Source organism: Chryseobacterium populi (genome assembly GCF_000282115.1).
In the GTDB taxonomy this organism is placed as follows: domain Bacteria; phylum Bacteroidota; class Bacteroidia; order Flavobacteriales; family Weeksellaceae; genus Chryseobacterium; species Chryseobacterium populi.
Window position 1 is genome coordinate 1 of the sequence record NZ_AKJY01000030.1, and the last position, 57671, is coordinate 57671.

A 57671-nucleotide genomic window follows, 5' to 3' on the forward strand; every position below is an offset into this window, starting at 1 on the left:
ATCAATTAGAGAATATTTTATATTTATCAACTGTTTGAAAAAGGGTAAGTCTTCAAGATCATTTTCAGATGTCTGAATTTTTATTTATTTTTGATCACATGAATTTATACGATCTTTTCGTAAAACCGTATGAGACCTATACCGATTTACAAATTCTGCTGGAAGCCTCCGGAACTTTCTTCGGAATCCTGAGTGTTTACTTCTCTATTAAAAAAAACATCTGGGTCTATCCTACCGGTATCGTTTCTACTTTAATATATGTTTACATACTTTTCAATTTCGGATTATTGGGTGATTGTATGATCAACGTCTATTATACAGCGATGAGTATTTACGGCTGGATCCTGTGGGCCAAAAATTCTGAGGACCATGTACATGTAGAGGTCACCTGGGCAAGCAGGAAAGAATGGATGTTTGCAAGTTTTCTTTTTATCATCAGCTTATTATTAGTTACCCTTATATATTATTACAAACCTTATATTGACAATCATTTCTCAATGGAAGGAACAAGTCTGGGGTTGTATCATCTTGATTGGGCAAATTGGCTGGATGTTTTTACCACTTCTATTTTTTTAGTAGGAATGTGGTTTATGGCCAAACAGCGCATTGAGAACTGGATTTTCTGGATCATCGGTGATTTTATCTGCATGCCTATGATGATTTTTAAGGGTCTTGGAATCACTTCGGTTCAATATTTGGTATTTACTATAATGGCGATCATAGGATACGTCAATTGGAAAAAAAGTTTTAAAGAAAAAAAGTCAATAAGATCATGAAAAATTTATTAAAAATAGCGTTCAGTATTTTCACTATAGCTAGTTTAACATCCTGTCTTGCATATTCAGACGGATATGCAAATAATGGTTACGGAGATCCGTATTATAACAACGGATATTATTATGCTCCGCAAGGTTATTACGGAAGCGGAGGCTATTGGGGTAACGATGGTTACTATTACAGAAATGATGTCAATTATTATTATGACAATGGTGTTCCTTATTACTATTATGGAAATAGTGGAAATAACCGTAGAAAAGTATATGTAGAAAGAAGAGAGACTGTTTCTCAGAGACCGGCTAACGGACTTCGTAATACTTCGACCAATAACAGTAACTACAACAACAGTAATTATAATAACAATAGTTATAACAACAGGTCTAATAACAGAAGTAATAACGGAGGCTTCAGAAATTCCAATTCAAATTCCAACAGGAACCAGAATAACCAGGGAAGCGGATACAGAACTCCGGCTCCGCAACAGAACAACCAAAGGCCCCAAAACAACAATAATGGTAGTGGATTCAGAAACAATAATTCTTCAGGGAATTCCAATAATAATTCCGGAAACTCCGGAAGTGGATTCAGAAATACACCACAGAATACCCAACAGAACAATTCTTCCGGCTCTGGCAGCGGATTCAGAAAATAATCATTCTAAATAACAAAACGAACAGTTCACACTGTTCGTTTTTCTTTTAAATATTAGTAATTTTGCAAGTCAATTTTTTAGAGAAAAACATGGAATTTTATAAATATCAGGGCACAGGAAACGATTTTGTTATGATTGATAACCGGGATTTACAGTTTCCGAAAAACAAAGAGATTATTGAAAAGCTTTGTGACAGACGTTTTGGGATTGGTGCAGACGGTCTTATTTTATTGGAAAATGACGACCATTATGATTTCAAAATGGTGTATTACAACTCAGATGGCGGTGAAAGCACCATGTGTGGAAACGGAGGAAGATGCCTTGTGGCATTTGCCTTTTTCCTGGATATTTTTGAGGATAAATGTAGATTTATTGCTATTGACGGCGAACATGAGGCCGAAATTCACAACGGAATCATCAAATTAAAAATGATTGATGTCAGCACCATATCTGCCGACGGAAATGATACGGTAATGAACACAGGATCTCCGCATTATGTAAAATATGTGGAAGATTTGGTTAATTACAATGTTTTTGCACAGGGTAACAGCATCAGAAATTCTGAAAATTATAAAGAAAATGGCATTAACGTCAATTTTGTTGAAAAAATTACGGATGATGAAATTTTCGTAAGAACCTATGAACGAGGCGTTGAAGATGAAACTTTCAGCTGCGGAACAGGAGTTACAGCTTCAGCTTTAACTTTTCTGCAAAATAACAATCTAATCTCCGTAAAAGTTAAAACGTTGGGCGGAAACCTTAAAGTATATGCGGAAAAGAATGGAGATTCATTCCAAAATATCTGGCTGGAAGGTCCCGCAAAACAAGTCTTCAGAGGTAAGGTAGACTTAGTTTAAACAGAAAACTTTTAATCAATTTTTAAATAATGAAAAAAGCTATTCTCATTATCGTACTGCTTATTGTCATAGTGGCAGGATTTTTTGGCTTGAGATTTTACAATACCTATTACGGTAATAATGTAGAAAAAGAAGGATATGTTCTGATTCCTCATCATGCAGGCTTCAAACAGATCCTGGATTCTATTGCCCCGTATGTCAAGAACAAAGAATCATTTGAAACTGTGGCAAAAGATAAAGGCCTCGAGCAGTCTTTTAAAGCCGGGCGTTATCACTTTCAGAAAGGAACGGGGAATACCAACCTTGTCAATATGATCAAAGCCGGAAATCAGACCGAGAATACTTTCAGGATCGGGGATTTTGGAGATATATATCAGATGGTGGGAAAAGTAACTAAAAAAACAGAGCTTGATTCGTTACAGTTTGTTAATGACCTTAATGGAATTGCCACCGAAAAAGGCTATAAAAATGCAGAAGATCTGAAAAAATATTTCTTCATAGACAGTTATAATTTTTTCTGGACGGTAACACCTAAGGAATTTTTCAAAAAATTCGATGATCAATATAATAGCTTCTGGACTGCCGAAAGAAAAAATGAAGAGCAGAAATCCGGTCTTACAAGAGATCAGATTTATGCATTAGCTTCTATTGTTTATAAAGAATCGGGAGGAAAGAAAGATGAAATGAGAACGATCGCAGGATTATATTTAAACCGATACAGAAAAGGAATGAAATTACAGTCCGACCCAACGGTCATCTATGCAATCAATAAGCAGACAAATTTTAAAGAACCGATCAAAAGGGTTTTTTATAAGCACCTTTCCACACCTTCACCGTATAATACTTATGCCAATGCAGGGATTCCACCGGGGCCGATATGTATTGTAGATAAAAATTCTGTGGATGCAGTCTTAAATGCAGAAAACAACAACTATATATTCATGTGTGCTGATCCTGCAAGGTTTGGATATCACAAATTCACAGCAAGTGCTGAGGAGCATGCCATCAATGCAAAAGCTTACCAGGACTGGCTCAATTCAAAAAATATAAAATAAAAAATAAATTTAACTTTATTTTAACAATCTGATAATTAACATTTAGTATTTAAACGCGACATATATACTATAAATAATAAATTAATCGTAATATTTTGAAATTTAAAGCATTAACAATTTCATAATATTAGGAGTTATCCTTTCACGATTTTACACAAAAAATACCTTATGAATCAGACGGAAATCATTAACATTTTCACAAAAAAAACCTTAGGGCTTACTTTTGTACTTTCGGCGGCAGCGTTTGCTTTTGCTCAGGAGAAGGTAGGTATTTCAGGATCGGTTGTCAGCAAAAACAACCAGCCTGTTCCTTATGCATCAGTTACATTTAGCAATAAGGCCAATAAATTATTCAGTGATGCTACTCTTACCGATGAAAAAGGCCAGTACAAGCTGGATCTTGCTCCCGGAAATTATGATATCACGGTTGAAGCAATCGATTACAAGAAAAGTTTGGTTAATAAGCAGATTACTGCTGCAGGAAATATCGGGGCTTTATCGATTGAGCCGGAAAAAACCACTACCAATCTTAAAACCCAGGATATCCAGGGCGTAACGATTACAGTACAGGCGAAACCTTATAAGGTAGAATTGGATAAAAGAACTTACGATCCGTCACAGGATATTGTAAGTAAAGGTGGTAATTTACAGGATGTTTTATCGAATGTTCCTTCAGTTTCAGTAGACACAGATGGAACGGTTTCTATGAGAGGTAGTACGAATGTTAAGTTTTTGATCAATGGAAAGCCATCTGCTCTTTTAGGTATTGATGATGGTGCTAATGCATTGCAAAGTATTCCTGCCGATCAGATTGAAAGAATTGAAGTGATTACAAATCCTTCTTCTAAATTTGAAGCATCAGGTACTTCAGGTATTTTGAATATTATCCTTAAAAAGAATAAAAAAGTTGGATTCAACGGAAATGTAACAGGAACCTTAGGATATTTACCAAGAACAAACCTTAATACTAACCTAAGCTGGAGAAAAAACAAATGGACATGGTTTTTGAACGGCGGTGGCGGCTACTCTGAAAACAAGAGTAAAAATGATACTGAAACGACATATAATAATATTGTTTTTCCTAACATCCCGGCAACACAAACAGAACAACCAAAAGATATACAAAAATATCAACTGCAAAATTCGACAAATAAAAGTTACAACAATAACTATAATGTAAGTGCTGGTTTTGCATATGATATTTCGGACAAAACATCAATAAACCTATCTGGTGTTGTAAGGACTTTTGACGGTGATAGTAGAGAACTATTAAACACATATAATGATTTTTACAGGTTTAACATGGGTTCAAAAGTTTGGGATCCAAAACAATCTTTTGTACAAAGAGATTCTGAAGGCAGAAATAACAATCTAGCATTCCAGGGAGATATAGGTCTAGACCATAAATTTGATGATAAAGGCCAAAACCTATCTTTATCTTTAAGTTTACAGAGAAACAGAAGTAATAATAACTCTACCATTCTTGAAACACAAGATTCTGTTCCTGTCTTGCAAGATATTACCCGAAGAGAGTCTCTAAATAAAAACATCATTGGAAAAGCAGATTATGAACTTCCGATCGGTGAACAATCTAAAATAGAAGCAGGGTACAGATTGGATATAAATAATAATGATTATAATAACTTTGTAAGCAGTACATCAAACAATCAATTTATTCCAAGCTATAATAACACTACCGTGTATAAAGAAATGTTCAATGCATTCTATTTACAGTTTAAAAGCAAAGTAGGAAATCTTGGATATCAATTAGGGTTAAGAGATGAATTATCGACTGTTAAAATTAATTATGACAATTTAGATCCAAATTTTCAACCAATTAATAAAACAAAAAACTATAATAATTTATTTCCAAGTGTATTCTTAAGCTATGAATTATCAAAAGATAATCAGATCCTGGTAAATTATTCTCGTAGAATAGACAGACCCAGATCATTCTTTATGGTTCCTTTTCCAAATTACAGCAATAGCCAGAATATTTTTGAGGGAAACATTGATCTGAATCCGTCTTATGTAGATTCATATGAAGTGGGTTATAGTATTTCAAGAAAGAAGTTTACGATCAATCCTACTCTTTATTACAGGCATGCAACTGAAGATACTAAAATGCTTGTCTACAGACCTGACGAAAGTGAAAATGTTTTCTATACAAAACCTATTAATTTAGGAAATGATGACCGTTATGGTTTAGACCTTAACTTTACTTATGATCCTTTTAGCTGGTTAAAAATAATGGGGAGCTTAGATATGTTTGGTTATAAAACTACAGGTATTGCCTATTATACTGCAAAAGATGCAGAAGGAAATAATAAAGTCGGTTCAATGGATTTTACCGGTGACGGGTTTTCAACAAGAGCCCGTTTAAATACTACATTTAAACTTGACAAAACCCTTAGTGTTCAATTACAAGGATTTTATAGAGGGGCTCAAAAGACTGCGAGCCAAGATACTCAGGATATGTATGCATTAAATCTTGGAGCATCTAAAACGATCTGGAAAGGTGATGGGACAATCTCATTTAATATTCAAGATATATTCAATACCAGAAGCAGAGAAGTTTTCAGCTATAACAGCGACTATACCCGTCGTAACTTTATGCAATGGCAGCCAAGACAATTCTCGATCTCCCTAACTTACAGATTTAAGCAGGGTGAAAAGATAGAACAACCTAAAAAGAAGAAAGATATTAACGCGAATGACACCGGCGGAGATGAGCAGGGTGGCCCGATGTAACAAAATAAAAGACACAAAAAATCCCGAAAAATATTTTTCGGGATTTTTTTATTTTACAACTTCAGAAACTTTAGTTTTCTCCGCTTCATAGATCCTTTTTCTTAGGTCGCTGGAAGAAAAACGGTGGTCTCTTTTATTGTAGTAGATTTCGATTCCTTTTTCTTCACAGTATTTTTTTCCCGTAAAATCCCTGTCCATGTAGTCATCGCCAATGATCCTTACATCAATTACAAAAGATTTCAGAATGTCTTCCAGGTCCTGTTCTGTATAATAAGGGATAATTTCATCTACGGCATTTACAGCTTTCAACTGGATATATCTTTCTACAATGGTCTGTGTAGGCTTATTTTTGTTGGGACGGTCATGAGAGGGATCAATCTGCAGGCCTACGATTAAATAATCGCAAACTGTTTTAGCTTCTTCAAGCATTTTAATATGCCCGGCATGAAGTAAATCAAAAGAGGAAAAAGTAATCCCGATTTTCTGTGTTTTCATATCAATACGTATTTAAATCTTCTAAAATATTACTTTTAAAGTTTAAAAAGCAATATTCAGATCGTGTTCTGTTATTTTAAATTTTTTTCTCCTTAAGCATTTCTGTTCGTTAAGAATCAGTTTCTGGAATTCAGGTATTTCTGCCATTCCCAGACTGTTCTCAATGATTCTTCGAGAGAGGTCTCCGATTTCCAATGGAGCTCTTTTTCAGCTTTGTCAGCATTCGCATAAGCTACCGTTATATCTCCTTCCCTTCTCGCACAAATCTGGTAAGGAACGCTCACATCATTGGCTACTTCAAATGCTTTTACCACTTCCAGGACTGAAGAACCCTTCCCTGTCCCAAGATTATAAATATCAATAACGGTACCTGTTGATTCATCTCCTATTAATTTCTTCAAGGCAGCAACATGAGCCTTGGCCAGATCTACCACATAAATATAATCCCGCACCGGAGTACCGTCTTCTGTAGGGTAATCATCACCCCAGATACTCAATTTTTCACGAATCCCTGCGGCTGTCTGCATTACATAGGGAACCAGATTATTCGGAACTCCTACCGGTAATTCCCCTAATTTTGCTGAAGGATGCGCGCCAATAGGGTTAAAATACCTCAGCAAAGAAATTTTTGCCTTATAAGCATTGGCAAAATCTTTCAGAATTTCTTCCCCCATCTGTTTGGTTTTGCCATAAACACTTTCAGGCATTTTCAAAGGCGTATCTTCATCAATCGGCATCGTTTCTGCCTGCCCGTATACTGTACAGGATGAACTGAAAATAAAATTAGAGATATTTCTTTCTTTAAATTCTTTAAGTACATTGATCAGTGAAAACAGGTTGTTCTCATAATAATCAACCGGCTTCTCCTGACTTTCACCGACAGCTTTAGAGGCCGCAAAATTGATACACCCATCAATCTGATGAGCATCAAAAACCTGGGCAAGAAGCTCTTTCCTTTTTAAATCAAAGGGATAAAAAACAGGCTTTTTACCTGTAATTTCTTCTATATTTTTTAAAATAAATTTTTCTGAATTGGATAAATCATCTACAATAACCACTTCAAAGCTGTTATTCAGAAGCTCCACAACGGTGTGTGACCCAATGTATCCAAGACCTCCCGTAACGAGTATTGCCATTTTTTAGTAATAAATTTTTTATTCTTCGTTTTGTCCTATGTTTTCTATTTCATATTCGGCTTTATTCTTTTTTATTTTATATTTATTTACAACGATAAGCGTTATAATAAATAGTACCAAAAACTTAAAAGAATTATAATTAAAAGATAATCCGTAAGTTAAAATGTTCATTAATGTTACTCCTCCAGAGAAAATCATATAAAAGCATAAACTCAAATTAAGAAATAAAATAGCTTTGTTATATTTCTCAATTAAATTAATAAATGCAAATAAATTAATAATTATACCTAGAGAAACAAATAGTAATTTTAATAAACTAAAATCATTAAATAATGAAAGGGTAGAAAATATTGAGACAAGACAAAATATAAAACTGATTGTTACAGCTAAATAATAAACTACCTTTTTTTCAAATATTTTCTTTTCCATTTATCCCATAAACTCAAGCACAGCATCCGTGATATACTTCAGCTGCTCTTCATCCAGTTCCGTGTGCATCGGTAATGAAATCACCTGGTCCAGAAGCCTATCCGTATTCACAAAATCAGCATCATTGCTTTCCTGGAAATAAGCTTTCTGTTTCCTCAAAGCCACAGGATAATAAATCATTGCAGGGATTTCTTTTTCAGTTAAGAATTTCTGCAATTCATTACGTTTCCCGTTTAAAATTCTCAAAGTATACTGGTGAAATACGTGGGTTGAATTTTCTGCTCTTTTCGGAGTCAGAATATTTTCATGGCCTGCAAAAGCTTCATCATAGTAATCAGCAGCTTTTCTTCTGGCTTCATTATAAGAATCAAGGTTCGGAAGTTTTTTTCTTAAAATAGCGGCCTGAATACTGTCTAAACGGGAGTTTACCCCTACTTCATCATGATAATACCTTTCATACATTCCGTGGTTTACAATTCCTCTTAAACGGTGCGCCAGTTCATCATTATTGGTAAAAATAGCACCACCGTCACCGTAGCAACCTAAGTTTTTAGACGGAAAAAATGAAGTGGTTCCCACAGTAGACATTGTTCCGGCCTGCTTTACTGTCCCGTCTGAAAAAGTATAATCGGAACCAATGGCCTGTGCGTTGTCTTCAATGACATATAAATTATGTTCCTCTGCAATTTTCAGGATTTCCTCCATATTGGCACACTGTCCGAAGATATGTACAGGAATGATCGCTTTAGTCCTTGAAGTGATCGCTTTTTTGATTTCTTCCGTCGAAATCGTGAATGTATCATAATCTACATCTACCAGAACCGATTTCAGTTTTAATAAATGAATAACTTCTACCGTTGCTGCAAATGTGAAATCAGCAGTAATAACCTCATCCCCTTCTTTAAGATCAAGGGACATCAATGCAATCTGTAGTGCATCTGTACCGTTGGCACAAGGAATAACGTGTTTCACGTCCAAATAAGATTCCAATTCGTTCTGGAAAGACTTTACTTCCGGCCCATTGATAAAAGCCGCAGAATCCATTACATTTAAAACCGCATTATCTACATCATTCTTTATCTTGTAATACTGACTTTGTAAGTCAACCATCTGAATTTTTTTCATAAACAAATATTTCTGTAAAAATAAGGATTTTAATATCCTGTCAAAAATTTTATTGATTTTGTTTTATCTTTATGAAAAATAAATACATGAAAAGAATTTTACTCTTTTGTCTCTTAACGGGTTATTCAGCAGTTTCGGCACAAACATCCCTTGTTTTTGTGTTTTTCAAAGATAAACCGAACAAAGCTTCTTTTTATGCCAATCCATTGTCTGAACTCTCTCAAAAATCGTTAAACAGAAGGATTTCACTCGGAATTTCATTGAATGACCAGGATGCTCCGATTGAGCAGTCTTACATTCAGAATATTCAGAATCTGGGTTTTACGGTAACCGATTATTCCAAATGGCTAAACGGGGTTGCCGTGAATGCTACCCCAGCACAAATCGTAACCCTCCAGTCACAGACCTATGTGCAGACTGTAGAAAGTTTTGCTAAAAATTCTTCATCGGGGACAAAAGCCGGAAATTTCAACAAATGGGAAAACCCATCTGATACCCATAAAAACTTAACCACTTTCAATTACGGTTCCGGAGCTGAGCAGATTGACCAGATCAATTTAAGGCCGCTTCATCTTGCCGGATATACAGGAACAGGTGTTTCCATTGCTGTTATCGACACCGGGTTTCCAACGGTAAATACAGGTTCGGCTTATACCCGGTTATGGACTAATAACCAGATTAAAGCCGGCTATGACTTTGTTACGAAAAGCAATGATATTTATAATACTACCCTGAACGGGCACGGCTCTGTTGTTCTGGGTGCTATCGGCGGATACATTCAGGATACTTTTGTGGGCGCTGCTCCAGATGCCGATTTTTATCTTTACCGGAGTGAAAATACCACGGTAGAAATTCCTGAGGAAGAGCTTTACTGGATTGAAGCTGCTGAAGAAGCAGACAGAAAAGGAGTTGATCTTATTACAACCTCTTTAGGGTATGCTCAATTTGATGATCCGAAATATAATTATACCTACGCAAATCTGGACGGAAGCACTTCTTTCATAGCAAGAGCTTCGGAAATCGCTGTCAATAAAGGAATTTTTGTATTGTTTGCTGCAGGTAATTTCGGAAATCAAACATGGCATTACATCCTTACTCCTGCAGATAATACCAAAGTTTTCACCATAGGATCTGTAGATTCTGCCGGAATTTCATCAGCATTTTCATCTTTCGGACCTAATTCTTTAGGGGTTATAAAACCTGATGGCAGTACAAGAGGATCAAATACCGTTACCGTTAACGGCAATGCCACAACTACCGTAAGCGGTACTTCCATTGCCACCCCGGTTGCTGCAGGCGGTGTAGCCTGTCTGATCCAGGCTTTCTCTACCATGAACAGGGATGCCATGAGAACCAGGCTGAGACAGACTGCATCATTATATCCTAATCATACCGATCAGATGGGATATGGTATCCTTAATTTCGGAAATTTTTATAACACGACCTTAAGTACATCCGAAATAGTGAAAGAGAAAAAAGTAAGCATCTTTCCCAATCCTGTTAAAAACATTTTAAATATTGCTTCTGAAAACGATGTTTTATCTCTGGAGATCTACGATAACCTGGGAAGGCTGATTGTGAAAAATGCCAATCAGAGATCCGTGAAAGTTGAAGATTTTGCGAAGGGAACTTATTATCTGAAAATTCGGACGAAGGATAAAGTTTATTATGAGAAATTTATAAAAGAATAAAATAAAGCCTTCCGGATCGGAAGGTTTTTGTTTTTAGAACCCCGGTACCTGTACAGATTATCATTTCATAAGTAATCAAATGATGAATAATTTAAATACAGGACTGAGATTCCTGCGGAATGACAAAGACTAAGATCAATAGATGTTTTTATTCATTATTCATTATTACAGCATCAATTTTTATTGAAAATAAAAATCCTGACATCTTCTGTTGCTGTTTTAAAGTTTACATCTTTGCGAATACTGTATTCTGGTTAATCGCGAAGGCGCAAGGTTGTGTGAGGATTCTTTGTTTTTTTAAGACGCAAGAAAATCAAAGATTTTCAATTATCCATCACCTTTCATTCCGTAGGAGTCTAGATAATGCTTTATAGCTTGAATTCTTTGTATTATTGTGATTTCTTCACTCCACTTCTGCTCCATTCTGAATGACAAACACTGAACAACTAATTATTTCTTAAAGCTTAATTATCTTAAGTTCTTAAATCATCTTAATGGTTCAGTGTTTTGAATTTTACGCTGAGTTCCTGCTCGCATTAATATTTCCAAACAGAGAACGTGTCACGAGTTTTTCATAAGCTTCCTTATTTCCTTCTCCTTTCAGGATCTTCATTAAAGCATACTGCTGAATACTCAATAGCGGCAATACAATCTTCTCACGGATTTTCACAGACTTTCTTGAAAGCGGATCTTCTTCCTGAAGCATTGTAAACCCTGTTAATTCAAGCATAATGTCTCTGGAAAGATTATATTCATCAAAAAGAACATTCCAGAACTCACCGAATTTCGGGTTATTCTTAATGTAGTAGGTTAACGGGAAATAAGACTTGTTCATGCTCATCATTGAGTTTAAAACTAAAGTTTTAAAGAAATCGGAACCTTTATATAATTCTTTCACTTCTTCAAACCTGCCCTGCTTTTTCATTTCCTGCATGGCAAAACCAAATCCGAAGAACCCCGGAACGTTTTGTTTCAGCTGTGACCATGATCCAACAAATGGGATAGCTCTTAAATCTTCAAATTTCAGTTCATTCCCATTTCCCCGTTTTGAAGGACGGCTACCTATATTTGTTTTACCATAATATTCAAGCGTACTCATCTCCTGAAGATAGGGAACGAACATCTGGTGAGCTTTTAGATCCGAATATTTTTTATAGCTGATATCAGCCAATTCAATGATCAGCTTTCTTTCTTTTTCAGTTAAATCTTTTTTAGAATTTTTGAATACATCATTCTCAACTCCAGCAGTCAGTAGCTGCTCGAAATTGTATTTTGCCTGCTCCTTATTTCCGAAAATACTGGTAATCGTCTGCCCCTGAATAGTCAACTCGATTTTATTATTGGCGATTGTATTTCCCTGTGAAGCATAGAAATCGTGGGTTTTCCCTCCGCCTCTTGCCGGTGGGCCGCCTCTGCCGTCAAAAAATACCACCCTGATTCCGTTTTCTTCGGAAAGCTTTGTCAGGATTTCTTTAGCTTTATAAATTTCCCAGTTGGCTTTTAAATAGCCTCCGTCTTTCGTTCCGTCAGAGAACCCCAACATAATGGTCTGCTGATTTCCTCTCCTTTCCAGATGTTTTTTATAAACAGGATTCTGATACAGCTCCTTCATTACATTTTCAGCGTTATCAAGACCTTCCATGGTTTCAAAAAGCGGCACAATATCCATATGGATCTCTTCATCCCGGTAACCGCAAATTTTAAAGAATGCATATACATTCATTACATCTTTCACGGCATCAGAATTGGAAATAATATAGCGGTTCATTCCTCTTGATCCGTTCAGCTGCTGGATTTCAGAAACCTGGGAAACCGTTAACAAAGTATCTTTTACAATATCTTCAAAATCATCCGGACTTATTTTACCTGAAATATGAATCAGCTTATTGAATTTTTCTTCGTGATCCGCTTCTGTATTTCCATACACTTTTTCAAAAACCTCATCAATAACTTTCTGATGAATCCTGCTGTCCTGGCGAATATCCAATGTTGCAAAGTGGGTTCCGAAAATCTTAACCCGGTCTTTAAAATTCACCAACAGATCTAAAAATAACGAGTTATGCTGACTGATCAGGATATGTTCTGCTTCATCCGCTTTTTTAAGAATATCTTCAGCTGTCATTTTCTGATTATTGAAAATGGCAGTATACAATTCATCATTCAATTGATTCAAAACTTCTGAAACTCCCCTGAAGCTCAGCCTTCTTCTGATAAACTTCAAATGGCTGTAATAGGATTTTAAAATCGCTGAACGAAGTTCTTCGGCTACTCTTCTGGTCACATCAGCAGTTACAAAAGGGTTTCCGTCTCTGTCGCCACCCGGCCAGAAACCAAGCTGGATAATATCTTCATGCAGGTGAAAATGGCCGTTCCCAAATGTCTTTTTAATTTTGGTAAACAGCTCTCCAATTGTATCGTAATACACATATCTCAAATAGGAAATAATACTTAGAGCCTCATCAATAGGAGTGGGTTTTTCTTTGTTCACAAAAGGTGTTTTTCCCAACTGCTGCAACAGCATGTCAATATTCGTGACAGAATCTGTGGTAATTGCACTTCTCAGGTCCTGGATGATCCTTTGTACAGAGCTCGGATAAAACTGGGTCGGGTGTGCCGTGAAAACTACTTTCACGGTAAAATCTTTCAGCTTCTCACGTACTTTTTCCAGTTTATGATCCTGAACCGAACGTTCAAAAAGATTGGTAACGGTACCGTTATCGCTTTCAGAGTGCAGACTCGGAAAGGCAGCATCTTCAATACTGTCAAACAAAACCACCTGTCTTTCGATATACTGAATGATTTTAAAAAGAAGTTCCAGCTTCTGCTCTTCCGTCTGTAAATCAGTATGGCTTTTAAAGAAATCTTCTACGATCAGTTCCGGGGTTTTTCCGGCATCATAGCCATTTTTACTTTCTTCATACAAAAACGGAAGGAGCATCCCGATATTCGTCATTTTATCATAAGGCAGGCTCATAAATAATGAATTGTAGATCTGGAACTTATTTTCCACGATCTGCCTGAATTTTTCTGCGCGTTGGTCGTGTATCATAGAACAAATGTAGGAGATTTAGTTTTTAAATCCGTTCTGTTTTTATTAAAAAATGATTACTTATTCCCGATGACAGAAAAAAGATGGCAGAAAATATCAAAGGATAAAAAAGTTTATAAAAAATGACTAAAGTTATCTTTTTGAATAATTCTCATTAATAATCAGTCACAAAAGTCAGTATCTAATGTCTTCATTTCGTAAATTTGTCTGAAACACTTTCTTTTATGAGAATAATCGTCGCTTTTCCGCTGATCATGTCTAACCTGTTCTTTGCGCAGATCAGAGTTCCTGACGATTATAAAAAAATCCCGGATATATTAGATTCTGCTGATTTTTCATACCCGTTTATGATCCCGGATAAAAAATACGATTACTGGCAGGTGCGCCGCCCGGGCGATAAGCCGGAACCTGAACTGATCTATGACAGCCAGAGACCCGAAAATATGGCAGGTATTGATGAATCTTCCCCAAGTGAAGGCTTTTTCAGGGAATGCCAGACCGAAAACTGCTTTTCGTATATTCTTATCTGTCATAACAATACCCCTGAATCTCTGACCTCTGAAAAACAATTGAAAAATTTTATCGGATTCGTGGACAATCTTCCTGAAGCGCTTCTTATTGCTAAAATCAACGGCTTTTCGATTGATACAACGAATAGGTATACCGGCTCATACAAAATTGAAGACCGTTATATTTCCTTATATGCCCTAAAATCCAAGAGCTGTCCGGTAATGAAAGAATCTTTTCTGATAAAGATCAACAGAAAAACCGGAAAGCTGGGAAGTAAAAGTAACGGAATTTACTTTAAAAGTGATGACTGCAATAATTTAGCCCAGTAAATATCTTTCTATTTATCACTTTTGATTTAAAATATATTTAGATAATCCTTAAATTCGGAAAAATGAAAAACAAAGTTCAATTATTTAGAGAAAATAAAAATCTGACTCAGGCTGAACTTGCGGAAAAATCCGGACTTTCATTAAGAACCATCCAAAGGATTGAAGCGGGAAATATCCCGAAAGGTTTTACTTTGAAATCCCTGGCCAAAACCCTGGAAACAGACCCCGAAAATCTTTTCGTTCCGGAAAAACAGAGCATAGATATCAATCGTGTAAAACTGATCAATATTTCAGCTCTTACATTTATTATTTTGCCCTTAGGAAATATTATTTTCCCTGCTGTTTTAATCTACAGAAGTAAAGATTCAAAAGTAAAAGAAATGGGAAGAAATATTTTAAGCATCCAGATTATCTGGTCCGCTGCATTGAGTATTTCAATGATAGCAAGTCCGTTCATTCAAAAACTGACCTCTATAAAAACTCCGCTTTTTATTTACTTTTTAATTGGTCTTTTTTTCATCAATATCTATATTATTTTTAAAAATGGATTCAGTTTAAACAAAAGCTCAGATTTACAGATAAAACTGAAAAACAGTATTTTATAAAACCTGTCATATCATTGACGTAAGATTGTCGTAAGCTTTTTTCTTATTATAATACTTTCAATTCCGAATCTTGCAGAAAAAAAAGGAATGAAAACTTTCAGAAAAATTGCATTTACTTTATTAATTATTTTCATTGTTTTATCCGCCGGAGGATATGTCTATTTTGATAAAAAATTTACACCACCACCCAATACCCTCATTGTCTCAGGAATTTCAGAAAATATTCCTGTAAAATGGGTCGCAGATGGTGACAATCTGTATTCGGCTTTATTGCTTCCGGTTCGGTTAAAAGGGATCAGCCAGGTATTTTATATGCAATTGGATACCGGCTCGCCAACAACAGTTTTCTACACAAATTCTTTACAATCAATCCATGAAAAAATTTCGCCTAAAAGTAATTTAAAAAACATTTTTTCAAGTTTTAAACTCAATAAAATGGAAGTTTCTTCATCCGGTTTCCAATTGATCAATCATGGAGATTCTGCTGATACGGAAAATCCCGAAGCGGTCAACATTATCGGAACTATCGGAAATGATCTGCTAGAAAAAAGAATCATCATTTTAAATTTTAAAGATCATACCTGCTCATTTACAGATAGGATTGATGAAAAAGGATTTTCCGGTTTTGAATTTAAAAAGCGAAAAATATTACTTCCTGCAAAAATAGGAAATGAAAAACTAAAACTGATGTTTGATTCGGGAACCAGTGGCTATGAATTGATTACCAATAAGGAAAGCTGGGACCAATACAGGCTCTCAAACAGTCATATAAAATCTGAAAAAGGAAACTCCTGGGGAAATACTTTATCCATAAAATCATCAGCTGCCCATCAAAAGATTGAAATGGGCAGCTCTATACTGAAGCTTTCCGAAGTAACGTATATAGAAGGGACCTCAAAAATGCAGAATTTTTTAATGAAAAGCTCAGGAATGAAAGGAATGCTTGGAAATAAAATCTTTATTAATCACATTCTCATTTTAGACTGTAAGCGTGAAAAATTTATGATAAAAGAAAGCGAAGTCAAACATTCAAAATAACCATATAAATTCGATAGTTTACATTAAAAACAATCATAAGAATTTTAAAACTTTCTTAACTCATTTTTTCTTTTGCATTACGTACATTTGGCATACTAAAAAAGTAAGACAATGCTTAATTTCGAGTTTAAAAATCCAACTAAAATACTTTTCGGAAAAGGTGAAATTGCTAAAATTTCAAATGAAATTCCTCAGGATGCTAAAATATTAATGATTTACGGTGGCGGAAGCATCAAAAACAATGGTGTCTATGACCAGGTAAAAGAGGCTTTGAAAGACCATGAGCTCTATGAATTTGGTGGAATTCCTGCCAATCCTGAATATGAGGTTTTAATCAATACTTTACAGTTTATCAAAGAAAAAAATATCACTTTTCTTTTGGCTGTTGGAGGAGGTTCTGTAATTGACGGAACAAAATTCCTTTCTGCTGCAGCTAATTATGATGGTGAGCCTTGGGAAATCCTTAAAAAACCTGTAAGAACTTTTGAAGGGGAAGGAATGCCTTTCGGAAGTATTTTAACGCTTCCCGCAACGGGTTCTGAAATGAATTCCGGATATGTGATCTCAAGAAGGGAAACGAATGAAAAATTATCTTCAGGCGGTCCGGGGCTTTTCCCGCAGTTTTCCGTTCTGGATCCGGAAGTTGTAAGATCTATTCCTAAAAACCAGGTTGTAAACGGACTTACCGATGCCTACACCCATGTTTTAGAACAGTATATGACAGCACCTTCGTCTGCTGATCTGCAGGAAAGAATTGCTGAAAGTATTTTAATCAGTTTACAGGAAACCGCTCCTAAAGTTTTGGCTGATGATTTTGATTATGATGCGGCAGGGAATTTCATGTGGTGCTGTACGATGGCTTTAAACGGGCTTATTCAGAAAGGAGTGATCACAGACTGGGCAGTTCATGCTATGGGCCACGAATTAACGGCTTATTACGGAATTGATCATGCAAGAACATTGGCCATCATTGCCCCGTCCCATTACCGCTATAATTTTGAAACCAAAAAAGGAAAACTAGCGCAATACGCTGAAAGGGTATGGGGAATCACAGAAGGAACAGTAGAAGAAAAGGCAGAAGCCGGGATCAGTAAAATGGAAGCGTTTTTCCACAGCTTAAATATCCAGACCAGGCTTTCAGAATATACGGAAGATTACAAAGGAACTGCTGAAAGGGTTGAAAAAGCGTTTACAGACAGAAACTGGCTGGGCTTGGGTGAGCATAAAAACCTGACTCCGCAGGATGCTTATAAGATTGTGGAGATGAGCTATTAAATAAGTCAAAGTTCTGGATTGAAGATTGAAGGGATTATTAAAAGGGGTGAAATTAAAATTTTCAAGTAATTTTAATGCTTAAATCTTAAAACAGTTCCTTCAACTTCTAACCTTTTACAAAAAATTCTATTATTTATAAACATTCGTTTAAAAAACATTAATTTCATTATAAATATTTCAAATTTATTTATATTTTAGCATATTCTAAATTTGTAAAAATGAAAAAACAATTACTTTTATTTGCCTTTTCAGCACTAGCGCTTACTTCTTGTGAAGATGATAATATACAAGCTTATGAAGTAGATATGATGAAGGGAGCCTGGAAGACTAATAAAACAGAAATTATTTCCGGAAAAGACAATAAAACTGTAATAACTTCTGATACTCCTTCAGGATGTAGTGCAAAAAATATAACTGAGTTCAGAACTGATTATTATACATCATATACGGCATATGCAGGTGTGGGGGCTGATTGCCAGCTCAACAGCAAAACTGAAGGCACTTTCACTTATGATACCGAAAGTAAAGATCTTGTCATCAAATACAATAATGACAATGAAAGAAAGTATAAGGTGGTCATTCTTAACAGCACAGAATTAAGATTAATGCAAACGTTTGGCAATATAGACGTAGATGGAGACCAGGTGATCGACATCAACTATATTTCTTACAAAAGATAAAAACCAGACTCCCGGAAAACCTTCGGGAGTTTTTTTTATGAGAAGGTTTTAATTAACTAAAAATTATTAAAAAATGAAGAAGATCTTATCAGCATTCTTATTGCTGGCTTATGCCCTGTTTTTTTCACAGGAAAACAAACCGATGTTCTGGCAGGACATTCAAAATTTCAAAAAAATTGATCAGGAAACCCCACCTCCAAAAGATGCCATCCTTTTAATCGGGAGCTCTTCTTTTACCAAATGGACGGATGTTGCTGCCTATTTCCCTGATAAAACCATCATCAACAGAGGTTTTGGAGGCTCAAGATTAATCGACCTTAATTATTATGCCGAAGATTTACTGAATCCTTATCAACCGAAGCAGATTATTATCTACTGCGGTGATAATGACTTCGCTGATAATCACCAGCTAAAAGCGAAAGCAGTTGTGGAAAGATATAAAACCCTTTACAGAAAAATCCGGGAAAAATTTCCTGATATAGAAGTTGATTATATTTCTATCAAATATTCGCCGAGCAGAGAGAAGCTATGGCCACAGATGAAGCAGACCAATAAAAAAATTGCTGCTTTTATGAAAAAAGAACCTAATACGGAATTCATAGATATTACCAAAGCCATGGAAGATGCTAACGGAAATATACGAAAAGACCTTTTTCTGGAAGATATGCTTCATACCAATGCTGAAGGCTATAAGGTCTGGACGAAAGTAATGAGGCCTTATATGAAATGATGTCTGGTGGCTTCGAGAACCTCAGCCACCAGATAAAAAGACTCACTAGGTATGAAGTCTCTGTCACAGATATATGGAGCCTCTAAGTCACCAGGTAAACCACCAGGCCAGGCAATAATAAAAAACTTCATCTCAGAGATGAAGTTTTTTATTATTTCTTTCTTTTAGATTTTGAAATCGCTTTTTGTTGTGCCCTGTTGGCTCCAAACTTTTTAGGTGCCTTTCTTTTTGACGGGCCACCCCAGTTTTCTTTTTTATTTTTATCCTTTTTATCATGGAACGCTCCGCCACCTTCGTTCAGTTTTACCTGTGCCGGGTTTTTCATGACCACTTCATCTTTTTCGGAAGCTATTTTATTAGGATTTATTTTTACTTCTTCCGGGAAACCAATAAATTTCAGCTCTTTATCCATCAACAGTTCAATGTCTAAGATCAGAGGCTCTTCTTTTTTCGTAACAAAAGTGATTGCTTTACCGTCTTTGTCTGCCCTACCCGTTCTACCGATCCTGTGAATATACTGTTCAGGAACATCAGGGGTTTCAAAATTGATAACATGGGTAATATCTGAAATATCCAGACCTCTTGCCATAACGTCTGTAGTGATCAATCCTCTGATTTCCTCATTTTCAAAGCTTTTCATTGCTTTAAGCCTGTAATTCTGGGATTTATTAGAGTGGATTACATCAAACTGATCCGGGAAGAGCTCATCAATTTTTGTAAACAACAGATCTGCATGCTTTTTATTATTATTGAAGATGAGTACTTTGGACATGTCTGTCTCATTTTTCAATAAATGTTCAAGCAGGTTGATTTTAGTATTGAAGTTTTCAACTTTATAAGCGGTCTGTTCTATCTTTTCAAGTGGAGTTCCGGATTTGGCCAGTGAAATCTCTACGGGACTTGCAAAATATTCGTCCAGCATTTCATCTACCGCTTCTGTCATTGTTGCCGAGAAAAGAATGTTCTGTCTTTTCTCTTTCATCATTTCAAAAATATGGGTCAGCTGTGGCCTGAAACCTAAATTAAGCATTTCATCAAATTCATCAATGATCAGCTTTTGGATTTCCTTCAGGGAGATTGCATTGTCAATTGCTAAATCCATCACCCTTCCCGGAGTTCCTATCAGGATATCACAACCGTCATTGAACAAAAGTTTCTGGGTATTGATATTTTTACCCCCATAAATTCCGATTACTCTTGCAGTAATATTTTCCGTTAATTTCTCTACAATTTCCGTTACCTGAACGACCAATTCTCTTGTCGGAACTAAAACGAGCACTGTAGGATTTCCGTTTTTGTTATATTTCCAGGTTTTAAGAACGGGTAAAAGGTACGCTAATGTTTTCCCGGTTCCTGTTTGTGCAATTCCCATCACATCTCTTCCGGAAAGTATAGGCTTTATACTTTTCTCCTGGATAGGTGTGGGTTCGAACAATTCCAGATCCGCTAAAACATCAAGAATTTTAACCGGCAGTTCAAAATCTGCAAAGGTGAGTTTTTCCATTTTGCAAAGATAGGTATTTAATTAATCTTTACACTTTGGCTGATTATTTTAATGTCATCATCAAGCCATTTGCTGGTTGTAATGATTACGTTTCCTTTTTTTTCCGGATCCTTTTCAATTGGAAATTTTTCTTCTTCCCACTGAGAACAATGGGTAGAAATAGGTTCTATCAAAGGTTTCCACCCATTTTTCCCATAGGTATAGGCATAAAACGGATGCCAGCAGCTTGTACACCAGTTTGGGTAAAACCCCAGATCATCTTTTCCGTCACCATTCAAATCTTTAAGATTGTATAAGCTTCCGTTATTGGCAGGTGCAATTGTAAATGATTTTATATTTTTATCACTGAAATAGATAGTTGTTTCGCACTTCCCGTCACATTCATCACTGCAATCGCTTACTTTGGAATAAGCATATTCTTTTGTTCCGTTCCCGTCGTAGTCTCCCAAAACCCCACTATTTTCCTGTGCAAAAATGAGAAAACTGCAGAATATTAAGACGGATGATATGAGTATTTTCATATGAGTTTTTTTTAATTAGCAATCGTAAAGACGCAAGTTGATTTTTTGTGCTGTTTTTAAGCTGCAAGAAAATCAAAGATTTTCCAATGTTCACGAATCTTCGTCATTCCGCAGAATCTATGTAATGAATAGATTAAATAACGAAACCGAGATTCCTGCGGAATGACAAAGAAACTGTTTATTTCTGGTGATAATAAGCAATCAACTGTTATTTCCTGGTAATTCTTAATAAAAGTACTAAAACTAAAAGTATTGAAAAGATAAATCCTAAAACAGCCACCAAAGACATCTCTCCGATTCTCGGGCCGGCTTCTGAAACAAAAACAATTGCTGTTGCCACTATATTTGCCCCTAAAATCATGGCAAGAATTAAATTGACCACACTTGATTTAATAAGCTGATTGGTCTTTTCGATATTTTTAATTTCACTTGAAACAGTGAATTTATTTTCATCCAGTTTTTGTAAGACAGACCTGAGCTCTTTAGGAATTTCATCTACATTATCCGTGAAGCTCATCATACGGTCCATCCCGGTTTTTAAAATATTCTTCGGGCTTATTTTTTTGGTGAATATTTTTTTGGTGTACGGATTAAGGCTTTTAACAATATCCAGATCCGGATTGATGGTACGACCAACCCCTTCTATCAGGCCAATTCCTTTAAATAAAAGATAAAAATAATCTGGCATATGCAGTCGGTTATCTTTTAAGACATCTTTCATTTTATTAATGATCTCCTGGGGATGAATATCTTTTAATGAGGAACTGTGAACAAAATTCAGAATATCTTCCACATCGTTTTCAAATCTTCTTTCATCCGGAATTTCATAGCTTATCGCCATTTTCTTGAGTGATCTTACAATTTTATGCGCATTTTTAGCAACGAAGCTTACAATCAGGCTTTCAAGAATTTCTTTATCGTTCGGCTGGATTTTCCCTACTGCCCCAAAATCAATAAATACCACCTTTCCGTTTTTTTTAACCAGAATATTCCCGGCATGCGGATCTGCATGAAAAAACCCGTAATCTAAAATCTGGGAAACAAACAAGCACAATCCTGCTTCCGAAACCTTCACAGGATCAATATCATTGGCTAAAAGTTCAGGTTTATCCGTCACTTTTATTCCGTCTATAAATTCCATACAAAGAACATTATTATTGGAAAATTCTTCGTAAATCTTCGGAACGTAGGTTTCTTTATTGTTTTTAAAATTCCGTGCAAACTGCAGGATATTATTTTTTTCATTGATCAAAGAAACCTCTTCAAGCAAAGATTTTTCAAAGGTGGAAATCGCCTGTTTCAGGTTGAGTTTATCTCCTATTTCTGAATAGGAAGAAACCAGCTTTTCAAGATCTTTAATTAAAAGAAGATCATCTTCGATCACGGTTTGTACATCCGCTTTTTTAATTTTTAAAATCACTTCATCTCCGTTCAGCAGAGTTGCTTTATACACCTGGGCTATCGAAGCTGTTGCCAGAGGCTTTTTCTGAATTTCAATAAAATGGTCTTTAACAGAAATATTGAATTCATTTTCCAGAATTTCCTCTACATTCATATCCACCATATCTACTTTATCCTGAAGTTTCTGTAGCTCCTGAACCAATTCCGGTGGCAATAAATCTTCCCTGTTACTAAAAGTCTGTCCCAGTTTCACAAATGTTGGTCCCAGCTCTTCCAAAACCAGTCTGATCCGTTCATACACTGTTCCTTTTGAAATAATTTCATCAGAATTCCCCGCAATTTCTTCCTGCTTACCGCTATTCATTCTTGCCAGCATATCTTTAAAGCCATATTTACTCAATACGGAAATCAGCCTGGCAGATCTTTTCAGTTTTCTCTGTTGCTTGTCAAACATATTATAAAAATAAGTAGTTGCAATGTACTTCAAAAATTATTCCTATCCTGTTTTATTGACGGAATAAAAAGTTCTTTTACTGATAATTAAAATAACCGTATAAAAACGGGTTACATGTAGTTTTCATTCGTAAGATTTTTTTATCTTTATCTAATATTATCAACCAAAAAATATTATAAAATGAAAAATTTACTTAAAAAACTTTCAAGAGAAGAATTAAAAAATGTTTCAGGTGGCGGAATAGTTCTTAACTGTTCAAACGAATGTTGCCCTACTGACGGAAGACCAAGATGTCCAAGGCTGATCTGCCCGGCTGTGGTTTGTCCGCAATATGCTTAATAGTTGCCTGCTATTTGACAAAATAAAAAACAGAATGCACTTTTACATTCTGTTTTTTTATTTATTTAAGATAAGTTTCATACAGATCATTCCGCCTGTCTTTCAAAATCTGAACAGAACCGTTGTAGTGAAGATCTTTTAATAAGTTTAAATCCACATCCACAATTAAAGTCATTTCTGTGTTCGGGGTTGCTTCACCTTTTACCGCATTGGACGGAAAAGCAAAATCAGATGGTGTAAAGACAGCAGCCTGACCAAACTGAATATCCATATTATTAACTCCAGGCAGGTTTCCCACGCAACCGGCAATGGCTACATAGCATTCATTTTCTATAGCCCTTGCCGCTGCACAATGTCGTACTCTCATATAAGCGTTCTGGGTATCGGTAAGATAAGGCACAAACAGGATCTTCATCCCCTGGTCCGCTAAAATCCTCGGAAGCTCTGGAAACTCTACATCATAGCAAATTACCAGACCTATTTTCCCGCAATCGGTATCAAATACTCTGATCTCACTTCCGCCTTTCATTCCGTAATATTTCCTTTCATTAGGGGTAATATGGATTTTCCGGTATTCATCGATCCGGCCATCACGATGGAGCAGATAGCTTACGTTATACAGATCATTATTTTCAAAAACCGGCATACTTCCGGAAATGATATTGACATTGTAGCTGATCGCCAATTCTGAAATCCTGTTTTTGATCTGTTCTGAAAGTTTAGCCAGCTCAATCATACTATCCCTTTCCGAAAGCTTATTGAATGGTGCCAATAAAGGTGTATTGAAGAGTTCAGGGAACAGTACAAAATCTGATTTATAATCCCCCATTACGTTTACAAAAAACTCAACCTGTTCGTAGAAGGCATCAATATTTTTGAAATGCCTCATTTGCCATTGTACCAACCCCAAACGGATGATACTATCCTGCATTGTATTCGGTTTTTTGCTGTAATAAATATTGTTCCATTGGAGCAAAACGGCATTTTCCAACGATGATTCGTCTTCAGGAAGGTACTTTTTAAGGATTTTTATCGGAAGGAAGTTATTGGAAAGCTGAAATGACAGTACGGGATCATAAATTTCCTTGTCTCTGACTCTGCGGATGTATTCTCTCGGGGAAAGCTCATCACTGTATTTATGATAATTCGGAATCCTGCCGCCGAGGATAATGGATTTGAGATTAAGAAGCTCACATAATTCTTTTCTGGCATCATATAATCTTCTTCCCAGACGCAGTTCACGGAACTCGGGATCTACAAAGACCTCAATTCCGTAAAGGACATTTCCTGTTGAAAGATGGGTATTGAAGGTATAATTTCCGGTAATATCCACATAGGTATGATCATCCCCGAAATCATCATAATTCACAATAATGGACAGGGCTACAGCAGCCAGTTTACCGTCTACCGTGATGCAGATCTGGCCTTTAGGGAATATTTTGGTAAGTTTTTCGATGCTTTTTTTAGACCAAATCGATTCTGACATTTGTGGGTACGCACGCTTCATTGTTACTACCAGTTCATCATAATCCTGAACCGTCAGGGGTCTCGTTTCTATTTGCATGTGATGTAATTTTACTTAAATTTAGGGAAAAAATTTAACTTAAATTCCCCAAGGAAAGTACTTTCCGTAATCTTTTAATAAATTTAATAATGGATATCACCGAAAGCATACAAAAGGCAGTCACTTCAAATACCAATTGGAAACACAATGATTTCGAACCGGTAGTAAACGCTTTATCAATTGATTATCAGGTTGACATTGAAATATATGCGGAAAAATTTGCTACTTTAAGTTCGGAGAAAAAAGTGATAGGATATATTTATTTAAATTATCCCATTATCTTCCTGGAAAGCAAATATTCATCGCAAATCCACTCTATTTTGAACAACTTTAGTCATATACAGTATATTATCGTCAACACATTATATGATCAGTGCTTATCAATAGATGAGGATATTTATACTACTTATTTTGATTATATGGGAAATCCGGAAGCCTTTTCTGCTGAAGATTTTTATTTCTATAATGTAAGATAAAAATACCCACTTATAAAGAGAAGAACTGTAAATTCATGGCCATTATTATACAAAATCAATCTGAATGCCCCATCTGCCATACTATTTTGTATGATCACCAGAATATTGTTATGTTTCCGGCATTCATATCAAATACAAAAGATCCGCTATATCTTTTTAATGATGCGGGAATTCATTATTCCTGTCTTAAAAAGCATTCTTCCGGCAATAAAGCTTTAGGTTTTATGGAAAAAGTAATGTTTAAGATAAAACCTGAAAACAGGATCTGCGATATCAGTAAGAATTTGATAGATCTACCCGAAAACTATTTATTTATCAACTTATTAACTTCTGATGAAAAAGAGAAATTATATTCCTTCAACATCATGAATATTGATATCCGAAATATTTCAATGTGGCCGGACAGGCAAGATTTTATTGGTACGGCTGAACAGTTTTTAGTGGATGAGAAATGGGAATTTATGAGTTCATTTAATTATCTGGAGTATGTTTTGGAAAAAATAAAATCCTGCCCATAACGGACTGCCCCTAAAAAGGGTCTAACTTTTTGGGGGCAGTCCAGATTAATATTTTTAAATTTCAGTGAAAATTATTCCCACTCAATAGTTGCAGGCGGTTTGCTGGAAATATCGTAAGCTACCCTGTTGATTCCTCTTACCTCATTGATAATTCTGCTCGATACGATATCTAAAAACTCGTAAGGAAGCCTGCTCCACGTTGCCGTCATAAAGTCGATGGTGTTGGCAGAACGTACTACAGCAGTGTATTCGTAAGTTCTTTCGTCTCCCATTACTCCTACTGATTTTACAGGAAGAAGCACTACAAAAGCCTGGGATACTTTTTCGTACAAATCATTTTTGTAAAGCTCTTCTATAAAAATATCATCCGCTTCCTGAAGGATTCTCACTTTCTCAGCATCTACAGCTCCCAATACTCTGATTCCCAAACCTGGGCCAGGGAAAGGGTGTCTGTATACCAAATGATGTGGAATTCCCAACTCCTCACCTACTTTTCTCACTTCATCTTTAAACAGCTCTCTTAAAGGCTCCAACAGTTCAAATTCCATATCTTCAGGAAGTCCGCCAACATTGTGGTGAGATTTAATTACTGCAGATGGCCCGTTTACCGACTGGCTTTCGATAACGTCCGGATAAATGGTTCCCTGTGCCAAAAACTTAGCGCCTTCAATCTTATGGGATTCTTCATCAAAAACATGGATAAACTCGTTTCCGATGATTTTTCTTTTCTGTTCTGGATCATCTACTCCGGCCAGCTTGGAAAGGAATCTCTCTGAGGCGTTAACCAGCTTAATATTCATATGGAAGTGTTCTCCATAATTATCCATTACCTTTTTATCCTCATCTTTTCTCAGAAGCCCTGTGTCTACAAAAATACAGGTCAGCTGATCTCCTATCGCCTTATGGATTAAAACCGCTGCTACAGAAGAGTCTACCCCACCGGAGAGCCCAAGGATCACTTTGTTGTCTCCTACTTTTTCACGGATTTCAGCAACTGTTTTTTCAATATAATTGGTGAGTTTCCAGTTTTTCTCTGCATTACAGATTCCGAAAACAAAATTCTCAAGCATTTTACCGCCTTCTTCCGTATGAGAAACTTCCGGGTGAAACTGTACACAATAGATTTTTCTTTCTTCATTGGAAATAGATGCCATTACGCCAGACTGTGCATTAAGCTCAAAACCTGCCGGCAACATGCCTACTTCATCAAAGTGGCTCATCCACACGATAGAATTCTGGATAACCCCTTTTAAAAGAGCATTTTCTTTAACGATCTCCAAATGGGCTTTTCCATATTCGCCTTTTACACCTTTATGCACTTTTCCACCCAAAAGATGAGCGGTAAGCTGCATTCCGTAGCAGATCCCCAAAACCGGAATCCCCTGTTCATATAATTCTTTTTCTACTAAGTGAGCATTTTCTGCATTCACAGAGCTGGGTCCTCCGGAAAGGATGATCCCTTTCGGTTCTCTTGCTAAAATATCCTGTATAGGTGTGTTGAAAGGTAAAATTTCAGAATATACACCCATCTCACGGATTCTTCTTCCGATAAGCTGGTTGTACTGGGACCCGAAATCTAATATGATAATACCGTTGTTCATTTTTATAATTGATTTATTTTAAAAGACATCAGATTTCAGATGTAAGACATCAGATTAAAAATCCGGTGTCTGGAATCAGGATCTCACATCTCATTTAAATATTAACTGTGTTACAAAAAAAGACTTGGAAACGTTCCAAATCTTTTTTCGTGATTTTTATTTAAAACTTTCCGATGTCTTCTCTGTAGAAGCTGTAATCGAAATGTACATGTCCTGCATCTTCGTACACTTTCTTGCGGGCATCATCATAAGTAGTGCCTGAGGCTACAATATTGAGTACCCTGCCGCCATTGGAAACCACTTTATCGCCTTTTCTGACAGCGCCTGCATATAAGAGCTGGCTGTGCCGTACTTTATCTTCGCCTACAATCTCGAAACCTGTTTCAATATTTCGCGGGTATCCTCCGGAACACATTACGAGACAAACCGCTTTTTCGTTTTTAAACTTAAGTTCAATATCTTTCCCGTTCATACAGTCGTTGATAACGTCCAGCAGGTTATTTTCCATAAGAGCCATCAATACCTGGGTTTCAGGATCTCCGAATCTCATGTTGTATTCTAAAAGATAAGCTCCGTTTTTAGTAACCATCAACCCGAAGAAGATGATTCCTTTAAAGCTGAAACCTTCTGCTTTAAGACCTGTAATGGTAGGTTCAAGGATATTTTTTTCGAAATCAGCGTAATGCTCCTGGGTAAATTCCGGGCTTGGAGCTACAGATCCCATTCCTCCTGTATTAGGTCCTGTATCACCATTTCCGGCTTTTTTATAATCTTTGGCAGCAATACAAGGGAAAAGTTTTTCACCGTTTGAGAATGCAATGATAGAAGCCTCAAAACCCTGTAAAAATTCTTCGATAACTAAACGGATCCCGGCATCTCCATAGATTCTGCGAATCATAAAATCGTGGATCGTAGCTTCAGCTTCTTCTAAAGTATCGCAGATCACAACACCTTTTCCGCCTGCCAAACCACTTGCTTTAATCACTAAAGGATATTCCTGGGTCTGAACATATTCTTTAGCCTCATTATATGAATCAAATACCACAGCTTTTGCTGTTTTGATATCATAGGTCTGCATAAATTTCTTAGAGAAAGCCTTACTTCCTTCCAGGCTTGCCACTTTTTGGGTAGGGCCGAAAACTTTAAGATCATGCTTTTTAAATTCATCCTTCAAGCCTGCTACAAGCGGTGCTTCAGGGCCTACAATCGTTAAATCGATCTTTTCTTTAATCGCGAAATCCCTAAGTTCTTTAATTTCTGATAAATGAACATTTTTCCCTATTACATCGGTGGTAGCATTTCCGTTAGCGAAAAACATTTTAGTAACTCTGGAGTCTTTATGAAGTTTTTCTGCCAGTGCAGACTCTCTTCCACCTTCACCTATGATTAATATTCTCATACTTTAATTTAATTATCTAGTCTATATTCTACAAATATATAATTTTGAATGCTATTTATACAATCTCAAAACTAATTTTTAATTCTATTTTAATCAGTGTAAAAAATGTCTGATCCCGGTAAACATCATCGGAATCCCATGCTCATTGGCTGCTTCGATGCTGTCCTGGTCTTTTACACTTCCTCCCGGCTGAATGATTGCTTTGATACCTTCCTGAGCGCAAAAATCTACCACATCACGGAAAGGGAAAAACGCATCTGATGCCAATACCAGGTCTCCTGAGAATTTTTCTTTTGCTCTTTCAATCGCCTGCTGTGTTGCCCAGATTCTGTTTACCTGGCCACCACCGATTCCGAAAGCCTGAATTCCGTTTGAAACCACAATCGCGTTTGATTTTACGTATTTCACTACTCTCTGGGAGAAAAGCAATGCTTTTTTCTGCTCTTCGGTCGGTTGGGTTTCAGTAACCACTTTGATATCATCAGAGAAAACGCTGTCGTTGTCCTGAACCAATATTCCGCCATCAATTTTCACCCATGTCTGTTTATCAGAAACAGGGTTTACGATTTTTATAATTCTTAAATTTTTCTTTTTCCTTAAAACTTCAAGGGCTTCTTCATCAAAGTCAGGAGCCATTACAATTTCAAGGAAAGTTTTGTTTAATTCTTCTGCTGTTGCTGCATCGATTTTGTAGTTCATGGCAACAATTCCACCAAAGATAGAAACCGGATCACACTCAAAAGTTTTCTGGTAAGTTTCCAGAGCTGAAGTTCCGATGGCCACGCCGCAAGGCGTAGAATGTTTTACAGCACAGCAAGCCATCTCCTCTTTGAATTCAGTTACCACTTTCCAGCAAAGATCCATATCACGAAGGTTGTTGAAAGACAATTCTTTTCCGCCAAGCTGCTCAAAATCTTTCATTGCCCCGTTTTCGAAAGTAGAAACGTAATAAGCAGCTGTCTGATGAGGGTTTTCTCCGTATCTTAAATCAGATACTTTTTTGTAGGAAGCATTAAGGTAAGCCGGATAAGCTTCGTCTAAAAGCATTCTTGAAATAGCCGCATCATAAGCAGAAGTAAGGTTGAATACTTTTCCTGCAAGCTTCTTACGGGTTTCGATGTACGTATCGCCGTTTTGTTCCATTTCGATTTTTACTGTAACATAATCTTCTACATCTGTAATTACGGTAACAGAATCAAAGTTTTTAGCTGCTGAGCGAAGCATTGAAGGACCTCCGATATCAATAAATTCTACCTTCTCATGTAAAGAAATATCTTTGTTTACATTTTCAAAGAAAGGATAAAGGTTTACGATAACCATATCTATCAGACCAATTCCGTGCTCCTGTACTGTTTTCATGTGCTCTTCGTTTGCACGAACTGCCAGAAGACCACCATGAACTTTCGGGTGTAAAGTTTTCACTCTGCCATCCAACATTTCAGGGAAATTGGTAACCTCATCAATCTGAATTGGATTTAAACCAGCATCTTTCAAATGTTTGAACGTCCCTCCTGTTGAAACCAGTTCATAATTTTGGGCTTCCAAAAACTGCGCAAATTCGATCAATCCGCTTTTGTCAGAAACACTGATTAAAACTCTCTTTTTACTCATTTTACTTTCAATTTTTTACTTTTTACAGCTATTTCAAACTGTATTCCGGCCTTTCACCCCCGGATTTACTTTTATTTTACTTAGATTTTCTACAAACAATGTTTTACAAATTCCACAATAACAGGGTTGGGTGCTTCTGTAGTTGAAGTGAGCGTCGGCTGAAATAAAGTTCCCACAAAAAACGGATGAGATTTTATTTCAAATGACCTGTAATGTCCTTCTTCTGATTTTGATGTAAAACTTAATCCTCTTTCTTTTAAAGTTTCCACGTAGTCTTCATTGATTCCATAGCTGCAATAGTATTTTCCTACTATTTCATCTACCCCCATTGTTTTATATAAAAAACTTTCTTTATCTATAAGCTTGAGATTTTCCTGTTCGCCTACTAATGAACACATCAACTTTTTTATTAAAACATTTTCACTATCCGGATTGGTTTCTTCATGATCTGCATTGGTAATTTCACATTCGTTTCTTGCAAACTCAATGATCATATGTTGAAATCCTCCGCAATTTCCAAAGGTCGGAATATTATTTTTCCGTGTATATTCTATTACTTTTAAAACATTTTCAAAGTCTTTATATGGACTTCCCGGAGCAATCCACAGCCCGGTATAATTTTGTTTTTCAAAGACAATTTCATTAAAAATATCTGTACCAATCCAATCAAACTGAATTTCTTTATTCAAAAGCTTTTTAACATCCCTTATACTATCATTCAATGCATGATGTGTAGCGTGTACTGGATTAAAGTCTCCCAGAATAGCTATTTTCGGAATCATATATTTACTATTTTATTGATTGCTTTTGGAAATATTTCATATTCCACCTCATGTATTCTTTCGGCTAATGTTTCCGGAGTTTCCCCTTCATTAATTATAAATGATTTTTGTAAAATGATGTCTCCTTCATCAATACCCGAAGTAACAAAATGAACAGTAGCCCCACTTTCTATTTCTTTAGCTTCAATTACGGCATTGTGAACATTCATCCCCCACATTCCTTTTCCTCCGAATTTTGGAAGCAATGCCGGATGTATGTTGATTATTTTACCTTTCCACTGATCACAAAACTCAGGTTTAAGAATAGATAAAAAGCCTGCCAATACGATCAGATCCGTATTTTCAGAGATTATTTTACCCAATTCGCTGCTGAAGTTTTTTCCTCTTGGGATCAGTACATTTTCTATATTGTGATTTTTGGCTCTTTCCAGTCCGTAACATTCTCTGTCTGCAATAACTAAGGTTACCTGTGCATTCTGAATTTCTCCGCTCTCAATGGTGTCTAAAATCCTCTGAAGATTGGTTCCGGAACCTGAAACGAGTACAACAATGTTTTTCATTAATTTAGATGTTAGATATCAGAAATCAGATACAAAACAAAGGTCTGGAATCTGATTCTGACATCTGAAGTCTTTTAAATAGTTAAATTTATTTTTTCGCTTCCTTCTGTGATGTCTCCGATTTCGTAAGCATCATCTAAAAGGTGTAATACTTTTTCAGCGTGTTCAGGATCTACTACAACGATCATTCCCACTCCCATATTAAAGGTTCCGAACATTTCTTCACGGGCAACATTGCCTCTTTTCTCCAATTCAAGCATAATACCCGGAATTTTGATTTTTGATGCGTCAATGGAAGCACATAATCCTTCAGGAATAATTCTCGGGATGTTTTCATATAAACCACCTCCTGTAATATGCGCAATACCGGAAACTTTTACCTCCTCAATTACTTTATGAATGTCTTTATAATATAATCTTGTAGGGACTAAAAGGGTTTCGTATAGTGGTTTTCCCTCAAATTCTTCTTCAAAATCCGGGAATACTTTTCTTACCAGTGAAAATCCGTTTGAGTGGAAACCTGAGCTTGGTAACGCAATGATTTTATCACCCGGCTTTATTTTAGAGCCGTCAATAATCTGATCTTTTTCTACAATTCCTACACAGAATCCTGCCACATCATAATCTCCCGGCTGATACATCCCCGGCATTTCAGCAGTTTCACCGCCTATTAATGCACAGTTGTTATCTTTACAAGCTTCTACCATCCCTAAAACAATCTCAGCAGCAATTTCAGAATCTAATTTTCCGCAAGCCAGGTAATCTAAAAAGAACAACGGCTTTGCACCGTGACAAAGGATATCATTGGCACACATTGCAAAACAATCTACCCCGATAGAGTCATATTTTTTAGAATCCAAAGCTACTTTCAGTTTAGTTCCCACTCCATCGGTTCCGGAAACCAAAACAGGATTTTTGTATCCTCCGATCTCATAGAAAGCCCCAAAACTTCCCAAATGATTCAATACATTGGAATTGTGGGTTTCACCAACCGCTTTTTTGATCTTGTCAACGGTTTTGTATCCTTCTTCTTTGTCTACTCCTGCAGATTTGTAAGTGTTGCTCATTTTACTTTTAGAAATTTTATTTCAAACTTTTTATATCAATTTTAGAAAATAAAAAAGCCGACCATCTTGGTAGATTATCGGCTGTTATTTTATCTCAGAATTTCAGTGCCCACAGTTTTCCCTTTTATGGAGAAACATTCTTTGAAAGTGGACTGAATTTTCATCTTTTTTCTTTTTGCAAAAATAGTAATTTTAAATTAATATTACAATTCTATTTTTCCAAGATCGTTTCGATTGCCGAAATCTTTTTAATTTTTTCTCTTAACTCACTGTCTTTTTCTTCATTAGAGATTTTTTGGGCAGCTTTATCGAAATTGTCATTAAAAAACGGAAGTGAAAAAGTCTCTACAATATTTCCCCCGTGGAAAGGGAAACGTTTGGTTGCAGCTTCCAAAACTCCGGCCCCGCCTCTTGCTCCGGGTGCAGCAGACATTAATAACATCGGCACTTCATTCCAAACGGTTCTTTCCTTGATTCTTGAAACCCAGTCGAACACATTTTTAAAAGCTGTTGAATAGGTCCCGTTGTGTTCCGGTAAAGAAACCAATAATAAATTTGCTGCATCAATTTTTGCTGCAAAATCCTTTGCTTCCTGAGGAACCCCTCCAGCAAGCTCTCTTTCATGTTTGTAGATTGGCATTTCAAAAGGATTAAGATCTACTACCTCCACTTCTGCACTTTCAAATATGGTAGAAGCGTAGGCTACTAATTGCTTGTTAATTGAAGCTTCGGAATTCGTTCCTGCTATTGCTAAAATTTTCATTGAATATTATTATTTTTAAAATGTAAGTTATTTTTAAATCCGCTATGGCTTAATATTTAACTAAGGTTTATGTTTTAAACCACCCCGTCAAAAATTCTTTGAATTTTCGCCACCCCTCCAGGGGAGGGGAATTTTTTATTCTGCGAAAAATTTTATTTATTATTTCAAATAAGAAGGTAATTCCATCGGAACTTCCATTAAAAGGATTTCGGTATCTCCGATAGCTTCGATGTTAAAGCTTTGGGTGTCCCAGATTCCCAACCCGTCTCTTTCGTTCAGGATTCTGTCACCTACTTTTGCACTTCCTTTTAGCACAAATGCATAAACACCGTTTCCTTTTTTGTTGAATATATAGTTTTTGCCGTTTCCTTTTGTAAAGTTGGCCAGGTTAAACCATGCATCCTGGTGAATCCAGACTCCGTCATCATTTTTACTGGGTGACAGAATCTGCTGAAATCCATTGATTTTTTCACCTTCTTTAATACTTTTCTGATCATATCTCGGCTCAACTCCCATTTCTTTCGGGAACACCCAGATCTGTAAAAATTTTACCGCTTCATCTTTATTTTTATTGTATTCGCTGTGCATGACACCGGTTCCGGCACTCATCACCTGAATTTCTCCTTTTTTGATTACTGCAGTGGTTCCCATGGAATCTTTATGCTCAAGATCTCCTTCCAAAGGAATGGAAATAATTTCCATGTCCCTGTGCGGGTGTGTTCCAAACCCCATTCCCTGGGAAACGGTGTCGTCATTTAATACTCTTAAAACTCCAAAGTGAGTTCTTTCCGGATTCTGATAGTTCGCAAAACTGAATGTATGGTAACTATTTAGCCACCCGTGATCAGCGTGGCCTCTTGAATCTGCTTTATGATATACTGTTTTCATTATGTGATTATTTATGGTACAAATGTATGACATCCGGATATGGGAAATGTTGACGTAAGATAAGAAAGGTGAGAAGATAAAATTGCTGAATATCGGAATACCTAAACCGTTAGCCAATATACATTACCCCTCTTTCTCTTCCGGTGTTCCAAAGATGTGTTTACGATGATTCTCACCCCAGTTTTTTAAGGATTCTACGACGGGTGATAATGTTTTTGTGTATTCTGTAGGATTATATTCTATGGTTACCGGATACGTATCTTTTACGATTCTTTCTATCAACCCGTTTTGCTCCAGTTCTTTTAATTCTTTGGCTAAAACCTTTGAAGTCAGCTTGGGTATACTTCGTTCAATCTCTGTAAAACGCTTATTTCCGGCATTTAACGAAATGATAATCTGTAATTTCCATTTACCACTAATAACATCTAATGTATCGCGGACCGGTTTTAAAGCCTGCATACAATCTTTATGACTATGTTGTTTTTCCATTTTCACTTTCCTTTGGGTAACTACTATACTTTGGAAAGTAAATTTACAATAATTTTGTCATAATCAAAAACAAAAAAATTTAAAACAAAATGGCAAACATTTTAAATATCAAAACCAGCATTAGTGGAGAAAATTCTGTAAGCAATCAACTTTCTCAGATTATTATCAATCAATTATTGAAAAAAGATCCTGAAAGTAAGGTGGTGGTTCGTGATCTGGCTACCCAGCCGATCCCCCATTTGGAAATTCACCATTTTAACGCTTCAGGAATTCCTGATGAAGAAAAGAATGACGAACAAAAAGAAGCTTCAAAGTATTCTGACAGAGCCTTAAAAGAAATTGAAGAAGCTGATATCATTGTCATTGGAGTTCCTTTTTATAATTTCACTTTCCCATCTACTTTGAAATCCTGGATCGACAGTATTTCAGTTGCCGGAAAAACTTTCTCTTTCGCTGACGGAACTCCAAAAGGACTTTTGCAAAATAAAAAAGTGTATTTAAATTTCGCAGTGGGTGGAGTATATGAGAATGGGCTTATAGAAAATATGGAACATTATTTAAGAACATTATTCGGTTTCATCGGGATTACTGATGTTGAAGTATTCAAATCTCAGGGGACGATGATTCCTCAGCTTAAAGATGAAAATTTATCGAAAGCTGTGGCAGAAATTGAAGCTGTTTTAGCGTAAGGAAATGAATGGCCAATGGTGAATTTTAAAACACTGTTGGCCATTTTTTATGGCAGAGTCTTTGTTAAAAAGATCAGGTTAGGGAATTCAGGCTCTTTATTTTAATATTATAAAAATATTCCATAGATTTTGTAGATTGAATTGATAAAATCTGTATGCTTTTTGGGATTGTAGGTTATATAAGTTTCGGCTGAAGCCTTCTATATCTCCTTAAAATAAAAGCGGGCTAAAGCCCGCTCCTATTGATGTATTCTCATTTGAATAACAATTTTATCGTTATCAACTAACTCCTTATCAATTTTTTTCCTAAAAATGCACCTGTTGGATTTCTTCTTCAATTTCTTTCGGGGTTTCATGATCTTCTTTAATAAAAATCATTGTAATGACAGCACCTATCAACATACAAATGCCACCGACAACGATATAATCTATTGCATAATCTCCAAAAATATTGCTTACGACAGGTCCGCCAAAAAGTCCGTTGATGATCTGTGGAATTACAATAAAGAAATTGAAGATTCCCATGAAAACACCCATTTTTCTTGGGGGAATAACTTCAATAAGCATGGCATAAGGCATTGCTAAAATACTCGCCCATGCAAATCCCAATCCTATCATAGACATCCAAAGATGACTGGTGTCTTTAATAAAATACATTGATATTAATCCTATTCCCCCAAATGTTAATGCAAGTGCATGAGTCTGTTTTTTACCTATCCATTTTGCAATAGGAGTTAATAAAAATGCAAAAGGAATTGCCCAAAGATTATACATCCCGAATAATTCACCTGTAAGGTCTCCGGCATTGTTGAATGCTTTGGAATGTGTATCTTCAGGAGACAGTCCGAAATGGTGTGTTGCTAAAGCACTGGTCGTGAAAACCCACATGGTAAACAAAGCAAACCAAGAAAAAAACTGTACTATTCCCAGCTTTTTCATTTGGGTAGGAATATTTGCAAAGTCTTTAAAAATATCGCTGAATTTTGATTTTTCTTCCACAACCTCTTTCCCATCTGCAAATTCTGCAAATTCTTGTGGAGAATATTCTTTTGTTGTAAAAATGGTATAAAGTATGGTCAATATGAGCAATCCTGCACCCACATAAAAAGAATATATTACATTATCGCCTACAAAACCCACAGGTGCTTCGTTTGACACTCCTAATGCAGTGAGCAAACTGGGAATATATGAACCGATTACAGCTCCTATCCCGATTAAAATAGTCTGCACTGAAAAACCAAGTGTACCCTGGTGTTTCGGAAGCATATCTCCTACCAAAGCTCTGAAAGGTTCCATGGCAATATTAACAGATGCGTCCATCATAGCAAGGAAAATTACGGCTAATAAAAGAGCATTGGCAGCAAACATATGGGTAACAGTTGCTGCGTTGGGAAGCATTACCAAGCCAATGGCACACAAAATTGCGCCTATTAAAAAATAAGGTTTCCTCCTCCCCAACGGGCTCCAGGTATTATCACCCATGTGTCCGATAATCGGCTGAACAATCAGTCCTGTGACCGGTGCCACCAACCAAAACCAGGATAATTCATGAACGTCTGCGCCTAAGTTGGCCAGAATCCTGCTCGCATTTCCGTTCTGCAACCCGAAAGCCATCTGAATCCCTAAAAATCCCATGCTCATATTGATGATCTGAGCCATAGACAGATTTGGTTTTGTCTTTTTTGTCATTGTGCTTTTATGTTATTTTTTTGTTTTTAAATCCTGAATAAGGACATCTTCGATGGCTGCCTTTTCGGTAACTACTTTGTCTACTACATCATTGGGAACCGTTACGGAAAGTACATATTGTCTTACTTTCCATGCTCCGTTGATTTTCTCTACCACACCGGAGCCACGGCAGATCTTCATCTGGGTATCCAGTAATTCATCAAACCAGGCTATTTTTCCGTCTTTACTGAAATAGATATTCCTTTTTAATGAAGTAAAATTCCAGGTTTTCTTTTTATCAAAGTAAGGCTTAGCCCAAACCATGAAAGCTTTTTTATCCCAGACTTCCGTTGCATCGGTGCCTATGAATGTAGATCCTTCAGCAAAATAATTAAAATAGGAGTTGAAATCCGCCTTTGCTGCAGCTATGTTGAAATCATCAAGCATAGTATTGATCTGCGTTTTATCTTTATCAAACTTTGTTTGTGCTGAAATACCTGTAAAGCTTAGTAAAACAAGTACCAGCAAATAGACAACTGTAATTTTTTTCATACTTTAAATGTAATTAAATAAACCGTTCAAACTACTTTTGCAGCTCAATAATCAGGGAAGTTTTTGCAGGTATAACCAAACTGTTCTGTAAAGAAATTTCTTTTCCTGAAATGACCTCTTTCCCTTTTGCAGCCTTATTCAGAGATTCTGCAAAACGTTTCAGATCTAACGTCTGTTCTTTGTCGTTATTGTTTACCACAACCATTACCGATTCTTTATCATTGTACCTGAAATATACAAAAACATTGTTCTGGGGAATATAATTTTTGGTTTTCCCGGTATGAATGACGTCTTTTTCTTTTCTCCAGTTTAATAATTTCCTGCTGAACTGGTAAAATTCTTTTTGTTCAGGAGTTTGGGCCGAAGGATTGAATGCATTTTGCTTATCTGATTTCCAGCCCCCCGGAAAATCCCTGCGGATATCTGCATCACCGCCTTTATTTTTATCACCGCGCATCCCGATTTCAGAACCGTAATAAATCTGTGGTATACCGCGAACAGTAGAGATCAGTGTCAAAGCTATTTTGTAGGCCTGGGGATTTGCGTTAAAAATCTCATTCCATCTTTCCGTATCGTGATTTTCAAAGAACACCATTACATTATTGATGTCCGGATACAGGAAATCACTTGTAAAAACATTATATAACCTTGTTAAACCACTGTCCCAGCCTTCATTTTCCTTTAAAGCTTTAGGCATATCTCCGTACAGCATAAAATCCATTACAGAAGGCAGATTGGAGTTGTACCCGGCAGCTTCACCTGTTTTTGAATCTTTTTGCCACGCTGAAATATGTCCGGCTGTGTTTAACCATGTTTCTCCTACAATATTAAATTTCGGGTATTCATCAGTGATTGCTTTGGCCCACTTTGCCATCGCTTCTTTATCATTATAAGGATAGGTATCTACCCGGAAACCGCCCAATTCGGCATATTCTATCCACCAGATGGCATTTTGCGTTAAATATTTTAATACCAGGGGATTTTTCTGATTAATATCCGGCATTGTGGTATCAAACCAGCCATCCAGAGCATATTTTTTATCGATCTCCGAAGCATTGGTATCAAATTGGGTAGTGGTTTTATAATTGGAGCGGTAGAAACCTTTTTCTCCTTCATCAAACCAATGAATCCAGTCTTTTGTGGGTAAATCTTTGATCATCCAGTGCGAAACACCCCAGTGATTGGTTACATAATCCATCACAAGCTTCATATTTCTTTTATTCAGCTCACGGGAAAGTTTACGGTATTCTTCATTGGTTCCGTAGCGGCCATCAATTTTGTACAGATCGGTTTGTGCATACCCGTGATAAGAATAAACTTTTTCATTGTCTTCATTTACAGGGGTTAACCAAACAGAAGTAGCGCCCAGGTTTTGAATATAATCCAGGTTATTGATAATACCCTGTAAGTCTCCACCATGTCGCCCGTTCGGAAGGCTTCTGTTTGTTTTTTCTGTCAGATCCGGAGTCGAATCGTTTTTCTCGTCACCATTAGCAAAACGGTCCGGCATAATCAGATACATTACATCTTTTGAAGTGAAAGATTCACGATTGACGGAATTGGGTTCTCTCTGTTTTAATTCATAGGTGTAAGAATCTATATTTTTTTTCCCTTTTTTAATATTGATCTTAAATTCAGGAACATTAATTTCGTTAGTATTTACGGTTACAAAAATGTAATTCGGATTTTCAACTTTCTGAATATTTTTAATCTGAACTCCGTCTGAAAGCTCAACTTCATTATGGGCAACATCTTTTCCATATACAAGAATCTGAAGTTCCGGATTTTTCATTCCTTTCCACCAGAAGGCAGGCTCTACTTTATCTAAAGGTTTTTGAGAAAAAGCAACCGAAGCTGCTGAAAGGACAATAATTGCGTATATCTTTTTCATTTTTTCTTATTTAACAGGTATTGATTACAGCCGGATAAAACAAAATTCTATCTTAGGTAATTGCATTTTTATAAAAACACTGTAAAATTTATAGACAGAATAAGCTCTACCATCGATTGGAGATCATAATTTGATTAAAATTATTAAATTCTCCCACATAAACCATCTTTATTCAGAATTTTTATTTGCTTTATCACAAATAAAATTAAAGTTCTCCACTATGGGTAGTGAAGAACTTTAAATGGTTATTTTTAATGGTAAACAAAGTTATCTTATTTAACTTTTTTAATGGAGATGGCAAAACCTCCGCTTCTTACCATTTTGAAATTGATTTTAGATTTGCTGGTAATCTGTTTTTTATAGATATTATAACTCTGAGGATTATCGATATAATCTGCGTCTTTTCCATCTTCATAGATTGTAGCTTCATATTTCGCTCCTTTATCAAGGAAGGAGAAGTCTACAGTGTATTCGCGTTTATTTTCATCGGTAATTCCCCCTACAAACCAGTTTTCCGTACCTTTTGCTTTTCTTGCCGTTACTACATAATCTCCCGGTTCAGCAGCTAAGATTTTTGTATCATCCCAATCTGCCGCCACATCTTTGATAAACTGGAAAGCATCCATATGTTTTTTGTAGTTTTCCGGTAAATCTGCCGCCATCTGAAGCGGCATATACATTGTAACATACAAAGCCAATTGCTTCACCAGGGTAGTTTTTACAAATCGTTTATCTCCGGGGAAATAATAATCCAGTTTAGTCTGGAAAATTCCCGGCGTATAATCCATAGAACCACCCATCCATCTTGTGAAAGGAAGAATAGTCTGGTGATCTGCATTATTTCCGCCGAATGCTTCATATTCTGTTCCACGGGCCGCTTCAGCAGAAATGTAATTCGGATAGGTACGGCTTTCTCCGGTAGGACGCACAGATTCGTGAGAGTTTACCATGATTTTATATTCATTGGCTTTCTCTGCAATTCTGTAAAAGTGGTTGATCGTCCATTGTGAATAATGGTGCTCTCCTCTTGGGATAATATCGCCTACGTAACCGGTTTTCACGGCATCATATCCATATTTATTCATCAATTGGAATGCTTTATCAGACCATCTTTCGTAGTTGGCAGCCGAACCTGAAGTTTCATGATGCATGATCAGCTTAATCCCTTTGGAATGTGCATAATCATTCAACATTTTGATATCAAAATCAGGATACGGGGTAATGAAATCGAATACAAATTCTTTTGAATGACCGAACCAGTCTTCCCAACCGATATTCCAGCCTTCAATCAATAACCCCTGGAAACCGTTTTCTGCTGCAAAGTCAATATATTCTTTAACTTTTGTATTGTTGGCAGCGTGTTTTCCGTTAGGAGTTAATTTTGAGAAATCGGTTTTATCCAAGTGTACATTTTCTGCTGTAGAATACGCCCATTGAGATTTCCCGATGATCATTTCCCACCAGACACCCATATATTTTGTAGGGTGAATGTAAGAGGTATCGGTATATTTTGTAGGTTCGTTGAGGTTGAATATCATTTTGGAAGCCATCACTTCTTCTGCTTTCGGCGAAACGATAATCGTTCTCCACGGCGTTACCGAAGGCGTCTGGATATATCCTTTTGCTCCCTGTCTGTCTGCTGTAAGATGGGTTTTGAATCTGAAATTCTGAGCATCCACTTCCAAGTGTGAAGCCGGATAATCTAAAACAGCTGCTTCTGCAACGTTAACATATAAAGGATCTTTTCCTTCTTTTTTCAGCATCAGCGGAGACTGAACGGCATTTTTAACTAAAGACTGGGAAGCATTCGCATCGAAAGCTTTATCCCATTTTGCCGGAATTTCTGAAATTTTTGTTTCCTGGTACTGATATTCCTGGGAATCATAATCTGCTACAATCCACCAGGCTTTCATATCTGTAGGAAAATCGATTTCAGAATCTTCTTCCCGGATCACGAAATAGTTAAGGTTTTTCTGTTGCGGAAATTCATATCTGAAACCCAATCCATCATTAAATAATCTGAATTTCACCACAATCCTTCTTTCGGTAGAAGCCTGATTAAGGGTAACCGCTAATTCGTTATAGTTATTGATATAATTTTTCTTTTCCCCCAGTACCGGCTGCCAGGTTTCATTTTTAGAATCTCTTTTTTCATCTGATTTTACAAAACCGTTATTCAGGTCAAATTTAGCATCTTCCGATTTAGCAATTTCAGAGGCAAATTTTATAGCCGTGTCTTTAAATAATCTCAATCCTAATTTAGAATCTTCCACCACTACATTGCCATTATATTTAAGGTTGTAAAAAGGTACCCCTTCTTTCAACCGGAAGTTCATTTCAAACTTTCCGTCCGGCGATTTTAAAGATTGTGCATTCACACCTACAAACATCATTGAGAGCAAAAACGCTCCAACTGTAATTTTCTTCATATTGACAATTTATAAACTTTAAAAATAAAGAAAGTGCTGCTGTAAAGCAACACTTTGCTATGTAAATTCGTTATATGTTACAATTTTGTAACAATTAATCTGTAATTCGCAGAATTATGCAAATCCAATTCCACTTTGTAGTTTCCTGCTACATCTACTTTATAATTAGGATCTCCTGTAACTGTATTTTCAGAACTTAAATAAGTGACAACACTTGAACCAGAAGTTAAAGTCTGATCAGCTGAAGCCGGTTGGAACTTCATTGTCCAATCATCATTAGCCCGGAATTTAAATATTCCTGAAGCTGAAAGCTGAATGGATGCAATCTCATATTTTTTAGTGGCAGGATTGTAAACAAAATCGGTATCCGAATTCCATCCTGTAGGAGTAGCATCACCAATAATTCCAAAATTAGCAGCTACTGAAGAATAGGTATTGCCCGGCCAATCAACTTTTAAATAATATGTACCTATGGTTGGAGCAACTATATTTGCACCATCATCTTTCAGCTTACCCGTGTTTGTACCATCATCTCCTTTATTTCCTGGCCAACCCTGATTGATTGCAAACTTATATTGTCCGCCTTCACCTGTAAGATCGGTAATATATATGAAGCCTCTGTATTTTCCATCTTTTTCTGGAGAGAAAAGGTTCGGAGAACTTCCTGGATCCCAGTTAGTATAGCCTGCAGCACCTGCATATCCTCCCGGAACATTAATTTTAGGGTATGATATATCCGGGTTTGGAGTATATGGAGTTATTTTAACCTCAAGTACATTTGAATAAAAAGCAGCTGATCCAACAGATGTTTTCAATCTGACTTCGATATCATTAACTATTCCTGGCGTTGCCCCCAGACTAAACATAATTGCATTTAACTGAGCATGCGTTATAGGAGAAGCTGTAAGATCATTTGTTGTATCAAAACCGGCACTTTCCTTAAAATTTTTTCCTTTAATTCCAAACTCTATTTGTTGGGTAGGAACTACTGCTACATCAAATGTAGGCTTTACCCAATTAAAATTTATTGCGGCATCCCCTGATGTAATTTCATTAAGCACAACTGCTGATTTATCTGAAGTGAGTTTTCCTTTACTGGTTTCACCAAGAATTGCCTGATCTTCATCTTTTTCACAAGAAATAACTAAAAGACCTATAAAAGCAATTGCTAAAATTCTAAATATGTGTTTCATTTTTTATAGTGTTTAGGAATTAATAGCCCGGATTTTGAATCAAATTAGGATTTGCAACAATATCATTAGATGGAATTGGAAATAAATTTCTGTATTCATCCACAGCTTTACCATCTTTCACACCTCCTTTCCAAGGCCATAAATAGGTTCCTGAAGTAAATTTCCCATAACGAATCAAATCAGTTCTTCTCGTAAATTCCCAAGACATTTCTCTTGCTCTTTCATCCAAGAAAAAATTGGTATTAATTGTTGAAACCTGACTGGCACCAGCTCTTGTCCTCAAAGCATTTACATATCCTAAAGCTGTTGCCATATCTCCTCCTGATCCTCCTCTTGTAACGGCTTCACCATACATTAAGTAAATATCGGCTAAACGATATAAAGGAATATCTGCATCTACAAAATTACCTGAAGCATCTGATCCCGGAGCATTATTAGAGTATTTGATATTTTTATATTTAATAAAGGCATAACCGTCTGTGAAAGCAGTTATATCATTAATTTCCAAATTCTGACCATTGGTATAGAAGTTTCCTCGCTGATCATTTCCTGAAAATAAATTAACAAAAGCCTTTGTAGTACGGATACCACCCCAACCTCCATTGATACCAAACTGAGATGCCGGCATAGATCCGCCTACTGCCGCATGTACCATAAAAGTAGATCCACCATAGGTTTTTGTGCTCGTCCCGTCATAGTTTACCGATAGAATAACTTCAGGATTGCTTACATTATTATCAGCCATAAACAATGACCCATAATTAGATTTCAAAGCATATCCTGCACTAATTACTTTATTACAATAAGTAATACAATCGGTATTTCTTTCTGTCCCGGAATAAACCTGAGCATTCAAATATAGTCTTGCCAATAATGCCCAAGCTGCTGCTTTATCAGCTCTACCATATTCATTGGTTTTAGCATCTTTTAAATCATTGGCACATGCTAATAATTCACTTTCAACATATTTAAATAATTCTGCCCGCACAATTCTTGGCGGCGGATTATTAATGATATCCGTAGATTCGGTTACATAAGGTACATTCCCGAATAAATCCAATGCATGATAATAAGACTGTGCTCTTAGAAAACGAGCTTCAGTACGCATGTATTTAGCTTCAGTAAGATTGGTTCCATTAATACCATTGGCCGAAAGCTTTTCATCTGTTGTATTTTTAATAAACTCGTTACTTACTGCAATTACATTATATAATCTGAAATAAATTGCAGCAACAAATGGGTTTGATGCATTCCAGGTCATCCTATGCATTTCAGGTAAACCGGCATCACTCCATGCTATAACAGCTTCATCTGTTGTAAGTACCTGCATACTGTACATTTGACGAAGATAGTTGGAAAATCCACCGTCAATACCTCCAATGTCCGTATTGGCATCACCGTTATTCTGATCTCCCTGGCCACCAATAGCCAATCCTGCATAAATTTTTGCCAAAGCAGGCTTATAATTACTGAAGTCTTTGTAAAGTACACTGGAAGTAAGCCCTAAACTAGGCTCTCTTTCAAGATCTTTCGTACAAGATCCTGCTGAAATCAAGGTTCCTAATGTAATAGACCCTAATATTATTTTTTTATATAAATATTTATTTTTCATCTTAATTAAAATTGAAAGTTAAAACCGATTGAATAAACCTTTGGTCTTTGGTAAAACCCATTATCAATTCCTCCAAAAATTTCAGGATCTATTCCTTTATACTTTGAGATTACAAATACATTCTGTGCCATTGCATTCACTTTCAGATTGGTTCCTTTACCCATAAATTCACCGGCATTGTAACCTACAGTAAGATTATCCATTCTCAGGAATGAAGCATCTTCTATAAACATATCTGAAAATAATTGTGTAGTTGCAAACTGAGTGTTTAAAACACTTGTATTGGTATTACTCAAGAAATTATTAGCCTGAATATTGGCGATTGAGCTGTTAGAAGCAGAGTTGTTATACACGTAGTTACCCAGAACAGCTCTAAGCGATGTTCCAAATTCCCATTTTTTATAACTTACTTTTGTAGAAAATCCCAGGATAACATCCGGAGTTGGAGATTTATAGAAATATTTATCATCCTCAGTAGTTTTTCCGTCTCCGTTTCTATCTACATATACACCTTCAAGTGGTTTCCCGTTACTGTCATAAACCTGCTGATAAACATAAAATGCATTCAACGGTTGCCCAACAGTGATAGCCTGAATATAATTATTAATACCTGTAAGCGTTCCTACAGAGATTTTATACGACTCATCTACATATTGAGATAAACTTGTTACTTTAGGATTAAATTTAGTTGCATTTAAGTTAACATCCCAGGTTAAATTTTCATTTTTTACCGGAACGATGTTTAAATTGGCTTCAAAGCCTTTATTGGCAATGATCCCAACATTTTTAACGTTGAAATTACTTAAATCCCCTGCCCAGGTCGGAACTTTTGCAATAAGATTCTCAGATTTCTTGTCAAAATAATCAAATGAACCATTAATCCTGTTATTTAAAATTCCAAAGTCTAAACCTATGTTTTTAGTTGTTGTAGTTTCCCAAACCAAATTCGGATTGTAAACATCCGGACGAAGCAAAGTATAGAAGCTATCACCAAACTGGTATTGGGCAGTACTGCTATTGCTATAAGAATATGAACCAAAAGCCGGATAAAAATTACCCGTTTCCTGTTGTCCTGTTTTTCCCCATCCTGCTCTTACTTTTAAAGAATTGATGCTTGATACATTTTTCAGGAAACTTTCTTCATTAATTTTCCATGCTACAGATACAGCCGGGAAATTACCCCATAAATTATTTTTATCCGCCCCATTCCAGAATGTAGAAGAGCCATCTCTTCTTATTGACCCGTTGATCACATATCTGTTAGCTATCGTAAAAATACCTCTGGCATAAAAAGATATTAATGTTCTTTGCGTATCACCTGCTGTAGAAAAGTCTGTCTTTTGACCATTTCCATAATAAGTTGGTGCTTCAGGCGTCAATGAATGAGTATCCTGATAAGAATAACCACCAATAACATCCACAGTGGTATTTATGGCTTCTATATTTTTAACATAATTCAAATAGGATTCAAACAACTTACTCTTAATCTCCTGCGAATATGAACGATAAGACCCTAAAGTTCCAATTCCCTGTGCATAATCCTTGGAAACGTTTACAGAACCGTCACTTTTTGCATAGTCATAAGATCCTGTTACATTCAATCTTAAATCTGGTAAGAAATGAAATTTATAATCTAATTGCAAGCTTGGAATAATTCTGAAAACAGATGATAAATCTCTTTTGCTATATAACAAACCCAGTGGATTTCTCGTCCCGTTTACATTTAATCCTGTAGCCGAATTGGCAGCGTCTAACCATTCGTAATATCCACCATAATTAGAATTACCGGAAAATACGGGCTGCGTAGGGTCAAAATAAATGGAAGCACCAATGGCTCCTGCATCCGGGAATCTGTTTTCAGAGAATGTTCCTTTAAAATTACCGTTAACCGTCAAATGGTTATCAAAAAATTTAGGTGAGAAATTTAAGCCTAAAGAAGTTCTTTTAAACTCATTCGTTCTTACAATACCATTTTGCTCATTATACCCTATAGATACTCTGTATGGTAAACCTTTTACTCCGCCGGAAAAAGCGATATTATTATCAGTTCCCCAAGCTTGCTGATAAATCTGGTCTTGCCAATTGGTATTTGCATTTCCTAAATAAGTTTTTTGCAATGCAGTCCCGTAGGTATTTACAAAACCTCTGAATTGGTTAGCATTTAAAACATCTACATTTCCCATCTTGGTAGAAACGGAAAAGTTTGTGTTAAAATTTACCCGGAATTTCCCGGACGTACCTTTCTTGGTAGTGATTAAAATAACCCCGTTTGAAGCTCTGTTACCATAAATAGCTGCTGAAGAAGCATCCTTTAGGATATCAAAAGTTTCAATGTCATTAGGATTGATTAATGATAATGGATTGGTTGCTCCACTTAAGCTGTTAAAATCAATAGGTACCCCATCAATAACTATTAACGGATCATTATTAATAAAAGAAGAACCTCCTCTTACCCTGATTGTAGAACCTGCCCCGGGAGCACCACTGTTCCCGGTAATCTGTACACCCGGCGTTTTTCCAACAATTAATTGATCGGCAGTAGCCGCCCCTCCGTTAAAATCTTTTGAAGTAACTGAAGAAATAGAGCCCGTAAGGTCCGTTTTCTTCTGCTTTCCATACCCAATCAGTACAACTTCTTCAATTTTTTTCTCTTTTACAGAGTCTTTGGTCTGCGCTTGCAGTATAGTACCTGCCAATAAAAATGCAGGCGCTATTTTTAATACTGTTGTAAAATTTTTCACAATATTGTCTTTTATATAGTTTCGTTTTTATAATAGTTGTGGGCATAAACCCAGCCTTGCAATTTATAAAAAAATTACAATTATCATAAAATTATTATAAATTCAGATAATTTTATGTACATTAAACGACCTTTTTAAATCAAATATCTGTTTTTCATCAAATTACGTTAAAGTATGTAAAGCATAATACCCGTCTGGTTTTAACAATAAGTTAAACATTTGTTTAACAAAATATAATATTAATTTCACCAAAATCAAACTTCCGGCGCTATTATCATAAACTATCAGCGGTTTTCAAGAGATTATACATATCTTTGCAGTTAAAATTATTACTATAAATGTCAAACAGAAAGATGATTACGGCAGCTTTGCCATATGCAAACGGGCCTGTTCATATAGGACATTTGGCAGGTGTTTATATTCCTGCGGATGTTTATGCAAGATTTCAGAGAAGATTAGGAAAAGATGTAGCGTTTATCTGCGGTTCGGATGAGCACGGAATTCCTATCACTATAAGAGCAAAAAAAGAAGGGGTAACTCCTCAGGATATCGTAGATAAATATCATGAAATTATTAAAAAATCTTTTTCAGATTTAGGGATTTCGTTTGACGAATATTCCAGGACCACTTCTAAAAATCATTATGAAACCAGTCAGGATTTCTTTAAAACTCTTTATGAGAAAGGAAAATTCACTGAAGAAGTCTCTGAGCAGTATTTTGATGAACAAGCCGGAGAATTCCTTGCTGACCGGTATATTGTAGGAACCTGCCCAAACTGTGGCAATGAAAATGCTTACGGTGACCAGTGCGAGAGATGTGGCTCTACCCTTTCTCCTTCAGAACTGATCAATCCAAAATCGATGTTGAGCGGAAATGTACCCGTTCTTAAAGAAACCAAGAACTGGTATTTACCCTTAAACGAATATGAAGATTTCCTTAACGAATGGATTATTGAAGGCCATAAAGACGACTGGAAGCCCAATGTTTACGGACAGGTAAAATCATGGCTGAATGACGGCCTAAAACCCCGTGCGATGACCAGAGACCTGAACTGGGGCGTTCCGGTTCCGTTGCCAAATGCGGAAGGAAAAGTACTTTATGTGTGGTTTGATGCCCCTATCGGATATATTTCTTTCACCAAAGAATGGGCAGAGAAAAACGGAAAAGACTGGAAAGATTACTGGCAGAGTGAAAACAGCGACCTGGTTCATTTTATCGGAAAAGATAATATTGTATTCCACTGTATTATTTTCCCTTCAATGATGAAGGCTCATGGTGATTACATTATGCCGAAAAATGTTCCCGCATTTGAATTCCTTAATCTTGAAAACGATAAAATTTCAACATCAAGAAACTGGGCAGTATGGGCACACGAATATGTAGAAGACTTCCCCGGACAGCAGGATGTTTTAAGATATGCCCTTCTCTCTTCAGCCCCGGAAACCAAGGATAATAATTTTACATGGAAAGATTTCCAGACGAAAAATAATTCGGAGTTGGTAGGAATTTTTGGAAATTTCATCAACAGAGTTGCCGTTCTTATCCACAAATATTATGATGGTGTTGTCCCTTCTGGAGATAGCAATGCTGCAGAATTACAGGAAATCAGCAAATCAGCAAAAGAAATTTCAGGATTCCTTGAAAACTATGAATTCAGAAATTCTTTAACAGCTCTGATGAATCTGGCCCGTTTCGGAAACCAGTATCTTCAAACTGAAGAACCTTGGAAAACAATTAAAGATAATCCTGAAAAAGCAGCTCATTCACTATTTGCAGGTGCTCAGATTGCCGTTGCCTTAGCTCAGCTATCTGAACCATTTATGCCTTTCAGTTCTGAGAAATTACTGAATATGTTTAATGTACAAAAATTAACCTGGAGCGATATTGAAAATCAGTCTGTTTTAATTCAGACAGGGCATACAATCAATGAGTCATCCCTTCTTTTCTCAAAGATAGAAGATGATGTTATCGAAGCCCAGATCCAGAAATTAGAAGATACAAAACAAAACAATAAAAAAACAAATCCTAACGCAAATCCTATGAAAGAAGAAATCACTTTTGATGATTTTACGAAAATCGATTTAAGAACGGCTACCATTACTGAAGCTGAAAAAGTGGAAAAAGCAGATAAGCTTTTAAAGCTGACCGTAGATACAGGTGTAGACGTACGAACTGTGGTTTCAGGGATTGCAGAAAGCTTCACCCCGGAAGAAGTGATCGGAAAGCAGGTAATGATCTTATTAAACCTGGCTCCGAGAAAAATCCGTGGTATAGAATCTCAGGGAATGTTATTGTTAACAACAAAACCGGATGGTAAATTATCTTTCGTTACGCCGGATGACAGCACTGTAGAAAACGGTATTGAAATAGGATAATATTTCATCATTTCAGATACAAAAAAGGCACATGAAAATCATGTGTCTTTTATATTTACTGTCATCGCAATGATGGTGTGTTTATTTTTTGGTTAGTTTTGCCAGGTAGGCATCTTCATCCTGTATTACCTTTTCTATTTTAAATCCATTGTTTTCAACAGCATTTTTAAGGGTATGAAAGTCGAGATACAGCCATTTAATCGGGTCTTCCGATTCACCTTTGTAATGCACCACATAATCCAGCTCGCCATAATATCCTTCAGCAGGAACATACACCCCGCCGTCTTCATCCCTGTCGAACATATATAGAATATCCGTACTGTCAATAAGGATCTGCCCGTTATCATCCAGTAAAGAATATAGTTTCTGAAGATAGGTATCAATTTTTGTAAGGCTTCCGAAGATTCCGGTTCCGTTCATCAGCAGTAAAACTGTATCAAAGGTCTGCCCGGAAAAATCCAGCATATCCCGGCATACTGTATTTTTGATTCCTCTCAGCTTACAAACCTCAACAGATTTAGGGGAAATATCCAAAGCTGTCACATCAAGGTTTCTCTCATTCTGAAGATACACGGAATGCAAACCGGCACCGGCACCGATATCCAGGACTTTTCCTTTGGATAATTCCAATGCTTTCTGCTCAATATCATTCATTTCTTCAAAATCTCTGAAAAGATAATCTACCGGAAGCTCATCCAGCTCGGAAATTGAAGTTTCAGTCTGCAGATCTTCAGGATTCAGGTTATTGTAATAATCCCAGATCGCTTTACCCATTAAATCTTTCATGTCTGTTTTTAATGTCGTAAAGATACGGTTTTGGATGGGAAAGCCTGATAAGAAAGTTGTGCTTTAAACTAAATTCATTAACAGCTTTTATAAAAATCATTTTCTTCAATTTCATATCACCATCATTAGTAATATCTATTTTTCAGACGTCATTCTTCTTAGAATATTTCCATAACTTGTGTAGTTTAAACAAAAGAGAAATACAGAATATTTATATGTTAATTTACTTTAATTTAAATAAGGTAAATAAGTATTTCACGAACTTTAGTTCTGTCAATTATGTTTAAAACAGAAAAATAAACAGCAGCAGTATCTTATGAAGAATAAAGAATTTAATATTCAGAAAGGGTTTACATTCAGTAAGCATGTTCCGGAAGACATCTCTCATTTTGACCGGGTATTTGATGTTTTTAAAGATTTGCTTACCCATACTTCCGGTGATCTTGAGGAAGCTTTTGAATGGCTTGATATGCTCGATAAAGAATACGATATTTTTAACGAGGAATATACCCTTGAAGATTTTGAGGAAGATCTGAAAAAACGGGGCTACATCAGGAAAGAAGATCCGGAAGACGGAAATTCAGGACCGGGAAAAGGCAAAAATATAATGACTGCCAAACTGGAATCCGCTTTACGTGAGTATGCTTTAGATCAGATTTTTGGGAAGCTGAAAAAAAGCGGGGTCGGAAATCACCGTACGACAAAAACAGGGATCGGTGATGAACGGGATGGCGAAAACCGTTCTTTCCAATATGGAGACGATCTATCTGCACTAAATATGACCGAAAGCTTAAAAAATGCCCAGATCAATAATGGAATTTCAGATTTACGCCTTACAGAAGATGATCTCATCGTAGAGGAAACCAAGCATAAAGCGCAGATGAGCACAGTACTGATGATTGACATCAGCCATTCTATGATCCTATATGGGGAAGACCGCATCACACCTGCGAAAAAAGTAGCCATGGCACTGGTAGAACTCATTAACCGGAAATATCCCAAAGATACCATTGATATTATTGTTTTCGGGAATGAAGCCTGGCCGATTAAAATTAAAGACCTTCCCTATTTGAAAGTCGGGCCATATCACACCAACACGGTAGCAGGCCTCGAGCTGGCCATGGACATTCTCCGCAGAAAAAGAAACACCAATAAGCAGATATTTATGATTACCGACGGAAAACCGAGCTGCATTCAGCTGCCCAACGGTGAATTTTATACGAACAGCTATGGCCTTGATCAGTTGATCGTTTCCCAATGTCTCAATAAAGCAGCACAGGCAAGGAAACTTAAAATTCCCATCACCACTTTTATGATTGCCCAGGATCCTTATCTGCGTCAGTTTGTGGAAGAATTTACGGCTCAGAATAAAGGAAAGGCCTTTTTAACAGGACTGTCAGGGCTGGGACAAATGATTTTTGAAGATTATGAGAAAAACAGGATAAAGAGGATTTGATTTAGATGCTAGATATCAGACGTTTGATATTAAACTAAAAATGATAGTGCTAAATTAGAAGATTCATTACATAAATTATGATCAGTTAAAAGAATATGAAAAACGATATTACATTTAAGGAATTAAAAAACTCAGGTTATACCGATAAAACAATTAATGAGGAAATCAAAGCGAATTTAATTGCGCGTATTAAAGCTAAAGAACCTGTATTTGAAAGGCTCTGGGGCTATGAAGACTCCGTAGTACCCCAATTAAAAAAGGCTATTCTTGCCGGCCACCATATTAATCTTTTAGGTTTGCGCGGACAGGCAAAAACCAGGATAGCAAGAAGCATGGTGAATCTTCTTGATGAATATATGCCGATTGTAAAAGGATCTGAGATCAATGACAGCCCGTTTCAGCCGATTTCAAAATTTGCCAGGGATCTTATTGCTGAGCTTGGTGATGAAACCCCGATTTCCTGGGTGCACCGTTCCAACCGTTTTTTTGAAAAACTGGCTACTCCGGATGTGAACGTGGCTGATTTAATTGGTGATATCGACCCGATCAAAGCGGCAACCTTAAAATTACCTTATTCCGATGAGCGTGTTTTGCATTACGGGATGATTCCCCGTGCAAACCGTTCTATATTCGTCCTCAACGAACTGCCGGATTTACAGGCACGGATTCAGGTTTCTTTATTTAATATTTTGCAGGAAGGTGATATTCAGATCCGGGGATTTCAGTTGCGGATGCCGCTTGATATTCAGTTTGTATTCACGGCAAACCCGGAAGATTATACCAACAGGGGAAGTATTATAACTCCATTGAAAGACAGGATCGGTTCACAGATTTTCACCCATTACCCTAAAACCATTGCCCTTGCCCGGCAGATTACGGAACAGGAAGCTATGATTTCGGCTGAAGATAAAGCACAGGTACAAATTCCTGATCTGGCCAGGGATCTTTTGGAAGAAGTTGCTTTTGCTGCACGTGACAGTGAATATGTAGATGCTAAAAGCGGGGTAAGTGCCCGCCTCACTATCAGTGCCATGGAAAACTTAATGGCAGCGGCAAAATTGCGTTTAATAGAATCCGGTGCTGAGAAAACGACGATCCGCCTGCTCGATTTTATGTCAATTATTCCGTCTATTACCGGAAAAATCGAACTCGTATATGAAGGTGAACAGGAAGGTGCAGATTATGTCGCAAAAATATTAATAGACAGAGCTGTAATGATACAGTTTGAAAGCTTATTCCCCCGCATATCCAAACTGGAAAAAGAAGGTATCAAAACACCTTACACCGACCTGATCCGGTGGTTTAATAAAAATCATCTTGAACTCAATTACAATGATACTGATGAAGAGTTTTATGCAAAACTCAACCGTATAACTCCTTTAGTAACCGTAGTTGAAGAAAACACCTCAGAATTAAGCATGGAAGATCAAAACTTCTGCAAAGAGCTCGTGCTATGGGCATTAACGATCAATAAAAAACTAGACAAATCTGAAAATCAGGCTGCTTTTACCTTTGATTCGGCAGATATTGGCCAGTTTTTCCGTAACTAAAATAAAGTCTTACAAAAATTAAATATAAACCTCAGAGCAATGTTTCTGAGGTTTTTTATTTCCTAGCCCCGATAGAAACGGTTACCCCACAGCAGGAGCTGGTCACTTTGACTATGTTCAGGAATAAGCAGCTTCGCGAGGAGTAAAAGTGGATAGCGGGAAATAGCTCCTGAAAAAATAAGTGATAAGGATTGAAAAGGCAAAGCCCCGTTTTAATCATAAAAACAGGGCTTCACCAGTGAAAAACAAGGTATTTTTACAAAGCACCGGCAGCATCTTTCAATTCTTCTGCCAACTGTTTGTTTTCTTTTAGCCGTCTTCTTGCGATGACCGATTTTCCGTGCAGTACTCTCACAAATCTTACATACTGGAAACGCTTGCCTCCGAAATGATGGGTCATTACATATATTAAAATCGTAAAACCCGCCAGGATAATATATCCGAAGATCTTTTTATTGGCAGCAATAATGGCATTTAACTGAATCGTTTTCATTCCTGATAATACATTTTGGGAACTCACTGTCAGGCCATCCATATAAACAGCCATATTTCCTAAACTCTCCATCTGAAACTGATACTGGAACCATGAAAACAGCGCTGAGAACAAGCCTACCGTCAGGAAAGTTCTCCATACCAGAAACAATCCTATTGCTGCCAGCATATCATTTAATTCAAGCTTATCTAAGGTGTAATACCAGACTGCGATGAATAATGCGGTCATTCCATAGCCTTTTAAAAACATCGGCAAATACCAGTATTCAAAATTAAATTCCAGAACCATCGAAAAGTACATAATAACGGCATATCCCAACATCGCTGAAAATCCCAGGAAAATGTAATTTTTTAACGGAATATCCTTTTTAAACCAGATAACTGCGATACAGCCGGCAACAATGATTCCGGGAATCATAAGTATATTCAATTTTGCATTGGTCAGCTGGTCATATCCTAAAACTCCGACTGCATAGATATTCTGGATGGAAGTTGTCGCCAGAAACATCCCGAGACCCAGCAGCATAAACAGACCATGCAAAACATTGCTTTTTGAAAATATTTTGAATGATAAATACGGCCTTTTCAGCATGATCTGACGAACGACCAATAATGAAAAGCTTATAAAAGCCGCTATACCGGAATTAATTATTTTGTCCGAATTCAGCCAATCCTGCTGCTTTCCAAAAGAAAATACATAAGCAGAAAACATAAATGTTGAAATGAATAACAGGATACTCAGCCAGTCAATATAATACAGCGGGACTTTGAGCGCAAAATATTTATTATGCATGAAAATCCATTGTATCAAAGCCAGAACAAAGCACAGGATTGAAATGACAATAAAGAAATGCTGCCAGTTATACAAAATTGAAACTTTCACCGCATAATACCCTACCAGCTGGTTCGTTACTAAAATAAATGTGTAGAATACCCCGTAGAACATTCCCCTGTTCCCGATCATGGTCATTATCGGTAAAAATAATTCGATCGCCACAATCATTTTTAAAAACCCTATCATCAGTGAGGATGCAATGATAACTGTTGGCTGTAAAGTGCTTCCGTTTATATAATTTAATATCCCTAAAAGAATTAATACAAGGGTAATTTTATGGCGTATTTTAAACCGCATTTTCAATCTGAGAACAATCGGCATACACGCTCCCATCCCAATCGTTGTCGCATAATTAGCCAGCATATAATATTCTGAAAGCGCACCCGTACTGCCAACCATATAGCTGATATTTCCGGTATAAACCCCACCGAGAGGCATTACCACAGCCATTAATATTACAATTAATAAAAGCTGCACAGGTTTTGGTACCCAATCATGGTATAGTCCTTTATTGTACATCGTAGGAGTTAGATATTAGAAGTTAGAGAGGAAGTCAGAAGATTGGAGATGAAAGTTTAATGACATAATCTTTTAATCTTTTAATTAATACTAATATTCATATTCATCCCTGCGCTCAGCTTACTGATATTTTCTTTTTTATTGGAAGCCGTAAATTCTATTCTTACCGGAATTCTTTGCTGCACTTTGATAAAGTTTCCCGTTGAATTATCCGTTGGAACATTTGAATATTTTGAGCCGGTTGCAGCAGAAACAGCCGTTACAACACCTTCAAATTTTTGTCCGCCCAAGGCATCAGCCGTCATCATCATTTTTTCACCGATTTTAATATCCGGCATCTGGCTTTCAAGGAAATTGGCGGTTACCCATTTCTGGCCATTTAAAACAATGGTGGCAACCTGCTGTCCCGGCTGGATCAGTTGACCTTCAGAGATCGCTCTTCTTCCCATCACCCCATCATAAGGTGCTGTAATGACCGTATAGGAAAGATTAATTTTTGCCATATCCAAAGCAGCTTTTGTCCTTTTGATTTCAGCATCATTAATTCCCAGCTTACTTTTAACCTCTGCTGTAGAAAGGTTTGCAGACTGCTTCTGATTGATCAGTGTTTCATACGCAGCCTTCTGTGCATCATATTCTGTTTTTATCTGGTCATATTGCTGTTTTGTCACCGCTTCTGCAGCCATCAGGTTTTTATATCTGTTCAGGTTTTGTTCCGCATTCCATAGCCTTGCTTTTGCCCCGGCAATATTAGATTCCATCACACTTACGTTATTTGAAACTGTGTTTACGGAAGAACTGGTTGCAGAACGCTGGGCAAGGGCATTCTGATAGGCTGCTTCGGCCTGGCCTAATTGGGTGATAATTTCACGATCGTCAAGAATAACCAAGGTATCTCCTTTTTTCACTTCCTGATGTTCGATAAACTTAATTTCCTTGATATAAGCCGAAATCCTCGTATTGATCGGATTAATAAATTCCTCGACCTGGGCTGCTTCTGTATAGGTTTTATCACCGATATGAAAATATTCCCGAACCAGCCAATACAGGCCAAAGCCGATGATCAGAAAGACGATAATATTGGCAATGACTGCTTTGAATTTATTTTTCTTTGTTTCTTTCTTCTTTGCTGCCGCACTTGATGATACAGGTGCCGGTTGCATATTTTGAGTATTTTGTTCCTTGTTTTCCATTGTTTTGATTTTCAGTTTTTAAAAATTAAAGCGTTCCTGTAGATTTCAGAAGGTTATAGTATTGGTATAAAACATTGATTTCTGCATTGGCATAGTCTAATTCAGACTGTAGCTTCTGGTTCTGCGCATCAATCATTTCAGCCTGAACAGCCAGTTGGTTTAAATATTTGGCCTCCGTAATTTTATAGTTTTCTTCTGCAAGCTGCTTGGCATCATTCAGGATTTCTGCCTGCTGAATGGATTCCTGGAATTTTACATAAGCCGCATTGACCGCCATATCCACATTCTGCTGTACCAGAACCATTGCATCACCGGCCTGAACTTTCTGCAGCTCGCCTAATTTTACCCTTTCTTTTGTTTTAAACAGGTTATCAATATTATAACTTAAAGAAACTCCGGTCTGCCATCCTCCGGAATACATATCCAGAACAGGATTTCTCGTTGTAACCGGTCTTTGTAAAGTGTAGCCCCCAAATCCTGCCAGTGTAGGCATCTTATCGGTTTTAATAATTTCAATATTTTTATCTGCAACATCAATATTTGTTTTTGCGGATTTTAATTGCGGATGA

48 protein-coding genes (1 of these 48 running past the window's edge) are annotated in these 57671 nt (G+C 36.6%); 19 read left to right on the forward strand and 29 right to left on the reverse strand.

What is annotated here, in order from left to right; all coding sequences use genetic code 11:
• Window positions 1-98 precede the first annotated feature (98 nt).
• The 5 genes from pnuC to PMI13_RS08755 all read left to right on the forward strand — a co-directional run bounded on the left by pnuC (window position 99) and on the right by PMI13_RS08755 (window position 6092).
• Window positions 99-776 (forward strand): nicotinamide riboside transporter PnuC, encoded by a 678-nt coding sequence (gene pnuC / locus PMI13_RS08735; RefSeq protein ID WP_007842802.1) that lies wholly within the window; start codon window positions 99-101, stop codon window positions 774-776.
• Window positions 773-1429 carry a hypothetical protein gene (locus PMI13_RS08740; protein ID WP_007842809.1) on the forward strand — a complete coding sequence of 219 codons (657 nt, stop codon included), beginning with the start codon at window positions 773-775 and terminating at the stop codon, window positions 1427-1429. The genes pnuC and PMI13_RS08740 overlap by 4 nt, the downstream gene beginning before the upstream one ends.
• Window positions 1430-1518: 89 nt before the next feature.
• A complete protein-coding gene (dapF, locus tag PMI13_RS08745; protein WP_007842812.1) occupies window positions 1519-2286 on the forward strand; it encodes a diaminopimelate epimerase in 768 nt (255 codons plus the stop codon).
• Between the two features lie 29 nt (window positions 2287-2315).
• Window positions 2316-3341: an endolytic transglycosylase MltG gene (gene mltG, locus PMI13_RS08750; RefSeq protein WP_007842814.1), complete on the forward strand. Its 1026-nt coding sequence runs from the start codon at window positions 2316-2318 to the stop codon at window positions 3339-3341.
• A 168-nt stretch (window positions 3342-3509) separates the two neighbouring features.
• A complete protein-coding gene (locus PMI13_RS08755) occupies window positions 3510-6092 on the forward strand; it encodes a TonB-dependent receptor domain-containing protein (protein WP_007842816.1) in 2583 nt (860 codons plus the stop codon).
• Between the two features lie 48 nt (window positions 6093-6140).
• On the opposite strand, the gene PMI13_RS08760 is transcribed toward PMI13_RS08755, so the two are convergent.
• From PMI13_RS08760 to PMI13_RS08775, 4 genes are all read right to left on the reverse strand, one after another.
• Entirely contained in the window at window positions 6141-6587 is a 447-nt protein-coding gene (locus PMI13_RS08760; RefSeq protein WP_007842818.1) for an adenylyltransferase/cytidyltransferase family protein, read from the reverse strand.
• A 116-nt stretch (window positions 6588-6703) separates the two neighbouring features.
• Window positions 6704-7723, reverse strand: coding sequence for a UDP-glucose 4-epimerase GalE (galE, locus tag PMI13_RS08765; RefSeq protein WP_007842819.1), 1020 nt, complete (start codon window positions 7721-7723; stop codon window positions 6704-6706).
• 18 nt (window positions 7724-7741) lie between these two features.
• Window positions 7742-8152 carry a hypothetical protein gene (locus PMI13_RS08770; protein WP_007842821.1) on the reverse strand — a complete coding sequence of 137 codons (411 nt, stop codon included), beginning with the start codon at window positions 8150-8152 and terminating at the stop codon, window positions 7742-7744.
• The gene (locus PMI13_RS08775; RefSeq protein WP_034669997.1) at window positions 8153-9277 is read right to left on the reverse strand and encodes a DegT/DnrJ/EryC1/StrS family aminotransferase; all 1125 of its coding nucleotides are present in this window, start codon (window positions 9275-9277) and stop codon (window positions 8153-8155) included.
• A gap of 86 nt (window positions 9278-9363) precedes the next feature.
• On the opposite strand from PMI13_RS08775, the gene PMI13_RS08780 reads away from it, so the two are divergent.
• On the forward strand, window positions 9364-10968 hold the full coding sequence (locus PMI13_RS08780; protein ID WP_007842825.1) for a S8/S53 family peptidase: 1605 nt from the start codon (window positions 9364-9366) through the stop codon (window positions 10966-10968).
• Between the two features lie 514 nt (window positions 10969-11482).
• Here PMI13_RS08780 and PMI13_RS08785 read toward each other — a convergent pair.
• Complete coding sequence (locus PMI13_RS08785) at window positions 11483-14017, reverse strand: phosphoenolpyruvate carboxylase (protein ID WP_007842827.1); 2535 nt, start codon at window positions 14015-14017, stop codon at window positions 11483-11485.
• A 224-nt stretch (window positions 14018-14241) separates the two neighbouring features.
• Between PMI13_RS08785 and PMI13_RS08790 the strand changes: the two genes are divergently transcribed.
• The 6 genes from PMI13_RS08790 (at window position 14242) to PMI13_RS08815 (ending at window position 19184) form a co-directional block, all read left to right on the forward strand.
• The gene (locus PMI13_RS08790; protein WP_007842832.1) at window positions 14242-14856 is read left to right on the forward strand and encodes a hypothetical protein; all 615 of its coding nucleotides are present in this window, start codon (window positions 14242-14244) and stop codon (window positions 14854-14856) included.
• Between the two features lie 62 nt (window positions 14857-14918).
• Window positions 14919-15461: a helix-turn-helix domain-containing protein gene (locus PMI13_RS08795; protein WP_007842834.1), complete on the forward strand. Its 543-nt coding sequence runs from the start codon at window positions 14919-14921 to the stop codon at window positions 15459-15461.
• Window positions 15462-15548: 87 nt separating this feature from the next.
• Window positions 15549-16499 (forward strand): hypothetical protein, encoded by a 951-nt coding sequence (locus tag PMI13_RS08800; RefSeq protein ID WP_007842836.1) that lies wholly within the window; start codon window positions 15549-15551, stop codon window positions 16497-16499.
• Window positions 16500-16610: 111 nt separating this feature from the next.
• Window positions 16611-17774, forward strand: a complete 1164-nt coding sequence (locus PMI13_RS08805) for an iron-containing alcohol dehydrogenase (protein ID WP_007842837.1) — start codon at window positions 16611-16613, stop codon at window positions 17772-17774.
• A gap of 218 nt (window positions 17775-17992) precedes the next feature.
• Window positions 17993-18454 carry a lipocalin-like domain-containing protein gene (locus PMI13_RS08810; RefSeq protein WP_007842838.1) on the forward strand — a complete coding sequence of 154 codons (462 nt, stop codon included), beginning with the start codon at window positions 17993-17995 and terminating at the stop codon, window positions 18452-18454.
• Between the two features lie 73 nt (window positions 18455-18527).
• Window positions 18528-19184 carry a GDSL-type esterase/lipase family protein gene (locus tag PMI13_RS08815; protein WP_007842839.1) on the forward strand — a complete coding sequence of 219 codons (657 nt, stop codon included), beginning with the start codon at window positions 18528-18530 and terminating at the stop codon, window positions 19182-19184.
• A 151-nt stretch (window positions 19185-19335) separates the two neighbouring features.
• Here PMI13_RS08815 and PMI13_RS08820 read toward each other — a convergent pair whose 3' ends face one another.
• From PMI13_RS08820 to PMI13_RS08830, 3 genes are all read right to left on the reverse strand, one after another.
• Window positions 19336-20688 (reverse strand): DEAD/DEAH box helicase, encoded by a 1353-nt coding sequence (locus tag PMI13_RS08820; RefSeq protein WP_007842841.1) that lies wholly within the window; start codon window positions 20686-20688, stop codon window positions 19336-19338.
• Between the two features lie 17 nt (window positions 20689-20705).
• Window positions 20706-21209, reverse strand: a complete 504-nt coding sequence (locus tag PMI13_RS08825) for a hypothetical protein (RefSeq protein ID WP_007842842.1) — start codon at window positions 21207-21209, stop codon at window positions 20706-20708.
• A 208-nt stretch (window positions 21210-21417) separates the two neighbouring features.
• Window positions 21418-23097 carry an ABC1 kinase family protein gene (locus PMI13_RS08830; protein ID WP_007842845.1) on the reverse strand — a complete coding sequence of 560 codons (1680 nt, stop codon included), beginning with the start codon at window positions 23095-23097 and terminating at the stop codon, window positions 21418-21420.
• Between the two features lie 147 nt (window positions 23098-23244).
• Between PMI13_RS08830 and PMI13_RS21310 the strand changes: the two genes are divergently transcribed.
• Window positions 23245-23403, forward strand: a complete 159-nt coding sequence (locus PMI13_RS21310) for a bacteriocin-like protein (RefSeq protein WP_007842847.1) — start codon at window positions 23245-23247, stop codon at window positions 23401-23403.
• A 61-nt stretch (window positions 23404-23464) separates the two neighbouring features.
• Here the strand turns inward: PMI13_RS21310 and PMI13_RS08835 are convergent, their stop codons facing one another.
• Window positions 23465-24967: a carbon-nitrogen hydrolase family protein gene (locus tag PMI13_RS08835; protein ID WP_007842848.1), complete on the reverse strand. Its 1503-nt coding sequence runs from the start codon at window positions 24965-24967 to the stop codon at window positions 23465-23467.
• Window positions 24968-25056: 89 nt separating this feature from the next.
• On the opposite strand from PMI13_RS08835, the gene PMI13_RS08840 reads away from it, so the two are divergent.
• Together PMI13_RS08840 and PMI13_RS08845 are read left to right on the forward strand one after the other, a co-directional pair.
• Window positions 25057-25443, forward strand: a complete 387-nt coding sequence (locus tag PMI13_RS08840; protein WP_007842850.1) for a hypothetical protein — start codon at window positions 25057-25059, stop codon at window positions 25441-25443.
• Between the two features lie 35 nt (window positions 25444-25478).
• Complete coding sequence (locus PMI13_RS08845; RefSeq protein ID WP_007842852.1) at window positions 25479-25961, forward strand: hypothetical protein; 483 nt, start codon at window positions 25479-25481, stop codon at window positions 25959-25961.
• 71 nt (window positions 25962-26032) lie between these two features.
• On the opposite strand, the gene guaA is transcribed toward PMI13_RS08845, so the two are convergent.
• The 9 genes from guaA to PMI13_RS08890 form a co-directional block, all read right to left on the reverse strand.
• Window positions 26033-27562 (reverse strand): glutamine-hydrolyzing GMP synthase, encoded by a 1530-nt coding sequence (guaA, locus tag PMI13_RS08850; RefSeq protein ID WP_007842853.1) that lies wholly within the window; start codon window positions 27560-27562, stop codon window positions 26033-26035.
• 160 nt (window positions 27563-27722) lie between these two features.
• Window positions 27723-28961, reverse strand: coding sequence for a phosphoribosylamine--glycine ligase (gene purD, locus PMI13_RS08855; RefSeq protein ID WP_007842856.1), 1239 nt, complete (start codon window positions 28959-28961; stop codon window positions 27723-27725).
• A 93-nt stretch (window positions 28962-29054) separates the two neighbouring features.
• The gene (gene purH / locus PMI13_RS08860; protein WP_007842858.1) at window positions 29055-30572 is read right to left on the reverse strand and encodes a bifunctional phosphoribosylaminoimidazolecarboxamide formyltransferase/IMP cyclohydrolase; all 1518 of its coding nucleotides are present in this window, start codon (window positions 30570-30572) and stop codon (window positions 29055-29057) included.
• An 89-nt stretch (window positions 30573-30661) separates the two neighbouring features.
• On the reverse strand, window positions 30662-31354 hold the full coding sequence (locus PMI13_RS08865; RefSeq protein WP_007842859.1) for a glutamine amidotransferase-related protein: 693 nt from the start codon (window positions 31352-31354) through the stop codon (window positions 30662-30664).
• On the reverse strand, window positions 31351-31914 hold the full coding sequence (gene purN, locus PMI13_RS08870; RefSeq protein ID WP_007842860.1) for a phosphoribosylglycinamide formyltransferase: 564 nt from the start codon (window positions 31912-31914) through the stop codon (window positions 31351-31353). The genes PMI13_RS08865 and purN overlap by 4 nt, the downstream gene beginning before the upstream one ends.
• A 74-nt stretch (window positions 31915-31988) precedes the next feature.
• A complete protein-coding gene (gene purM, locus PMI13_RS08875) occupies window positions 31989-32981 on the reverse strand; it encodes a phosphoribosylformylglycinamidine cyclo-ligase (RefSeq protein ID WP_007842861.1) in 993 nt (330 codons plus the stop codon).
• Between the two features lie 211 nt (window positions 32982-33192).
• A complete protein-coding gene (locus PMI13_RS08880; protein WP_007842862.1) occupies window positions 33193-33744 on the reverse strand; it encodes an NADPH-dependent FMN reductase in 552 nt (183 codons plus the stop codon).
• 159 nt (window positions 33745-33903) lie between these two features.
• Window positions 33904-34632: a pirin family protein gene (locus PMI13_RS08885; protein WP_007842863.1), complete on the reverse strand. Its 729-nt coding sequence runs from the start codon at window positions 34630-34632 to the stop codon at window positions 33904-33906.
• A 123-nt stretch (window positions 34633-34755) separates the two neighbouring features.
• Window positions 34756-35121 carry a winged helix-turn-helix transcriptional regulator gene (locus PMI13_RS08890; RefSeq protein WP_034670012.1) on the reverse strand — a complete coding sequence of 122 codons (366 nt, stop codon included), beginning with the start codon at window positions 35119-35121 and terminating at the stop codon, window positions 34756-34758.
• Window positions 35122-35210: 89 nt separating this feature from the next.
• Here PMI13_RS08890 and PMI13_RS08895 point away from each other — a divergent pair, with 89 nt between their 5' ends.
• Window positions 35211-35810 carry an FMN-dependent NADH-azoreductase gene (locus PMI13_RS08895; protein ID WP_007842866.1) on the forward strand — a complete coding sequence of 200 codons (600 nt, stop codon included), beginning with the start codon at window positions 35211-35213 and terminating at the stop codon, window positions 35808-35810.
• Between the two features lie 306 nt (window positions 35811-36116).
• Here PMI13_RS08895 and PMI13_RS08900 read toward each other — a convergent pair whose 3' ends face one another.
• The 7 genes from PMI13_RS08900 to PMI13_RS08930 all read right to left on the reverse strand — a co-directional run bounded on the left by PMI13_RS08900 (window position 36117) and on the right by PMI13_RS08930 (window position 47896).
• Window positions 36117-37499, reverse strand: coding sequence for an MFS transporter (locus tag PMI13_RS08900; RefSeq protein WP_007842867.1), 1383 nt, complete (start codon window positions 37497-37499; stop codon window positions 36117-36119).
• A gap of 12 nt (window positions 37500-37511) precedes the next feature.
• On the reverse strand, window positions 37512-38030 hold the full coding sequence (locus PMI13_RS08905) for a nuclear transport factor 2 family protein (protein WP_007842868.1): 519 nt from the start codon (window positions 38028-38030) through the stop codon (window positions 37512-37514).
• Between the two features lie 31 nt (window positions 38031-38061).
• Window positions 38062-39921 (reverse strand): glycoside hydrolase family 13 protein, encoded by a 1860-nt coding sequence (locus PMI13_RS08910; protein WP_007842870.1) that lies wholly within the window; start codon window positions 39919-39921, stop codon window positions 38062-38064.
• Between the two features lie 272 nt (window positions 39922-40193).
• A complete protein-coding gene (locus tag PMI13_RS08915; protein ID WP_007842872.1) occupies window positions 40194-42350 on the reverse strand; it encodes a glycoside hydrolase family 97 protein in 2157 nt (718 codons plus the stop codon).
• 77 nt (window positions 42351-42427) lie between these two features.
• Window positions 42428-43543 carry a SusE domain-containing protein gene (locus PMI13_RS20610; protein ID WP_007842873.1) on the reverse strand — a complete coding sequence of 372 codons (1116 nt, stop codon included), beginning with the start codon at window positions 43541-43543 and terminating at the stop codon, window positions 42428-42430.
• Window positions 43544-43562: 19 nt separating this feature from the next.
• On the reverse strand, window positions 43563-45155 hold the full coding sequence (locus PMI13_RS08925; protein ID WP_007842874.1) for a RagB/SusD family nutrient uptake outer membrane protein: 1593 nt from the start codon (window positions 45153-45155) through the stop codon (window positions 43563-43565).
• Between the two features lie 5 nt (window positions 45156-45160).
• Window positions 45161-47896, reverse strand: coding sequence for a SusC/RagA family TonB-linked outer membrane protein (locus PMI13_RS08930; protein ID WP_007842875.1), 2736 nt, complete (start codon window positions 47894-47896; stop codon window positions 45161-45163).
• 338 nt (window positions 47897-48234) lie between these two features.
• Here PMI13_RS08930 and metG point away from each other — a divergent pair, with 338 nt between their 5' ends.
• A complete protein-coding gene (metG, locus tag PMI13_RS08935; protein WP_007842876.1) occupies window positions 48235-50271 on the forward strand; it encodes a methionine--tRNA ligase in 2037 nt (678 codons plus the stop codon).
• An 81-nt stretch (window positions 50272-50352) separates the two neighbouring features.
• Here the strand turns inward: metG and PMI13_RS08940 are convergent, their stop codons facing one another.
• Complete coding sequence (locus PMI13_RS08940; RefSeq protein ID WP_007842877.1) at window positions 50353-51057, reverse strand: class I SAM-dependent methyltransferase; 705 nt, start codon at window positions 51055-51057, stop codon at window positions 50353-50355.
• Between the two features lie 316 nt (window positions 51058-51373).
• Between PMI13_RS08940 and PMI13_RS08945 the strand changes: the two genes are divergently transcribed.
• Complete coding sequence (locus tag PMI13_RS08945; protein WP_007842878.1) at window positions 51374-52513, forward strand: vWA domain-containing protein; 1140 nt, start codon at window positions 51374-51376, stop codon at window positions 52511-52513.
• A 95-nt stretch (window positions 52514-52608) separates the two neighbouring features.
• Window positions 52609-54063 (forward strand): sigma 54-interacting transcriptional regulator, encoded by a 1455-nt coding sequence (locus PMI13_RS08950; RefSeq protein ID WP_007842879.1) that lies wholly within the window; start codon window positions 52609-52611, stop codon window positions 54061-54063.
• 256 nt (window positions 54064-54319) lie between these two features.
• On the opposite strand, the gene PMI13_RS08955 is transcribed toward PMI13_RS08950, so the two are convergent.
• The 3 genes from PMI13_RS08955 to PMI13_RS08965 all read right to left on the reverse strand — a co-directional run.
• Window positions 54320-55909, reverse strand: coding sequence for a hypothetical protein (locus PMI13_RS08955; RefSeq protein WP_007842880.1), 1590 nt, complete (start codon window positions 55907-55909; stop codon window positions 54320-54322).
• An 80-nt stretch (window positions 55910-55989) separates the two neighbouring features.
• Window positions 55990-57102 carry an HlyD family secretion protein gene (locus tag PMI13_RS08960; RefSeq protein ID WP_007842881.1) on the reverse strand — a complete coding sequence of 371 codons (1113 nt, stop codon included), beginning with the start codon at window positions 57100-57102 and terminating at the stop codon, window positions 55990-55992.
• Between the two features lie 25 nt (window positions 57103-57127).
• Window positions 57128-57671, reverse strand: the end of a protein-coding gene (locus tag PMI13_RS08965) for a TolC family protein (RefSeq protein ID WP_007842882.1). The gene runs 767 nt beyond the window's last position; only the last 544 of its 1311 coding nucleotides appear in the window; its start codon lies off the right edge, out of view; the stop codon is at window positions 57128-57130.

Bases quoted from the DNA above. Each gene is read 5' to 3' on its own strand.
- PMI13_RS20610 (WP_007842873.1), bottom strand. From the start codon at position 43,543: ATGAAACACATATTTAGAATTTTAGCAATTGCTTTTATAGGTCTTTTA.
- PMI13_RS21310 (WP_007842847.1), top strand. From the start codon at position 23,245: ATGAAAAATTTACTTAAAAAACTTTCAAGAGAAGAATTAAAAAATGTT.
- PMI13_RS08810 (WP_007842838.1), top strand. From the start codon at position 17,993: ATGAAAAAACAATTACTTTTATTTGCCTTTTCAGCACTAGCGCTTACT.
- PMI13_RS08925 (WP_007842874.1), bottom strand. From the start codon at position 45,155: ATGAAAAATAAATATTTATATAAAAAAATAATATTAGGGTCTATTACA.
- mltG (WP_007842814.1), top strand. From the start codon at position 2,316: ATGAAAAAAGCTATTCTCATTATCGTACTGCTTATTGTCATAGTGGCA.
- purM (WP_007842861.1), bottom strand. From the start codon at position 32,981: ATGAGCAACACTTACAAATCTGCAGGAGTAGACAAAGAAGAAGGATAC.
- PMI13_RS08805 (WP_007842837.1), top strand. From the start codon at position 16,611: ATGCTTAATTTCGAGTTTAAAAATCCAACTAAAATACTTTTCGGAAAA.
- dapF (WP_007842812.1), top strand. From the start codon at position 1,519: ATGGAATTTTATAAATATCAGGGCACAGGAAACGATTTTGTTATGATT.
- PMI13_RS08780 (WP_007842825.1), top strand. From the start codon at position 9,364: ATGAAAAGAATTTTACTCTTTTGTCTCTTAACGGGTTATTCAGCAGTT.
- pnuC (WP_007842802.1), top strand. From the start codon at position 99: ATGAATTTATACGATCTTTTCGTAAAACCGTATGAGACCTATACCGAT.
- PMI13_RS08915 (WP_007842872.1), bottom strand. From the start codon at position 42,350: ATGAAGAAAATTACAGTTGGAGCGTTTTTGCTCTCAATGATGTTTGTA.
- PMI13_RS08960 (WP_007842881.1), bottom strand. From the start codon at position 57,102: ATGGAAAACAAGGAACAAAATACTCAAAATATGCAACCGGCACCTGTA.
- purD (WP_007842856.1), bottom strand. From the start codon at position 28,961: ATGAGAATATTAATCATAGGTGAAGGTGGAAGAGAGTCTGCACTGGCA.
- PMI13_RS08790 (WP_007842832.1), top strand. From the start codon at position 14,242: ATGAGAATAATCGTCGCTTTTCCGCTGATCATGTCTAACCTGTTCTTT.
- PMI13_RS08795 (WP_007842834.1), top strand. From the start codon at position 14,919: ATGAAAAACAAAGTTCAATTATTTAGAGAAAATAAAAATCTGACTCAG.
- PMI13_RS08910 (WP_007842870.1), bottom strand. From the start codon at position 39,921: ATGAAAAAGATATACGCAATTATTGTCCTTTCAGCAGCTTCGGTTGCT.
- PMI13_RS08755 (WP_007842816.1), top strand. From the start codon at position 3,510: ATGAATCAGACGGAAATCATTAACATTTTCACAAAAAAAACCTTAGGG.
- metG (WP_007842876.1), top strand. From the start codon at position 48,235: ATGTCAAACAGAAAGATGATTACGGCAGCTTTGCCATATGCAAACGGG.
- PMI13_RS08740 (WP_007842809.1), top strand. From the start codon at position 773: ATGAAAAATTTATTAAAAATAGCGTTCAGTATTTTCACTATAGCTAGT.
- guaA (WP_007842853.1), bottom strand. From the start codon at position 27,562: ATGAACAACGGTATTATCATATTAGATTTCGGGTCCCAGTACAACCAG.
- PMI13_RS08770 (WP_007842821.1), bottom strand. From the start codon at position 8,152: ATGGAAAAGAAAATATTTGAAAAAAAGGTAGTTTATTATTTAGCTGTA.
- PMI13_RS08955 (WP_007842880.1), bottom strand. From the start codon at position 55,909: ATGTACAATAAAGGACTATACCATGATTGGGTACCAAAACCTGTGCAG.
- PMI13_RS08775 (WP_034669997.1), bottom strand. From the start codon at position 9,277: ATGAAAAAAATTCAGATGGTTGACTTACAAAGTCAGTATTACAAGATA.
- PMI13_RS08950 (WP_007842879.1), top strand. From the start codon at position 52,609: ATGAAAAACGATATTACATTTAAGGAATTAAAAAACTCAGGTTATACC.
- PMI13_RS08760 (WP_007842818.1), bottom strand. From the start codon at position 6,587: ATGAAAACACAGAAAATCGGGATTACTTTTTCCTCTTTTGATTTACTT.
- galE (WP_007842819.1), bottom strand. From the start codon at position 7,723: ATGGCAATACTCGTTACGGGAGGTCTTGGATACATTGGGTCACACACC.
- PMI13_RS08785 (WP_007842827.1), bottom strand. From the start codon at position 14,017: ATGATACACGACCAACGCGCAGAAAAATTCAGGCAGATCGTGGAAAAT.
- PMI13_RS08940 (WP_007842877.1), bottom strand. From the start codon at position 51,057: ATGAAAGATTTAATGGGTAAAGCGATCTGGGATTATTACAATAACCTG.
- PMI13_RS08865 (WP_007842859.1), bottom strand. From the start codon at position 31,354: ATGATTCCGAAAATAGCTATTCTGGGAGACTTTAATCCAGTACACGCT.
- PMI13_RS08800 (WP_007842836.1), top strand. From the start codon at position 15,549: ATGAAAACTTTCAGAAAAATTGCATTTACTTTATTAATTATTTTCATT.
- PMI13_RS08845 (WP_007842852.1), top strand. From the start codon at position 25,479: ATGGCCATTATTATACAAAATCAATCTGAATGCCCCATCTGCCATACT.
- PMI13_RS08825 (WP_007842842.1), bottom strand. From the start codon at position 21,209: ATGAAAATACTCATATCATCCGTCTTAATATTCTGCAGTTTTCTCATT.
- PMI13_RS08885 (WP_007842863.1), bottom strand. From the start codon at position 34,632: ATGAAAACAGTATATCATAAAGCAGATTCAAGAGGCCACGCTGATCAC.
- PMI13_RS08905 (WP_007842868.1), bottom strand. From the start codon at position 38,030: ATGAAAAAAATTACAGTTGTCTATTTGCTGGTACTTGTTTTACTAAGC.
- purH (WP_007842858.1), bottom strand. From the start codon at position 30,572: ATGAGTAAAAAGAGAGTTTTAATCAGTGTTTCTGACAAAAGCGGATTG.
- purN (WP_007842860.1), bottom strand. From the start codon at position 31,914: ATGAAAAACATTGTTGTACTCGTTTCAGGTTCCGGAACCAATCTTCAG.
- PMI13_RS08840 (WP_007842850.1), top strand. From the start codon at position 25,057: ATGGATATCACCGAAAGCATACAAAAGGCAGTCACTTCAAATACCAAT.
- PMI13_RS08890 (WP_034670012.1), bottom strand. From the start codon at position 35,121: ATGGAAAAACAACATAGTCATAAAGATTGTATGCAGGCTTTAAAACCG.
- PMI13_RS08900 (WP_007842867.1), bottom strand. From the start codon at position 37,499: ATGACAAAAAAGACAAAACCAAATCTGTCTATGGCTCAGATCATCAAT.
- PMI13_RS08815 (WP_007842839.1), top strand. From the start codon at position 18,528: ATGAAGAAGATCTTATCAGCATTCTTATTGCTGGCTTATGCCCTGTTT.
- PMI13_RS08945 (WP_007842878.1), top strand. From the start codon at position 51,374: ATGAAGAATAAAGAATTTAATATTCAGAAAGGGTTTACATTCAGTAAG.
- PMI13_RS08880 (WP_007842862.1), bottom strand. From the start codon at position 33,744: ATGAAAATTTTAGCAATAGCAGGAACGAATTCCGAAGCTTCAATTAAC.
- PMI13_RS08835 (WP_007842848.1), bottom strand. From the start codon at position 24,967: ATGCAAATAGAAACGAGACCCCTGACGGTTCAGGATTATGATGAACTG.
- PMI13_RS08820 (WP_007842841.1), bottom strand. From the start codon at position 20,688: ATGGAAAAACTCACCTTTGCAGATTTTGAACTGCCGGTTAAAATTCTT.
- PMI13_RS08895 (WP_007842866.1), top strand. From the start codon at position 35,211: ATGGCAAACATTTTAAATATCAAAACCAGCATTAGTGGAGAAAATTCT.